Origin of the sequence: Planococcus salinarum (genome assembly GCF_007004625.1) — a bacterium.
Taxonomy (GTDB): domain Bacteria; phylum Bacillota; class Bacilli; order Bacillales_A; family Planococcaceae; genus Planococcus; species Planococcus salinarum.
The window spans coordinates 1-47,394 of the sequence record NZ_VIFV01000026.1 but is presented as its reverse complement, the minus strand read 5'-3'; the positions used below and the strand labels follow the sequence as shown (position 1 = coordinate 47,394).

The 47,394-nt window shown below is 46.8% G+C and carries 48 protein-coding genes, 1 pseudogene and 1 riboswitch; of the genes and pseudogenes, 22 read left to right on the top strand and 27 right to left on the bottom strand.

Annotated elements, in window-relative coordinates; all coding sequences use genetic code 11:
• Window positions 1-170: 170 nt before the first annotated feature.
• The 5 genes from DIJ65_RS16360 to DIJ65_RS13020 all read right to left on the bottom strand — a co-directional run bounded on the left by DIJ65_RS16360 (window position 171) and on the right by DIJ65_RS13020 (window position 6,622).
• The gene (locus DIJ65_RS16360; RefSeq protein WP_154706075.1) at window positions 171-332 is read right to left on the bottom strand and encodes a hypothetical protein; all 162 of its coding nucleotides are present in this window, start codon (window positions 330-332) and stop codon (window positions 171-173) included.
• A 6-nt stretch (window positions 333-338) separates the two neighbouring features.
• Window positions 339-1,568 (bottom strand): helix-turn-helix domain-containing protein, encoded by a 1,230-nt coding sequence (locus DIJ65_RS13035; RefSeq protein ID WP_071152116.1) that lies wholly within the window; start codon window positions 1,566-1,568, stop codon window positions 339-341.
• A gap of 90 nt (window positions 1,569-1,658) precedes the next feature.
• Window positions 1,659-2,921 (bottom strand): S8 family peptidase, encoded by a 1,263-nt coding sequence (locus DIJ65_RS13030; RefSeq protein WP_142836501.1) that lies wholly within the window; start codon window positions 2,919-2,921, stop codon window positions 1,659-1,661.
• A 345-nt stretch (window positions 2,922-3,266) separates the two neighbouring features.
• On the bottom strand, window positions 3,267-4,529 hold the full coding sequence (locus tag DIJ65_RS13025) for a S8 family peptidase (protein ID WP_117302823.1): 1,263 nt from the start codon (window positions 4,527-4,529) through the stop codon (window positions 3,267-3,269).
• A 656-nt stretch (window positions 4,530-5,185) separates the two neighbouring features.
• Entirely contained in the window at window positions 5,186-6,622 is a 1,437-nt protein-coding gene (locus DIJ65_RS13020) for an amidase (RefSeq protein WP_230321408.1), read from the bottom strand.
• A 246-nt stretch (window positions 6,623-6,868) separates the two neighbouring features.
• Between DIJ65_RS13020 and cysK the strand changes: the two genes are divergently transcribed.
• Complete coding sequence (gene cysK / locus DIJ65_RS13015; RefSeq protein ID WP_117302825.1) at window positions 6,869-7,786, top strand: cysteine synthase A; 918 nt, start codon at window positions 6,869-6,871, stop codon at window positions 7,784-7,786.
• 72 nt (window positions 7,787-7,858) lie between these two features.
• On the opposite strand, the gene DIJ65_RS13010 is transcribed toward cysK, so the two are convergent.
• The gene (locus DIJ65_RS13010; protein WP_117302827.1) at window positions 7,859-8,137 is read right to left on the bottom strand and encodes a hypothetical protein; all 279 of its coding nucleotides are present in this window, start codon (window positions 8,135-8,137) and stop codon (window positions 7,859-7,861) included.
• A gap of 423 nt (window positions 8,138-8,560) precedes the next feature.
• On the opposite strand from DIJ65_RS13010, the gene DIJ65_RS13005 reads away from it, so the two are divergent.
• Window positions 8,561-9,700 (top strand): CapA family protein, encoded by a 1,140-nt coding sequence (locus DIJ65_RS13005; RefSeq protein WP_260678705.1) that lies wholly within the window; start codon window positions 8,561-8,563, stop codon window positions 9,698-9,700.
• A gap of 33 nt (window positions 9,701-9,733) precedes the next feature.
• Window positions 9,734-10,363: a GyrI-like domain-containing protein gene (locus DIJ65_RS13000; protein WP_117302828.1), complete on the top strand. Its 630-nt coding sequence runs from the start codon at window positions 9,734-9,736 to the stop codon at window positions 10,361-10,363.
• 89 nt (window positions 10,364-10,452) lie between these two features.
• Here the strand turns inward: DIJ65_RS13000 and DIJ65_RS12995 are convergent, their stop codons facing one another.
• Complete coding sequence (locus tag DIJ65_RS12995; protein ID WP_117302830.1) at window positions 10,453-11,295, bottom strand: YitT family protein; 843 nt, start codon at window positions 11,293-11,295, stop codon at window positions 10,453-10,455.
• Window positions 11,296-11,692: 397 nt separating this feature from the next.
• Here DIJ65_RS12995 and DIJ65_RS12990 point away from each other — a divergent pair, with 397 nt between their 5' ends.
• Both DIJ65_RS12990 and DIJ65_RS12985 read left to right on the top strand, forming a co-directional pair.
• Window positions 11,693-12,910, top strand: coding sequence for an EAL domain-containing protein (locus tag DIJ65_RS12990; protein ID WP_117302832.1), 1,218 nt, complete (start codon window positions 11,693-11,695; stop codon window positions 12,908-12,910).
• Between the two features lie 289 nt (window positions 12,911-13,199).
• Window positions 13,200-14,261, top strand: coding sequence for an LLM class flavin-dependent oxidoreductase (locus DIJ65_RS12985; RefSeq protein ID WP_117302834.1), 1,062 nt, complete (start codon window positions 13,200-13,202; stop codon window positions 14,259-14,261).
• Window positions 14,262-14,346: 85 nt separating this feature from the next.
• Here DIJ65_RS12985 and DIJ65_RS12980 read toward each other — a convergent pair whose 3' ends face one another.
• The 3 genes from DIJ65_RS12980 to DIJ65_RS12970 form a co-directional block, all read right to left on the bottom strand.
• Window positions 14,347-15,216 (bottom strand): PPK2 family polyphosphate kinase, encoded by an 870-nt coding sequence (locus DIJ65_RS12980; RefSeq protein ID WP_117302835.1) that lies wholly within the window; start codon window positions 15,214-15,216, stop codon window positions 14,347-14,349.
• A 163-nt stretch (window positions 15,217-15,379) separates the two neighbouring features.
• A complete protein-coding gene (locus DIJ65_RS12975; RefSeq protein WP_230321412.1) occupies window positions 15,380-16,129 on the bottom strand; it encodes a phosphatase PAP2 family protein in 750 nt (249 codons plus the stop codon).
• 527 nt (window positions 16,130-16,656) lie between these two features.
• Window positions 16,657-17,853 carry a M14 family zinc carboxypeptidase gene (locus tag DIJ65_RS12970; RefSeq protein ID WP_230321413.1) on the bottom strand — a complete coding sequence of 399 codons (1,197 nt, stop codon included), beginning with the start codon at window positions 17,851-17,853 and terminating at the stop codon, window positions 16,657-16,659.
• A 348-nt stretch (window positions 17,854-18,201) separates the two neighbouring features.
• On the opposite strand from DIJ65_RS12970, the gene DIJ65_RS12965 reads away from it, so the two are divergent.
• Window positions 18,202-19,056, top strand: coding sequence for a GNAT family N-acetyltransferase (locus DIJ65_RS12965; RefSeq protein WP_117302838.1), 855 nt, complete (start codon window positions 18,202-18,204; stop codon window positions 19,054-19,056).
• Between the two features lie 124 nt (window positions 19,057-19,180).
• On the opposite strand, the gene DIJ65_RS12960 is transcribed toward DIJ65_RS12965, so the two are convergent.
• The 3 genes from DIJ65_RS12960 to DIJ65_RS12950 form a co-directional block, all read right to left on the bottom strand.
• A complete protein-coding gene (locus tag DIJ65_RS12960; RefSeq protein WP_117302839.1) occupies window positions 19,181-19,978 on the bottom strand; it encodes an SDR family NAD(P)-dependent oxidoreductase in 798 nt (265 codons plus the stop codon).
• 170 nt (window positions 19,979-20,148) lie between these two features.
• A complete protein-coding gene (locus tag DIJ65_RS12955; protein WP_185959554.1) occupies window positions 20,149-20,331 on the bottom strand; it encodes a hypothetical protein in 183 nt (60 codons plus the stop codon).
• 25 nt (window positions 20,332-20,356) lie between these two features.
• Window positions 20,357-20,836 carry an NUDIX hydrolase gene (locus tag DIJ65_RS12950; RefSeq protein WP_117302840.1) on the bottom strand — a complete coding sequence of 160 codons (480 nt, stop codon included), beginning with the start codon at window positions 20,834-20,836 and terminating at the stop codon, window positions 20,357-20,359.
• Window positions 20,837-21,006: 170 nt separating this feature from the next.
• Between DIJ65_RS12950 and DIJ65_RS12945 the strand changes: the two genes are divergently transcribed.
• From DIJ65_RS12945 to msrB, 5 genes are all read left to right on the top strand, one after another.
• A complete protein-coding gene (locus DIJ65_RS12945; protein ID WP_117302842.1) occupies window positions 21,007-21,744 on the top strand; it encodes a hypothetical protein in 738 nt (245 codons plus the stop codon).
• A gap of 68 nt (window positions 21,745-21,812) precedes the next feature.
• Window positions 21,813-22,061 (top strand): hypothetical protein, encoded by a 249-nt coding sequence (locus DIJ65_RS12940; RefSeq protein ID WP_117302844.1) that lies wholly within the window; start codon window positions 21,813-21,815, stop codon window positions 22,059-22,061.
• Window positions 22,062-22,100: 39 nt separating this feature from the next.
• Window positions 22,101-22,613 carry an NUDIX hydrolase gene (locus DIJ65_RS12935; protein WP_117302846.1) on the top strand — a complete coding sequence of 171 codons (513 nt, stop codon included), beginning with the start codon at window positions 22,101-22,103 and terminating at the stop codon, window positions 22,611-22,613.
• A 225-nt stretch (window positions 22,614-22,838) separates the two neighbouring features.
• A complete protein-coding gene (locus DIJ65_RS12930) occupies window positions 22,839-23,363 on the top strand; it encodes a TlpA family protein disulfide reductase (RefSeq protein ID WP_117302848.1) in 525 nt (174 codons plus the stop codon).
• Between the two features lie 20 nt (window positions 23,364-23,383).
• Complete coding sequence (gene msrB / locus DIJ65_RS12925) at window positions 23,384-24,538, top strand: peptide-methionine (R)-S-oxide reductase MsrB (RefSeq protein WP_117302849.1); 1,155 nt, start codon at window positions 23,384-23,386, stop codon at window positions 24,536-24,538.
• Window positions 24,539-24,609: 71 nt separating this feature from the next.
• Here the strand turns inward: msrB and DIJ65_RS12920 are convergent, their stop codons facing one another.
• Complete coding sequence (locus DIJ65_RS12920) at window positions 24,610-25,113, bottom strand: VOC family protein (protein WP_117302851.1); 504 nt, start codon at window positions 25,111-25,113, stop codon at window positions 24,610-24,612.
• Window positions 25,114-25,403: 290 nt separating this feature from the next.
• Between DIJ65_RS12920 and DIJ65_RS12915 the strand changes: the two genes are divergently transcribed.
• Entirely contained in the window at window positions 25,404-26,414 is a 1,011-nt protein-coding gene (locus DIJ65_RS12915; protein WP_117302853.1) for an STAS domain-containing protein, read from the top strand.
• A gap of 147 nt (window positions 26,415-26,561) precedes the next feature.
• Here DIJ65_RS12915 and DIJ65_RS12910 read toward each other — a convergent pair whose 3' ends face one another.
• Both DIJ65_RS12910 and DIJ65_RS12905 read right to left on the bottom strand, forming a co-directional pair.
• Complete coding sequence (locus DIJ65_RS12910; protein WP_142836499.1) at window positions 26,562-27,020, bottom strand: hypothetical protein; 459 nt, start codon at window positions 27,018-27,020, stop codon at window positions 26,562-26,564.
• 19 nt (window positions 27,021-27,039) lie between these two features.
• Window positions 27,040-27,597 (bottom strand): methyltransferase family protein, encoded by a 558-nt coding sequence (locus DIJ65_RS12905; protein WP_117302857.1) that lies wholly within the window; start codon window positions 27,595-27,597, stop codon window positions 27,040-27,042.
• A gap of 205 nt (window positions 27,598-27,802) precedes the next feature.
• Between DIJ65_RS12905 and DIJ65_RS12900 the strand changes: the two genes are divergently transcribed.
• Entirely contained in the window at window positions 27,803-29,626 is a 1,824-nt protein-coding gene (locus DIJ65_RS12900; RefSeq protein WP_117302858.1) for an LTA synthase family protein, read from the top strand.
• 127 nt (window positions 29,627-29,753) lie between these two features.
• Here the strand turns inward: DIJ65_RS12900 and DIJ65_RS12895 are convergent, their stop codons facing one another.
• Together DIJ65_RS12895 and nhaC are read right to left on the bottom strand one after the other, a co-directional pair.
• Window positions 29,754-30,653 carry a 3-hydroxyacyl-CoA dehydrogenase gene (locus DIJ65_RS12895; protein WP_117302860.1) on the bottom strand — a complete coding sequence of 300 codons (900 nt, stop codon included), beginning with the start codon at window positions 30,651-30,653 and terminating at the stop codon, window positions 29,754-29,756.
• A gap of 144 nt (window positions 30,654-30,797) precedes the next feature.
• The gene (gene nhaC / locus DIJ65_RS12890) at window positions 30,798-32,246 is read right to left on the bottom strand and encodes a Na+/H+ antiporter NhaC (protein ID WP_117302862.1); all 1,449 of its coding nucleotides are present in this window, start codon (window positions 32,244-32,246) and stop codon (window positions 30,798-30,800) included.
• Window positions 32,247-32,436: 190 nt separating this feature from the next.
• Here nhaC and DIJ65_RS12885 point away from each other — a divergent pair, with 190 nt between their 5' ends.
• Together DIJ65_RS12885 and DIJ65_RS12880 are read left to right on the top strand one after the other, a co-directional pair.
• The gene (locus DIJ65_RS12885) at window positions 32,437-33,339 is read left to right on the top strand and encodes an oxidoreductase (RefSeq protein ID WP_185959553.1); all 903 of its coding nucleotides are present in this window, start codon (window positions 32,437-32,439) and stop codon (window positions 33,337-33,339) included.
• Window positions 33,340-33,401: 62 nt separating this feature from the next.
• The gene (locus DIJ65_RS12880; RefSeq protein WP_117302866.1) at window positions 33,402-34,880 is read left to right on the top strand and encodes a protein adenylyltransferase SelO; all 1,479 of its coding nucleotides are present in this window, start codon (window positions 33,402-33,404) and stop codon (window positions 34,878-34,880) included.
• Between the two features lie 66 nt (window positions 34,881-34,946).
• Here the strand turns inward: DIJ65_RS12880 and DIJ65_RS12875 are convergent, their stop codons facing one another.
• Entirely contained in the window at window positions 34,947-35,372 is a 426-nt protein-coding gene (locus DIJ65_RS12875; RefSeq protein ID WP_071151825.1) for a hypothetical protein, read from the bottom strand.
• Window positions 35,373-35,594: 222 nt separating this feature from the next.
• Here DIJ65_RS12875 and DIJ65_RS12870 point away from each other — a divergent pair, with 222 nt between their 5' ends.
• Window positions 35,595-36,482, top strand: coding sequence for a fructose bisphosphate aldolase (locus DIJ65_RS12870; protein ID WP_071151824.1), 888 nt, complete (start codon window positions 35,595-35,597; stop codon window positions 36,480-36,482).
• A gap of 69 nt (window positions 36,483-36,551) precedes the next feature.
• Here DIJ65_RS12870 and DIJ65_RS16355 read toward each other — a convergent pair whose 3' ends face one another.
• Entirely contained in the window at window positions 36,552-36,689 is a 138-nt protein-coding gene (locus DIJ65_RS16355; RefSeq protein ID WP_154706046.1) for a hypothetical protein, read from the bottom strand.
• A 158-nt stretch (window positions 36,690-36,847) separates the two neighbouring features.
• Between DIJ65_RS16355 and DIJ65_RS12865 the strand changes: the two genes are divergently transcribed.
• Complete coding sequence (locus DIJ65_RS12865) at window positions 36,848-37,309, top strand: BsuPI-related putative proteinase inhibitor (protein ID WP_071151823.1); 462 nt, start codon at window positions 36,848-36,850, stop codon at window positions 37,307-37,309.
• 86 nt (window positions 37,310-37,395) lie between these two features.
• Here DIJ65_RS12865 and DIJ65_RS12860 read toward each other — a convergent pair whose 3' ends face one another.
• From DIJ65_RS12860 to DIJ65_RS12850, 3 genes are all read right to left on the bottom strand, one after another.
• Window positions 37,396-37,791, bottom strand: coding sequence for an RDD family protein (locus tag DIJ65_RS12860; RefSeq protein WP_117302868.1), 396 nt, complete (start codon window positions 37,789-37,791; stop codon window positions 37,396-37,398).
• A 12-nt stretch (window positions 37,792-37,803) separates the two neighbouring features.
• Window positions 37,804-38,925, bottom strand: coding sequence for a GGDEF domain-containing protein (locus DIJ65_RS12855; protein WP_117302870.1), 1,122 nt, complete (start codon window positions 38,923-38,925; stop codon window positions 37,804-37,806).
• A 246-nt stretch (window positions 38,926-39,171) separates the two neighbouring features.
• Window positions 39,172-39,849 carry a serine/threonine protein kinase gene (locus DIJ65_RS12850; protein ID WP_117302872.1) on the bottom strand — a complete coding sequence of 226 codons (678 nt, stop codon included), beginning with the start codon at window positions 39,847-39,849 and terminating at the stop codon, window positions 39,172-39,174.
• 343 nt (window positions 39,850-40,192) lie between these two features.
• Between DIJ65_RS12850 and DIJ65_RS12845 the strand changes: the two genes are divergently transcribed.
• On the top strand, window positions 40,193-40,402 hold the full coding sequence (locus DIJ65_RS12845) for a TM2 domain-containing protein (protein WP_117302873.1): 210 nt from the start codon (window positions 40,193-40,195) through the stop codon (window positions 40,400-40,402).
• Between the two features lie 172 nt (window positions 40,403-40,574).
• On the opposite strand, the gene DIJ65_RS12840 is transcribed toward DIJ65_RS12845, so the two are convergent.
• Window positions 40,575-40,769, bottom strand: a complete 195-nt coding sequence (locus DIJ65_RS12840; RefSeq protein ID WP_117302875.1) for a hypothetical protein — start codon at window positions 40,767-40,769, stop codon at window positions 40,575-40,577.
• A 318-nt stretch (window positions 40,770-41,087) separates the two neighbouring features.
• On the opposite strand from DIJ65_RS12840, the gene DIJ65_RS12835 reads away from it, so the two are divergent.
• The 4 genes from DIJ65_RS12835 to DIJ65_RS12820 all read left to right on the top strand — a co-directional run bounded on the left by DIJ65_RS12835 (window position 41,088) and on the right by DIJ65_RS12820 (window position 44,898).
• Window positions 41,088-43,013 carry an alpha/beta hydrolase family protein gene (locus tag DIJ65_RS12835; RefSeq protein ID WP_117302877.1) on the top strand — a complete coding sequence of 642 codons (1,926 nt, stop codon included), beginning with the start codon at window positions 41,088-41,090 and terminating at the stop codon, window positions 43,011-43,013.
• 211 nt (window positions 43,014-43,224) lie between these two features.
• Window positions 43,225-43,665, top strand: a complete 441-nt coding sequence (locus DIJ65_RS12830) for a VOC family protein (RefSeq protein ID WP_117302878.1) — start codon at window positions 43,225-43,227, stop codon at window positions 43,663-43,665.
• Between the two features lie 157 nt (window positions 43,666-43,822).
• Window positions 43,823-44,323: a G/U mismatch-specific DNA glycosylase gene (gene mug / locus DIJ65_RS12825; protein WP_117302880.1), complete on the top strand. Its 501-nt coding sequence runs from the start codon at window positions 43,823-43,825 to the stop codon at window positions 44,321-44,323.
• A 173-nt stretch (window positions 44,324-44,496) separates the two neighbouring features.
• Complete coding sequence (locus DIJ65_RS12820) at window positions 44,497-44,898, top strand: DUF2975 domain-containing protein (protein WP_230321417.1); 402 nt, start codon at window positions 44,497-44,499, stop codon at window positions 44,896-44,898.
• Window positions 44,899-45,004: 106 nt separating this feature from the next.
• Here the strand turns inward: DIJ65_RS12820 and lipA are convergent, their stop codons facing one another.
• The 3 genes and pseudogenes from lipA to DIJ65_RS12805 all read right to left on the bottom strand — a co-directional run.
• Complete coding sequence (lipA, locus tag DIJ65_RS12815) at window positions 45,005-45,958, bottom strand: lipoyl synthase (RefSeq protein WP_117302884.1); 954 nt, start codon at window positions 45,956-45,958, stop codon at window positions 45,005-45,007.
• Entirely contained in the window at window positions 45,958-46,794 is an 837-nt protein-coding gene (locus DIJ65_RS12810) for a lipoate--protein ligase family protein (protein ID WP_117302885.1), read from the bottom strand. The genes lipA and DIJ65_RS12810 overlap by 1 nt, the downstream gene beginning before the upstream one ends.
• 80 nt (window positions 46,795-46,874) lie before the next feature.
• Window positions 46,875-46,978: riboswitch (TPP riboswitch) on the bottom strand.
• 298 nt (window positions 46,979-47,276) lie between these two features.
• Window positions 47,277-47,394, bottom strand: a pseudogene (locus DIJ65_RS12805) (IS30 family transposase); the annotation flags it as partial.

Genomic DNA, 47,394 nt, shown 5'->3' with positions numbered 1-47,394 from the left:
TGCCGCCCGCTTCCTTCAGATTCCACGTCGCCGTGGACACCCTTGCGCTTGGCTAACTGTTACTTCTGCCTTCACAGTTCGGGACTCGCACCCTATAGATTACGCCCATGCCGGGCACACCAAAAAAGCTCCCGGGGCTTGTGCCGGGAGCTTTGGAACAAACCGCTATTTTACAGGGGGGGTAAAATAGTCGGAATTGAGTTTTCCTGTACATCGCCGGAAGCGGCGACAGCAGTGGAGCCATCCACCTGTGAAGCTGCGGGAGCCCACGCCCCCATCACCATCATGGCCGCAGCCACTCCAGTCAATAAGATCAATTTCGCTTTTTTCATATCAATTCATCCTCCGTTTCTGGCGTAATAGGATTGATAATACATCGCCTTTTCCCATTGCTGTTCACGTTGAAAGTGTTCAGCCAGTTCCAAAGCGATCTTTTTGCTTTCTCTTATGTAACCATGTTTTCTGAAAAATGGGAACATTTTTTCTTCTGAATAAGTCAAAAGGTCTGGTTGGGAAAAATTTCGCTTCTCGAAATAATTTAAGTATAAAAGAAAATATTCGTCTTCGGGCCCTGCCGACAGCTCCCTTAGTTCCTTTACGCACTCCCAAGCATCGGCCCCAATTTCCACCGCAGTTTCAATCAGGCTGACCAAGACTGCTTTGTAGAAAAATGTATCTTTTGACATGATTTCATGCAGTTCGATCAACAGATCAAAAGCCTGGCTGTGCTCGTGACGGGTTTTCATCAATTCAGCAAAATTATACAATGTCTGATTGTATAATTCCTTCTGATCCATCAGTCTGGTATTGCGCTTCAGCACTTCGAATATCCCCGCAGCCTGCACAAGCAAATTACGTCTCATGTAATTGATGGCCAGCAGCAATTGGGCATGGAGGAGCCGGATGTAATTGTAATTGAGCTTGAAATACTGCACGGACAATTCGGCGTAATGGGCCGACAATTCATATTGCTCATGCATGATCAGCAACCGGGCCTTCTGGTAATAGAATTCCCCCTCGAATTTCTGTGGAATGCTCTGCATTCCCCCGTCGAGGGATTTTGCATATTCCATGGCCAGTTCTTTTTTATTGGCCTGGGTAAAGTAAAGCGATAAAAAGAGCTGATGCATCCAGGTTTCCGATTCCGTAAAGGAATTCTTCAAACGTTCCAGCAGTTCTTTTTGACGGTCAGACCTGTTTTGATCCTGTATATACAAATAGTAGCGGAACTTATACAATTCATAGCGATTCACAAGATCGGTAGATTGGATATATTCATCATCTTCCTGCAATTTACTGTATTGCTCCTCCATCTGCTCAAGGTCGTAATGCAGCAAACAGATGACGAAATCATTCAATTGGCGTTCCAGACGCTCCCGTTTCACCACTTCCTTTTTCCACTGAACCCCCATTTTGGATAATAAAGCTTCGATTGTTGATTCATGCGGCGTATATGTATTGGATTCAATCTTGCTCAGATGTGAAATAGAACAGATGCCGTCGGCCAGTTGGGATTGCGTCATATTGTTTTTTGACCGGTAATATTTGATTACGGACCCGACATTCATAGCCTCACCCTTTTGTGTCAGATTAATAAAATAATACCATATAAAAACAGTTCCAGTGTAACACCGGAACTGCTCTTGCAGATGAATCTTTTATTGTGCTTTGGCAAATCCGAACCCTGATGCAATATCATCACCGGAGCCTGCACTATTACCTGACAGGATATCGTTTTCATAAGCGCGGGATTGCAAATCGCCTCTAATATCCACATTCGAAGCTGTCGGATATTGCGCCCAGATTTTCGCTGCAAGGCCTGCTGCGTGTGGTGAAGCCATTGACGTTCCGCTGATTGTTGCGTAACCGCCATCATACCAGGTAGAATAAACTGCTGCACCAGGCGCTGAAATTTCAACGTCGCCTTTTTGGATCACATAATCTCCTGCTGTACGTTTATGACCGCGGGATGAGAAATCCGCTACACGATAAGTGCCATTCTGAATTGTATCTTCAAGAGCAGCGACTGCCACTGCGTTAACCAGCGCACCCGGATAACCGATCGAACCTGGTTTTGGACCCGAGTTTCCTGCTGCTGCAATGATCAATACGCCTTTGTTATAGGCATAGTCCACTGCATTCGTAATCAGGCTGCTTTCACCCGAAGAACCAAGAGACATGTTGATGACAACTTTTGTATTAAGGGCAGTTGCCTGATCACCGGCGTGGCGAATTGCCACCGCGATATCGTCGGCGTAACCGGAACCGTCATCGCCAAGTACTTTGTAAGCCCACAGATCCGCATCCGGTGCCACACCATATACACCGCTTCCAGTGCCGCCGTCAGCCAAAGCTGATCCGGCCACGTGTGTACCGTGCCCCTGGCGGTCTGTACAGCTGTTATCCGTGAAACTTGTACCTACAGTGAAATCTTTGCATTGCTCCACACTATTTTTCAAATCCGGATGATTTGTATTGACGCCCGTATCCAGAACTGCAATATTGATGCCGCTGCCACCACTTGTTTGAGTGATGCTGCTGTTATTATAGATGGCTTTGATGCCCCAGGGCGTTGACTGGGATGCAGCCATCGCTTCGTATAAAGCTTCCGGCTTGTCCGTAGCAGTCGCTATTTCCAACTCCGGAACTTTTTCTACAGTTAAGTTTTTATTTTTCTCTAAAGCATTGAATTGTTTCTCATTCATATCGGTTGTAAAACCTTCCGCAGCGAAATCCCAATGTACACCGTACTGCTGTTTCACATTCTTCAGGCTGTTCTGATCGGCTGAGTCAACCAGTACCCGGAATTTTTCATTGCCATTGGCTGCTGCATTTCCTTCATCGGCGCTTACCCCCATTGAAGGCAATATCAAAGTGACTGCCAGCATTGCAGTTGTGAAAATCTTTCCTGATCTCTTCATACATCAATCTCCTATCCCTATATGTTTTTTTATGGCAATAAATTCGATGATGCGGCGTCCCGCAACTTCCCTGCCACACACCTAACGTTAGCAGAAGAATACTGATAGCGTAATTGGGAAAAACATTGTCGAATTTAGTAAATTTTCAGCAACCGGGACTAATCGATAGATAAATAGTCCCAAATTTAAAAGTGACAGTGTTTCAGCGCAATTAAAGGGGTTCTGTCACAAATATTTAAGCAATACTGCGCATTGTTCGAGATACACCTTGAAGATGCATTAAACGACAATATATAAAAAGCAGTTCCGGCGTAACACCGGAACTGCTCTTGCAGATGAATCTTCTTATTGAACTGTTGCAAACCCGAACCCTGAAGCAAAATCATCTCCATATCCAGCGTAGTAGCCGGAAAGGATGTCGTTTTCATAAGCGCGATACTGCAATTCGCCTCTCACATCCACATTTGAAGCGGATGGATATTGCGCCCAGATTTTCGCTGCAAGGCCTGCTGCGTGTGGTGAAGCCATTGACGTTCCGCTGATTGTCGCGTAGCCCCCATCAAACCAGGTGGAGTAGATTGCCGCACCCGGCGCTGAAATTTCCACATCGCCTTTTTGGATGGAGTAATCACCATCAGTCCAGCTGTAACCGCGTGAAGAGAAGTCCGCAACGCGGTACGTTCCGTTTTGCACAGTGTTTTCAAGTGCCGCTACTGCCACCGCATTCACCAATGCACCAGGATAACCGATTGACCCTTGGTATGGCCCCTCATTTCCTGCTGCTGCAATGACAAGAACGCCTTTATTATATGAATAGTCCACTGCATTCGTAATCAGGCTGCTTTCACCTGAAGAACCCAGTGACATGTTGATGACCACTTTTGTGTTAAGTGCCGTTGCCTGATCGCCTGCGTGGCGGATAGCTGCGGCGATGTCATCCGCATAACCGGATCCGTCATCACCCAATACTTTGTAAGCCCAAAGGTCTGCGTCCGGTGCCACGCCGTAGACGCCACTGCCTGTCCCGCCATCAGCCAAAGCAGATCCGGCAACATGCGTTCCGTGGCCCTGGCGATCTGTACAGCTGTTATTCGTGTAGCTCGTGCCTACCGTGAAATCTTTGCACTGTTCCACATTATTGCGCAGATCCGGGTGATTCGTGTTGACCCCTGTATCCAGGACTGCGATATTGATGCCTCCACCGCCGCTCGTTTGTGTGATGCTGCTGTTATTATAGATGGCTTTGATGCCCCAGGGCGTTGACTGGGATGCCGCCATCGCTTCGTATAATGCTTCCGGCTTGTCCGTAGCAGTCGCTATTTCCAACTCCGGAACTTTTTCTACAGTTAAGTTTTTATTTTTCTCTAAAGCATTGAATTGTTTCTCATTCATATCGGTTGTAAAACCTTCCGCAGCGAAATCCCAATGTACACCGTACTGCTGTTTCACATTCTTCAGGCTGTTCTGATCGGCTGAGTCAACCAGTACCCGGAATTTTTCATTGCCATTGGCTGCTGCATTTCCTTCATCGGCGCTTACCCCCATTGAAGGCAATATCAAAGTGACTGCCAGCATTGCAGTTGTGAAAATCTTTCCTGATCTCTTCATACATCAATCTCCTATCCCTATATGTTTTTTATGGCCATACAATCCGGCGATGCGGCGTCCCGCAATCTCCCTGCCACATATTTAACGGTAGCAGAAGATGCTCATCCATGTAATTGGGAAAAGATTTGTCGAATTTTGGCTTTTTTTGTTAACCGGGATAAATCATTAGGTATATTGACACCATTCCAAGTCATACCTGTATTTGTGATTACAGAAGCTTCGCTTTTCATTCCATCCTACACAATAGTGCACTTTATTCGAGAATCCTCACTATATTTGATACAGTGAAATAGCCTTGATATGGTGTATTGAAGTAAATTACATAAGATCAAATCTAATTACCTATTCTACAAATTGCAGGAGGCTAATTTTGAAGAACGCATTAATCATTTATCTGGTAGGCGCATTACTCTTGCTGTCTATTGGAATTTATTCTCTGATCCAATTTTTCACCTCGTAAGGTACAAATACCGATTGTGGATCAGGAAGGCTTCTAGACTTATCCACTTCTCCGGAATCGTCCTTCATGTTTTTGAGGGCGATTCTTTTTCTTATGAAACGGAATGAATTTTGAAGCCCAATGCTATTTCCTCAATTCCCTTGCAAAGCAAAAAACCTGTGCGCTTTTAAAAAAGTGCACAGGTTTTTTATTTTCACTATAAAATGGCCCGTTTATAGGACTGAAAGTTCTGCTCCAGCCATTCGCCGAGTTGAAACAAAGCTTCTTCGTTGCCATTGCGGCTGATCAATTGGATGCCAATGGGCATGCCTTTTTCATCAGTTCCTGCTGGAACCGTCAATGACGGCAACCCCCATGTGTTGGCATAAGCGACGTACGGAAGATACTGGCGGAACGTTTTCCGGATAGAGAATATCTCCCGGTAAACCACTCCGTGCCGGGGTGCAGTCTTATGGTAGACCGGCATGATCAGGATGCGCTCTTTCAGGTAGTTCTCCAGGATGTGGTCTCCGTGCTGCAGAAAGTCCTCAATTTTTTTCAGCCGTTTTTCAGAAGGCTTGAAAAGGGACGCTCCGATCAAAGCCCAGGATAAATATCTGTGCACTTCAGATTTCCGATTCATGCGTTCCGTCAGGTAAGAGCGGTAAAGATTCTTTGCTTTGCCGCCGAAGGCTTCAGTTCTTGCATCAGAAGCCCCGTCAATCGACATGATTTCCTGCCATATTTCAGTAGAATCCTTAAAGTAGGGCGGAATTTCACGCTCGGTATTAAAATCCGGCGAACTCTTGTGGTGTATGGAATCAAGAAGTTTCCGAGTATGGTCGGCCATCGGGTAATCTGTATCCGGAATGATATTGAACGTGAAGCTTTCCAACTTTCTTTCCGGCGCTTTTTGTTTCGCGACTATGTTGTATATGGTCCTTGCATCTCTGACACTTTTTGCAATCGGTCCGATGCCAAGCATCCTGTCCTGCAACTCCTGTTTTACAACGGGATAGCTTCCTTCCGGTGAAACTTGTCCCTTTCCCGACTTGAAGCCGACGACTCCATTGAAATGGCCAGGAAACCGGATGGATCCGCCAATGTCAGAACCAAGTCCGGCAGCGGCACCGCCAGCTGCTATCAAAGCACCTTCCCCACCGCTCGATCCACCTGCCGTCCTGTGCAGGTCCCGCGGATTATTTGTACGTCCATAAAGCTTGTTTTCAGTTTCCTGGCAAAAACACAGCTCCGGCGTATTGCTTTTGCCGAGAATGATGGCGCCTTCCGCCCGAAGTTTCCGAACGACTTCCGCATCACGGTCCATCACAAAGTCTTTGCGCCCGAGTAAGCCGCCGGTCGTTTTCATGCCGCCCACATCAAATGCTTCTTTTATGCTGATCGGCACACCGAACAATACTCCCGCTGCTTCTTCTGATGCCAGCCTGCAATCAGCACTGTCAGCTTCCCGCAAGGCTTCATCAAACCGGTTTTCAACAAGGCAATTCACAGAAGGATTGATCCTGTTCAGATGCTCAATATAGATCTCCACGATCTGGCGGGAATTGAGCTTCTTTTCTTTTAACAACTGTGCAACTTCTGTGGCATCCATGTCCAAAACCATGGAATCCACTAACTCAGGAGTTTTTACCATATGGAGCGCCTCCGATTCATTTATTAGCTTTATTATACACATAATTAACAAATAAAGGTATATTATTTATTCAAAAGTCACAATTAATCTAAATATCATTAGGTCTAATTTCTAAAATCTATCTTATCTCAGTTGCAGCCGTGTAAAGGTAAATAAGCCATAGGATTTGTCGGAATTGCCTCCGGTATACTACAATCATAAAAACAGGACTTACATTTTATTCGTCAGGAAAGGTTGTTTTTATACATGAAACCAGTCGACAATATAACTGATCTGATCGGAGAAACACCGGTCGTAAAATTGAACCGCATTGTACCGGAAGGCGCTGCGGACGTCTACGTAAAATTAGAGATGTTCAATCCTTCCAAAAGCGTTAAAGACCGTGCCGCCTTTAACATGATCAAGACGGCAGAAGAGCAGGGTATCATTAGAGCAGGGGCCACGATCATTGAACCCACGAGCGGCAATACAGGCATCGGGCTGGCCATGGTGGCTGCCGCCAAAGGCTACCGTGCCATTTTGGTGCTGCCGGATAATGCCACAAAAGAACGCATTAACCTGTTAAAGGCATTTGGGGCTGAAGTCGTCCTCACTCCGGATCACGAAAAAATGCCGGGTGCCATAAAAAAGGCGCAGGAACTGCAATCCGGCATACCCAACAGTTTCATTCCCCAGCAATTTGAAAACCAGGCGAATCCGGATATCCACCGCTCTACGACGGCCCGTGAAATCCTGGAGCAGATGGAAGGCAAACTCGATGCTTTTGTCGCCTCTGCCGGAACCGGCGGGACCATTACCGGGACAGGCGAAGCGTTAAAGGAAGAACTGCCTGAACTGTATATCGCCGTCGTCGAACCGAAAGGCTCTCCTGTTTTGTCCGGCGGCAAACCCGGCAAGCATAAATTGGTCGGAACCAGCCCCGGGTTTATTCCAGACATTCTGAATACCCATGTTTATGACGAAATTTTTGCGATCGAAGATGAGGACGCAATCGATATTTTCAGGAGAGTGGCGCGGGAAGAAGGCATATTTGTCGGTCCTTCCGCGGGAGCCACCATTTTCGCCGCAATTGAAATCGCCAAGCGCCTGGGCAAAGGCAAACGAGTGCTGTGCATCGCCCCGGATACCGGTGAACGTTACTTGAGCATGAACCTGTTCGACTGACATCTAATAGAAGATATAGAAAAAGGCCGGAACCTGTTATGGGTTTCGGCCTTTTTGGCGATGTTTGAAAAATCAGGACAGCGTGATGAACTTTACATGTTCATAAGTCAGAAGCTTTTTGAATTTGGCTTTTTCGTCATTATTTTTGAGAAGCTTATCTACATTGCTGTTCAAGCCGAGGTAACGCGTCACCTTTCGATTATTCCAGATAAGGTGATTATAGCGGAAGTCATCTTCCAGTTCAGCAAACCATGGATCGTTTTTCAGAATTCCGACGTTCTTCTCCAAACGTCTCTTTGGAGTAAAGAAATAAGCAAATATCTCACTCACCAATTCGATTATGAACTCCATTTGTTACCCCCCTGCATCCGACCTGTTTTCAAAAATTTCCGATTTTCCATATTTAATTTCAAGTATACTCTATTTTCAAAAAATTGGAATAGAATCTCCTAAATTATTTCTTTTTTAAGATTGTTACCCACTCATTTCGATAAGGCCCGTAAAAATCCAGAGTTCAAAATCTATCTATTTCTCCGGATCCAGTGCGGCGTAGCGGGACCATCCCATTGGTATCCGGCATAAAATTGACCATTCATTAAACAAAAAGCACTAGTCAATACCCGACTAGTGTTGTAGTATGTTATTAAACATCTATTTTCAATACACATTTTTATCAAATATATATTTTATCAGAATTTTCCGTTTTTAAAAAACTTTAATTTCCAGTTGTTTCATGCCTTTATAACTACATTATGTGTTTGGAGAGTGGTCAGGTTGAATCCAATTCGCTATTTCACCTTTTTGGTAATGCTGCTGATGGTCCTTCTGATGGCCGGTTGCATCGCTGTTCAAGTTCCCGCCGTCCTTGTAATGGAAGAAACTGAATTTGAAACACGGAAATCCACCACCGATATACCGGATTTCTCCCAGGTCCGGACAGTGTCACTGTCAGCTGTGGGTGACATCCTGATCCACAGCAAAGTTTATAATGCCGCCCAAACTCCGGGTGGCTATGATTTCGACCCCATGTTCGAGAAAGTGAAACCCTATATGGAAAGAGCCGATATTACTGTCGCCAATTCCGAAAGCATCATTGGCGGTTCCGGGATCGGATTGTCGACATACCCTTCTTTCAACAGTCCTTTTGAGGTTGGCGATGCCTTAAAGGATGCTGGGGTTGACGTTGTTGCCATGGCCAATAACCATACGCTTGACAGAGGCGTCCCGGCTATCGAAAATGCCATCAATTATTGGGATGAAATTGGAATGGAACGTACAGGTTCTTATTTATCTGCCGAAGAACGTGAAGAGATAACGCTGATGACTGCAAATGACATTACATTTTCGTTTCTTTCCTATACTTATGGAACAAATGGCGTCCCAACACCTCCGGGCAGAGAATACCTGGTGAACCGGATCGACAAGGAATTGATCAAAAGGGATCTGCAGCGTGCCAGGGAGCAATCCGAAGTGGTGGTCCTGAACCTGCACTTCGGTGATGAATACCAGCCGATGCCGAATGAATCACAGATTGATCTCGCCCATTTCGCAGCAGAAAACGGCGCAGACATCATACTTGGCCACCACCCGCATGTCCTGCAGCCTCCCGCGTGGATTGAAACATCTGATGGACGCCAGGTATTTGTCATCTATTCGCTGGGCAATTTCCTGTCGGGGCAAAACGAAATTCCACGTCAAATTGGTACAATCCTGACAATTCAAGTGGAAAAGAAAGTCGCAGAGGGCACCTCTGAAATTGTATTAAAAGATCCGTCATTCACAAATACATTTGTGAAAAATAGAGATTACAGTTGGTTTGAAATTGATTTACTTGAAAATGTCCACCCCAATTTGAACAAGGAAGTAAAAGCGCATCTGTCTTCATGGATCAGTGATCTGGAGTTTAATGAATAGCTTTACACTTACAGGAAAAGACAGGAGGATTTTATGAAGCATGAATGGCGTAAAGTTGAAAGAGAATTGTATCTGCCCCCTTCATCCCCGGTGTTGATCCAGGTCCCGAAGCAGCGATTTTTTGCAATTCAAGGGAAAGGCGATCCGAACAGCGAAGATTTCGCCAGACGGATAGAAGTTCTCTATTCACTTGCTTATGCCGTTCGCATGATGCCGAAAACAGGTTTTATCCCCCCTGGCTATTATGAATACACTGTGTATCCGCTTGAAGCGGTATGGTGCCTTACCGAAAAAGGAAAGGAGCTTCCCACACTTGATAAAAATGAATTTCTCTACACGTTAATGATCCGGCAGCCGGATTTTGCGGATAACGGGACTATATTGAAAGCTTATGAAATTGCTGGCCAAAAAAAACCTGATGAACTGTTGAATGAAGTGGTGTTCGAAGAATTTGAAGAGGGATTGGCTGTACAGATTTTGCACGAAGGCCCTTATGATGATGAACCGGCTTCGTTTGAAAAAATCGACCGCTTTCTCGAAGAAAATGACTTGCAGCGCAGCAGCAAGAAGCATCGGGAAATCTATTTGAATGATTTTCGAAAAACAGCTCCTTCCAAACTGAAAACCGTTATCCGCTGCAAGGTGGAGAAGGTCATGCCATAAGGAGCCAAGTCACTCGACTTGGCTTTTCCAGCTTTCCGTTATGGTATTAAAAAGCCGTTTCCCCTAAAAGAGGAAACGGCTTTGTCCGGTCATGCCGGGGATTTCTTGAAATTATTGTCTCTTCGGAAATTGCCCATAACTTCCATTGTCTCATTGATGCTGACAAATGCATTGGGGTCAATCGATTTGATGAGCGGACGCACTAATGCCAGCTCGTATCGTGAAATGACAGTATAGAGCACTTTGACTTTGTTGCCGGAATAGGCGCCTTCCCCATCCGTAACGGTAATGCCGCGGTAAAGGCTCTCCAGCAGTTTTGTTTTCACTTCGTCGCCTTTGCTGGTCACGACCATCAGGCTTAGCTTGATATGGCGTGTATGGATCCGGTCAACCACCAGTCCGGTGATGTAGATCGATGCCATCGTGTACATCGCCAGTTCCCAGGAAAAGATAAACCCTGACACAAAGACGACAAGGCTGTTCAGTGAAAACACCATAAAGCCGAGTGGAATATCGCGTTTCATGGTCATCAGAAGACCAACGACATCGAAACCGCCGGTGGACCCGTAGAACCGGATGATGAACCCTACTCCGATTCCGACCAGGACTCCGCCGAATACGGAAGACAACAGCGCGTCTTCTGTCACTTTCATGACCGGAATGTACACCATGGAAATTGATGTGACCGCCACTGAATAGATGCTGTTGGCGATGAACATCTTGCCGAGCTTCATCCATCCCAGAATCAGGATCGGTATGTTCAGGATGAGCAGCCAGATCCCCGCATTGATGGGTGTCATCAAGCTGAAAATCATCGCAACCCCAGTAATTCCTCCTGACAGAATTTCATGCGGCAATAAAAACATATTAAATGAAAATCCGAGTAACACTGATCCTGCAAAAATGATCAGTCCGCTATAAATTTTATCCATAATGATTCCTCGTTCCTTTATTTTTCTCATTGTCGATCATAAGCCAAGAAAAAAAAGCCATGCAGATGCATTCAGCCTTTTTTGAAAGTGAATGGTTCTCTTGCCCCGCTCGTGGCACAATGTTTCAAATTATAGGGGATAGCCGGTAGCATTTGCAAGCTTTTTTGTTCGGATTGTGCAACCTTTTCTAAGCATTGCATGCCATGCCGTTACCCAGCTTCAAGTCCCCGCTCCTAAAGGCTTATAGTCGGAATATTGAGGGATTTGCCGATACTCAAACGGAACAGGAAATACATTGATGAAACTACAAAACATTGCCGAAGCGGTATGCAAAGCGAAATTTTCCAATTGAACTCATTTATCCAAGAATATTTTCAAACCAAAGGAGGCGAATGATGTGGATCCCTTGCTTGTTCTCGAAAACCTGCACAATGTTAAACCCGTTTTTCAGCCGATTGTCAGTGCTGTAAAACATACGATCGTCGGCTACGAAGTGCGAGGAAGGTTCAAGTATCAGAATGAGTGGCAGAGTCTCGGCGAATTTTTCCAAAATCCCGATGTTCCCGATGACTTTAAAATAGAAGTCGATACCCACCTGCTGAAATTGGCAATGGAGGAAATGCTTGATCACGGCAATGGCTGCATCCTCTTCCTGTACCGTGATGCCAGGCAATTGCTGGTCAATGGAGGCGGTGACTTTCTCAGTGTCCTGAAAGAATATGAAGAAAAAGGGTTCTCGTTGGAACGGATTGTATTGGAAATTACAGAGCATGCATTTGAAAAGGACTTTGAGGCATTAAACCACCTTTTGATGTATTACAAAACATACGGAATCCAGATTGCTGTCGACCATGTCGGAGCCAAAAGTTCAAACATAGACCGGATCCGGCAGTTAAAGCCGGACATCCTTAAAATCGATACCGCCGTTATCCGTACAAACAGACCCGATGTGTTCCAGGATATTGTCTACTCCCTGTCCCTGCTGGCACGCCGCATCGGCGCAAAATTATCCTATGAACATATCGAAGATGGACATCAGCTTCATTTCGCCTGGAAACATGGTGGACATTATTACCAGGGATACTATTTGGCGGAGCCCGCTTTCAACCTTCTTTCCAATGATTCACTTCAAGTGGACATAGGCGACAGTATCCAGGGATTTATTGACCAGGAAAAACTGTTGATCGCCAAACGGCTCACTTTCTCTGCCAACTGTGAAGAGATTGTGAAAAAACTCGCTTTCAAATGGACAGGAGCTGAACATGCGGATGATTTCATGAAATTTTTGGCTGTGCCTTTTTCCCATGAAAGCTTTCGGATATATATCTGCAACGCAAACGGACAGCAGGTTTCATCCAATTATCGGAAACGGGAAAATGGCTGGGAAATCGAAACAGGGCAAAAAGGGGCGCATTGGGCATTCCGGCCTTACTTCCTGGAAAATATCATGCGCATGAAAAAATGGCCGCGCGGAATTCTGTCCGACACTTATTCAGACATTGAGACCGGCGATATTGTTCGAACTTTCAGCTACCCCTTGTCAGCCGACAGTTTTCTATTCATCGATATCAGCGGTGAGTACTTATTTGAAAATGATTATCTCCTGCGCCATTAATGGTTTGTTTTGCCTTCCACCTGAAACGGGTAATGGACATTATCATCCAGGAAGGTGTGATTGTTATGCGCGTGTCGTGTGTCGGTAGTCTGATTATCTCCATCGTCCTGTCAATCATCTTGACGATAATATTGAACCTGCTGTTTTTCTAGGTCAGACATAATAATTTCCAATGCCATTCCCCCTTTCAGGCGGGATGGCATTTTGTGTTCGAGTTTTTATCACCGAGCATCGATTCAGCATCTTTGGAAAAGTTATAGCATAATGGATTTCAGAAAGGGTGTTTTATTTGGAAAAATATCGCATGGATCAAGATAAAGGACTGGAGTTCGGACTCTATACACTGGGCGACCACATTCCGAACCCACATACCAAAGAGCGGATTCCTGCTGGCCAGCGCCTTCAGGAAATTATTGAGTTGGCGAAGCTTGCCGATCAGGCCGGCCTCGACTTTTTCAGCGTCGGAGAAAGCCATCAGGAGTATTTCACCACCCAGGCGCACAGTGTCGTGCTGGCAGCGATTGCGCAGGCAACCGAAAGGATAAAAATTGCCAGTTCTTCGACCATCATCTCGACCTCAGATCCCGTCCGCGTGTTCGAAGATTTTGCAACCATCGACCTGATTTCAAACGGGCGCGCTGAGCTTGTTGCCGGACGGGCTTCCCGCGTCGGCCTGTTCGAATTACTGGGCTATGACATCCGGCATTACGAGGAGTTATATGAAGAGAAATTCGATTTATTGCTGAAAATCAGCCGGGAAAAATCCGTCAATTGGGATGGCCGGTTCCGTTCCCCGCTGCGTGACGCTGAAGTGATTCCCCGCCCTCACGGGGGCATAATGCCGATCTGGCGTGCCGTCGGCGGATCGCCTCCAAGTGCCATCAAAGCCGGCAATGCCGGAGTGCCGATGTTTCTCGCCACACTCGGCGGTCCCGCCATGAGCTTTAAAAACACCATCGATGCCTACCGTGGGGCTGCGGAGGAAAACGGCTTCGATTCAGCTTCCCTCCCTGTAGCTACAGCCGGTTTTTTCCATGTCGCCGAAACGAGCCAACAGGCCTTGGAGGAATATTACCCCTATATCAATGAAGGGATGAAAGTGACGAACGGACGAGGATTCCCTGAATATCAATTTATGCACGGAGGAGATAGCCAGAGCGTCATGAATATCGGGAGCCCGCAGCAGGTCATCGAAAAAATCCTCTACCAGCATGAATTGTTCGGCCATCAACGCTCCATCGGCCAGATGGATTTTGGCGGTGTCCCATTCGATCGACTGATGAAGAATGTAGAATTGATAGGAAATGAAATTCTTCCCGCCATCAAAAAATACACTGCCAAAAAAGAATAGAAGGAAAAAGGCTGCCGGAGGAAAAAATTCCCGGCAGCCTTTTATAAACCCTGAATTCCCGATTATTCCCCAATTCTGAACTGCTTCATTGCGCTCCCTCTTCTTCCAGCTTCTTGATATATTCATCAAGTTTCTTCCGGTTCTCGTCGCTGACCGGGGGAAATTGGGGATCAAGATCAGTCAGCAGTTCATTCATGACCGAGGCGATGATATACCGTGAATACTGTTCATTATCAGCCGGCAATACATACCACGGTGCATGGTCAGTCGAGGTGTTGTTAAGCATGTCTTCGAATATTTCCTGATAGTCATCCCAATGCTCACGTTCTTCGACATCGTTGAATGAAAATTCCCAGTTTTTCTCGGGGTTCTTCATTCTCTTGAGCAACCGCTTGCGCTGTTCTTCTTTTGATACGTTGAAGAAGAACTTCACTACCGGAAATCCGTTTTCACTCAAATAGCGTTCGTAATCGTTTATTTGGCGAAAGCGGGTATCCCAGATTTTTTCATCGATAAGGTCGTCCGGCAAGGGTTCGTCTCCCAACAGACTGTGGACACGTGGAGCGATGACTTCTTCATAATGAGAGCGGTTCAGGATGCCGACTTCCCCTCTTGCCGGCAACCCGTCATGAATGCGCCAAAGATAGTCGTGGCTCAATTCATACTCGGAAGGTTTGCCCAGTGTCAGGATTTTCAGGCCCTGAGCATTCAGGTTCGAAAAAATATAAGTAATTGCTTCATCCTTGCCCGCCGCATCCATCGCCTGCAGCACAACCAGAATTCCTTTCTCTTCTTCGGCATTCAGTTTCAGGTGCAGTTCCTTTAATTTTTGAACCGCTTCGGGAATCAATTTATCTTCAAGTGCTTCTTCTTCACCTCTATGATTTTCAGATGTATTGAAATCTTTTAAATCAATTTGCACGTCGGGTTTGACCCGGTACTTGTCTATATCCATAAAAATGCCTCCGTTCTGATTAAGATGATCTGGGGAATTCCGCATTGGGTATATTCCCGAATTTTTGCAGAATTAACTTGATCTACCCGATTTATAAAATATCAGCTCTGAGCAAGAACGGTTCCCTGGAGGTTTTGGGGATGGAGTCCGCTTCTAATTCTTCTTATTTATCCACATTGCTGATTTTCCCCTTTGCCCCCCTTAAAATGGAACGGAGAATGTTTCGCAATCCTTTGACTGGACGTATGTCGCTCCCCGTCTGCCAATTTATCCATTCGAGCGCCGTCAGGCAGAGCAGCAGCCAAATGGTACCGGCAATATATCCTGCCACTACATCGCTCGGATAATGGGCACCAAGGTAAATGCAGCTGATGCCGATCAAAACCACCAGGACTGCCAGACTGAGGGACACGGTCCATTTAACCCATTCCTTCTGCGGTCCCCTGATGATCAAGAACATGATGAAGCCATAGAAAATCAGCGATCCCATTGAATGGCCACTGGGAAAACTGAAGCCTACCGCGTCTATCGCCTCATTGATCGATGGACGTTCCCTGCTGTAGAAACGCTTGAGCAGTGTGGTTAAAAGTCCGCCTCCACCGACTGCTGTGATGAAGAACAGCACACTCCATTTGTCTTTGGCTTTAAACCATAATGCCAGAATTACGACGATGGATAATGTGCCCAGGAACCAGACCGAGCCCAATTCCGTTATGAATATCATGATGAAATCCATGACCCCGCTTTGATTGGCCAATAGTAAAGTGATGATGGTATTGTCGAATATCCCGAATTCCTGCTCCATCACAACTTCTGCAAACTCTGCAAATAAAACGATGAACAAACCGGCAACACCCAAACCGCTGAGCAACAACAGCAAGGCAATTGCGATTTTTGTATTTTCTTTAACCACCAAATCGCTCCCCGCAACTTTCTTATTTTTTACTCTATACCCTGGGCGGGGCGCGCATGGTCCAGAAAACAACCTCAAAAAAACTGCCGGATGCATGTCCGGCAGTTTTCAGGCTGTCGAGAAACCGACAACTTCTCCAATCATTTCGCTCTAGGCGGACGCTTCATTCTGTTTTGTGCAGAATGGAAGTATCCACTTTCTAGCTTGCAACACACATAAAGTGTATTCCTTTATAGAAAGTGATCTGAGATATGGAGCAAAACAGCGAAGACGCCCAGGGGAGCAGGCGAATGCCGACGAAGTGCTGAGATCCACTCGGACGAAGTGAAACGAGACCGAGTTAGCTCAGCGCGAGCCAAGCGTGGCCGAAGATCTTCCGGCCGGCGCTTTGCGACGAAGCTAGCGCAGCGATGCAGGAGCACGGGTTTCAGGCAAGCGAAGCTGTTTTGCGGAATATCGATTTTAATGTTTCTTTCTCAACAAGCTGAAAACTGCCGGATGCATATCCGGCAGTTTTCAATTACTTATTAATTTGTCGGACGGTAAGCAGTCAATGGGATATCTTCGTAATCTTCCGGATCCAATTCCGTTACCGAACCGTCAGCAACACCTTCAATGATTGCGGAGAGCCCGCGTTCAACAGATTTGGACAATTGCCCTTTTTCTTTTTGGCCCATCATTTGCGTTTGGCCTCTTACTTCAAACAACACCGTTCCGCTGCCGTTCAAGGCATAAGAGCCAAGCGCAGTTCCCGGAAGATTCAATCCCTGGGAATAGAGGGAAACGTTTGTGAATTTCGATTCGCCATAGGACTGCAACTCGTTGTAAGCCAGCAAGTTCAATTGGCGGGAAAAATCGTAATCATACGTGTCGGCGTACTCCGCGTATTCAGCACCTGCTGCAGAACTTGGGTCAGGCACAAACTGGGCAGACAATGACAACGTCACCGGATCCGCAGTGCCGTCGACATAATACATTCCCTGGTGATGCAGATCGACAAAGACATCCACATTGCCGAATTCCTCCTGCAGTGATTTATAAACATCGCGGGAAGTTTGTGCTTCAGGTGTGATGAACCAGCCTGGCTGATTTGAAGCACCCGGGAAATCCTCGGCTTCCGGCACATAATCCAAATCAGGATTGAAGTCACGGTTTACATCGAATCCTGGATTGGCCGCATAATCATAGCTTTGGCTGACGCCGCGGTCGAAATAATTCCACGAAGGCGAAGCTCCTGACAATTGCGGATAATTATCCACAACATCACTCCACGTCATGCTGTTGCGGCGCTTGTCCGCTTCCGATGCATCCGGGTTCATCATCGGCATGAAAACAATGGTCACTTCTTCCAGCAGTTCTTTCGTCTCCTTGGAATTATTGGACAGGCTCTTCAACAAATTGAGGATTGCGACTGTGCCTGTTTTTTCATTGCCATGGATTTCGCTTTGGATCAGCAATACCTTGTCCCCGGTCCCGACTCGTGCGGTATAAATATCCAGCCCGTTGAACGATTGCCCAACCACGTCGACCTGCACGCTTCCCTTGCTTTTCGCCTCAAGCTGCAGCAATGATTTTGTCAGCTCTCCGTAATCGATGAAGCCTGAAATTGAATATTCATGATGATGGGTGTCCGTTTTCGCCTCATTTTCACCAGCATAGGCTGGCAAAGCCAGTGCTGTGCACAAACCAAGAACTCCCAAAGTGCTCGCCCAATTCTTTTTCAATAAAACCCTCTCCATTTCCGTTGAATTTTAATGCATGATGACAAACATGAACTCCCGGCCTCCCTGTTGTTTTGTCGTAAGATTGAAATTAGCATAGCAAACCAAAATTTAATTGTAAATATATTTTGAATATTCAATTCTTTAGTAATGTTTTTTTTATTTTTTCCAAAAATTTGCATGACTAAAGTGTGTGATAGCACTAATTACTTAGACTGTCTAAATATACAATTCGTAGGTCGAAGTAATTATTCAATCCAAAAAGACTCCATTAGCTTCCTTTCCGAATGCGCTTTAATCAGTTCGTGTTTATAATGGAAGGAAAGAGTGCGCAACAAGGAGTGTAATTCTATGGAAAAGCTGATCCGTGTTTTGACGAAAGAAGATCTGCCCAGCCTGAAAGCCATGGAAACCGGCATTGAAGACGACTACGTCATTCGGGTTTTCGACCGGATTTCTTCGGGCAACAATAAGCTTTTCGGCCTTTTCACAAATGGTCGGTTAGTAAGCATCGGGGGCATGACAGTGTTCGCCAAACATTACGCCATGCTGGGTCGCATGCGCAGTGACCTCCGGTTCCGGGGCAATGATTTGTCCACTACCCTCATGTCGAAAGTGCTGGAGGAAGCGTTTAAGCTTCCCGATATCCAATGGGTCGGCGCAAACACACAGGAAGAAAATCTGTCCGCTCAGCGGGTACTGAAGAAAATCGGCCTTGCCGAACGCCACGTAAGCTACGGGGCAACTGCCAAGGAGATTTCTTCCATGGAAAGTGGCGGAGCACCCTGGCAGCGCCAGGACAATCTCCGTCAAAAAAAACAATGGCTCCAGCAGCTTTTCGTGGAATCCGCTGCCGTTTTTCCGTACGAGTGCTATTACCCTTTTCCCGCTGCCGAGGGGATGTTTGCAGACAGCCAGGTCGCCCGGTGGAATTTCTTTGAAAATCCTGCAGGCGACCGGGTCCTCATCACAAAAAAAGATATGAAGAAATACCATTACCTGCATGCCGTTTATCCTTACGACGATGTTATGGAGCAGCCCGGTCTGTGGGAAACAATATCTTTAGCCCGGCAGGAACTGGCTGCCGAACTCAAGATGGACACCCAAATATGGATGGATTTGACGAAGGGGCAAGTTGCCTCCTTGCCGGAACACCACCCCTTTGCTCTGCCGTCGCCCTGGGTTCTGTTTGGCAAAGGCAGATGAAAAAATGCAAAGAACCACCGTTTCCTGTTGAAGGAAACGGTGGTTCTTTGCATTGGCGGCATGAAATAATGGAGTCATCCCTTTACGGTAATCAGCCGGCAGCATATTTCTCTTTCCCTATCTCCTACATCACACTGCCTCCGGAAATTTTCACAGATTCACCGACGATATTTCCTGCCGCATCCGTCAGAAGAAATGCAATCGTGTTCGCCACTTCTTCCGGCGTCGAAATGCGGCCGGATGGAATGCTCGCAACAGCTTCCTCCATTCCCTGTTCAAATGGGATGTTTTTCCGCTCCGCTTTTCTTCGGATGCTGTTGCGCGCCATTTCCGTATCCACATATCCCGGACATACCGCGTTGACCCGAATGCCGTATTCAATAGCCTCGAGCGCCATCGATTGTGTCCAGCCGACCAACGCAAATTTACTGGCGGCATATGCCGTATTGCCATGGGTCCCCCGCAGTCCCGATAAGCTCGCCAAGTTTACAATATCGCCTTCTTTCCTTGCCATCATCTTCCGGTAAATCTCCTGGGTCAGCAGAAACGTGCATTTATAATTCAGATTCATCAGCCTTTCAATAAATTCCTCGTCCAACTCTTCCACAGTACCGCCGCCCGCCACACCGGCAGAATTGACGAGCCCGTTTATAAAACCATGTGCCTGTTCCGCATGAGCGATCAGTTGCAGCCTTTCTTCGTTTTTTGTCAGATCTGCCTGTTTTACGAATATATTTTCTTCTGCCGTTATTTTTGACAGTTCATCAGCCAAACCGTTCAATTTCTCTTCATTGCGGCCGGTGATTGTCAATTTCGCGCCCATGGCCGCCACCACTTTTGCCGTCTCAAAGCCGATGCCTCCTGTTGCCCCTGTAATCAGGATATGTTTATGTGCCAATGCGTCATTTGCGAATACAGCCATCCAGAACCTTCCTCCTTGTCGTTCGTTAAATTCCTTTTCCCTTCTGAAAAAAGCCTAACCATACTTGGACGCACAATTCTCCAAAATTCTTCACTTTCGCCTCTTTTTTAATAACCTCCCAAATTTCAACATTATAAAAACCGGCTCCCCTTGGGGAGCCGGCTGTTAAGTTAGTTCTTCCTCTTCTTATCAACTTCGATCCGATAGACCAAATAGCCGATTCCCCCTACCCCGATAATGCCAAAAATCAGAGAGGGACTGTCGTAATTGCCGCTGAAAAAGCTGACCAAAAGACTTGCGCTTACCAGCGCCAATAGGAGCCAATGACTGTACTTGCCCAAAAATCGCAACATTTTACTCAACTGCCTCTCCAGAATTTCAAGTCACCTGCAAAAGGCGATTCGGATAAAATTTCTCCATATATTCATCTATGATACGCCGATGGCTTTTGACAATCCGCTCCGGCAATTCATGCGGGTAGAAGAATCTGAAACTGATCGATTCCAGCTCATCCACCGTCAATTCACCTTCATACGTTTCAGCGAAATACGCGGTCGTCACCACAAAGTATTCATCCCCATTTTCAGCTTTGACAAAATGATTCGCTCCTGAGTAGACATTGATGAGCTTCAAAGCGTTAACCACCAGTCCGGTTTCTTCAAATACTTCTCTCTTTGCGACATCCTCAGTCGACTCCCCGAGTTCCATAAGGCCACCCGCCAATCCCCAGGCCCCTGCCGGAAACCTTCTCTCTTCGAGCAGCAGCCGGCCCTGTTCATCAACGATGACCGCCACCGCACCGACCAGTATCAGTGGGCGGTGCCCCACTACTTCTCTTAAACCTTCGACGTACCCCATTTTCCTATCCCCTATACTATATACTTACAAGCGTTCAGCGTTCTCAAATAGTATATCCAATTTATTCAATAAACACTCTACTTTTTTTCACACGGATTGTTGGTGATTGTTGCAAAAAAAGGGTATGGAAGAAAAGCCACTCTATAGTTAAAGGAAGGAGGAATTCATCCATGTTCTGGTTCAGCCTCGCCGTTATCATCGGTTTTGCAATTGTCCATATTTATACAAACTACATAAAATTCCTCAGCCGGGAGCCGAAAAACCAGCTCATGTCACTGGTATCCGGTGGTTCTATCGCATATGTCTTCCTGCATCTGGTCCCCGAGCTGACCCATTATCAGGAAGTTGCCGAACAGGCGCAGCTGCCCGGATGGATGGAAAACCTTGAGTATGTGACCTATCTCGCCACTCTGATAGGTATTGCGTTTTTTTATGGCATCAATCAATTGAGTGAGAAATCCCAGGAGCACAATAAACGGAAAAAGAACATGACTCGTCCCAGTAAATATATATTTATTCTCGAGATTTCGGCTTTCGCGATGTATAACATGCTGATCGGCTACCTCCTGGTGGAATTGAGCGGAGAGCTGATCATTGACTATGTGATTTATTTCATCGTTTTCTCGTTTCACTTCATTGCCAATAACCGCATTCTTCACCTTACCCACGAGGATTTATACACAAGAGCAGGACGCTGGATTTTAGCCGCTTCTGTTTTCATCGGCTGGCTGATTTACCAATCGGCACCGACCAGCGATCTCGTCATCGCATTTTTCTCAGCTTTCCTTACGGGCGGTGTGGTACTTAATATCATGAATGATGAATTGCCGGATGAGAAAAACAGCAGTTTTCCGGCGTTTCTGTTCGGGCTCATTCTCATCGCGGTACTCCTGCAATTAATTCTGTAAAAAGAGTGGCAGGACTGGAACCTAATGTCCCCCGCTGCGTTCTATACAACAAAGGACGGGGGAATGGAATGATTTATGCAATTTATCGTGTTTTTCACCTCTTATGGACCGGTTCTCTGGCATTTCTGACCGCCATTCCGATTCTGGAACAGGGCGCTTTCGACAAGTTTGTATGGAATGAAACATTTTTTCTGGCGATCTGGCTTTTGGGGGCATCCCTGCTTTTTACAAAGCGCTTTAACGTCTTCGGCATGATTTTCACTCTGGCTCCGCTTGTTTTTACTGCCCCGGTTTTTATTTTTATGCTTTCCATTTAGCTTCCCATTTTATATACTTTTCCAATGGGAGTGAAATATATGGAACTTTGGGATCTGGTGGACGAAAACAGGAATATGCTTGGCAAAACACATAACCGCGGCATTGAACTGAACAAGGGCGAATATCATATTGTCGTGGAAATATTCACGGTCAATGCGGATGGCAGAATTTTGTTGACACAGCGCGATCCGGTAAAAACCTATCCCTTGCTTTGGGAAATTACCGGCGGATCGATTACCGCCGGTGAATCGAGTTTGGAAGGTGCCGTACGTGAGCTGGAGGAAGAAACCGGCCTGCTCGCTGCGCCGGAACAATTGAAGAAAATCGGTGAAATAAAATACGCCCATTACTTTCGCGACAGCTATATCTGGAAAGCGCAAGAACTGATTGATCCTGCCGCGATGAAGCTGCAGCCCGGTGAGGTCTGCGATGCAAAGCTTGTCAGTTTTGAAGAACTGCAGGAAATGGATGAAGCCGGGCTGACGGTGCCAAGTGTGATTGAGCGGTGCCGGCTGTATCATGAAGACCTGCACAAAATGATAATTGGATGAAGAAAAGGTGCTTCCAGTGGGAATGCGCCTTTTTTCTATGTTGTCCCTCTCCCTCTGTCGAATAATTCGCTCCTATTTGCTCATTTACTCTTACACTGAGACAATTCATTATCATTCTCCTCCCTTTCGCTATATGATGTGAGTATAGGCAGTAAGGTCCATTTGCTTTTATTTCCCCAATAATTTAAAACGCTTTCATCAGCAAAACAAAAAGGATGATTTCATATGAAGCGATACGTCCCCCTTTCAATTCTCATGGCTCTTCTATTCCTGCTGACAGCCTGTTCCGGCAGCCAGACCGCTTCAACCTCCGAGCAGTTGAACGACGGCAAGCCCGCTCCTGAGTTTACGCTTGTAGATCTCACTGGCGAAACGCATCAGCTGTCCCAATACGCAGGTGAAAAAGTATACATCAAATTCTGGGCGTCGTGGTGTTCGATATGCCTCTCCGGCATGAACGAATTGAACACGCTCGCCGGTGAAGATCCGGACTTCAAGGTCTTGACCATCGTATCCCCTGGATCGAATGCGGAGAAAAATAGTGATGCTTTCGCCAAATGGTTTGATGGCGTCGACCACACTTCGAACATCCGGGTTCTATTGGATGAAGGCGGCCCCGCCTTCAATGACTACGGCATCATCGGTTACCCGACATCCGTTTTTATCGGCACTGACGGGGTCCTGGTGAAAAGCCAGACCGGCCACATGAGCAATGAACAGATTTATGAGACATTTGACAACATCCAATAACGGAAGGCGGTCGATTCCACATGAAATTCAAATTATCCATAATGCTTCTGTTGCTGCTGCTGTTAGCTGCCTGTTCACTGCCCGGTGCATCGGAAAATGCGGATACCACCGAATCTTCCGGTTCCACCACCAACGGCACGGCTGATACGGGAGAAAGCTCTTCCCCTTTCCCGGATAATCCGAACGAGGATTTGGAATTCGATACTGATCAGCTGGAGGACATCTGGTTTGCAGGAGGTTGTTTCTGGGGAGTTGAAGCCTATATGGCGCGTGTCTATGGCGTCTATGATGTAACTTCCGGTTATGCGAACGGCACAACCGACAATCCGACTTACAAGGACGTCCTGTACAAAAACACCGGACACGCCGAAACGGTACACGTCCAATACGACCCGGAGCGCATCGATCTGGAAAGCCTCGTTTCGCAGTTCTTCCTGATCATTGATCCGACTTTGTTGAATCAGCAGGGTAATGACAAAGGAACGATGTACCGCACAGCCGTCTTTTATGAAGATCCGGAAGAACGTGCTGTCATCGATGCCGTAGTAGAAGCCGAAGCTGAGCGTTACGATAAACCGATCGTGACAGAAATAGAGCCTTTGGAACATTATTATCTGGCTGAAGAATATCATCAGGATTATCTCGAGAAAAATCCTGACGGCTACTGTCACATCGAATTTGACTCACTCGAGGATCAGGAAATTCCATCGCTTATTGACCCTGCGGCCTATCCGAAGCCCAGTGATGAAGAGTTGAAAGAAAAATTGACAGAAATCCAATACAGTGTGACGCAGGAAGACGCGACTGAAACTGCTTACTCCAATGAATACTGGGATAATTATGAACCCGGCATCTATGTGGACATCACGACGGGTGAACCCCTCTTTTCCTCCGCCGACCAATATGATTCGGAGACCGGCTGGCCGAGCTTTACAAAACCCATCGACCCTGCCGTCGTAACCGAACACGAAGACAGAAGCGGCTTTTTCAAGCGCACCGAAATCCGCAGCCGTTCCGGCGATAGCCATTTGGGCCACGTCTTTGATGACGGTCCAAAAGACAGAGGCGGCCTCCGCTATTGCATGAACAGCGCAGCCCTCCTGTTCATCCCGGCCAATGAGATGGAAGAAGAAGGATATGGCTACCTCAGCCACCTGGTCGAAAAAGAGAACTGAACGATTAAGCAAGAGAAAAGCGGCACATTCCTTATGGGAATGCGCCGCTTTTCTGCTGTATGACCTGTCGCCTATTCCCCGACATATGCCTTCCGTAATTCGTTGAGATCCAGCTTCTTCATCTGCAGTAAGGACCTCATAATGCGGTTGACTCTTTCCCGGTCGCCACCCACCATCATATCGTCCAGTTCCCTCGGCACCACTTGCCAGGACACACCGAATTTGTCTTTCAGCCAACCGCATACCTGCGCTGATTCATCGCCGCCTTCGGTCAATTTGTCCCAGTAATAATCCACCTCTTCCTGTGAATCGCAATTGACGATAAACGAAATTGATTCGTTGAATTCGAATTCGTCGCCTCCATTCAGCGCAAGATACCGCTGGCCTTCCAGCTGAAATTCAATTGTCATTACAGTACCTTTCTCCATGCCGTGGATTTCTTTGCCCTCACCTGAATAACGTATCGTCCTCCCGATGCTCGCATCCTTGAAAATGGAAACGTAAAAGTTTACAGCGTCTTCCGCATTCGTATTGAACCAAAAATTCGGCGTGATTTTCTGGATTCCGATATCCATCCCCTGTTGCCTCCTCTTTTTGTTCAATGCTTGCCAAAATGCTTCCGCCCTCCTTTGCATTCCTGTTTCCGTTCCATCCCAACACATTCCGTCCCTTCTATATTCGACGCTGCAGAGTGGAGTCCCTTCAAAAAATCCGGCAAGTATAAGCAGTCAATTTTTAATATACAGCATGCATATTTCCAGACCATTAGGGAATAGGATGTAGTATCAATAAAATTACTCGTACATTCATTGAAATCTCTGCAGTGTAAATTTGAATCAACATTAAAATCGGAGGCACAGCCATTATGAAAAAGCAGATTACAGTCGGCGACGTGGAATTGAAATGGGACTTGGAAACCGGTGAAGTATTATTCGAAGACGGAGACGTTGTCCTTTTCTGGATTTCCGCTATGGAAACATTTTTCGACTCCATCAGGGAAATTTCAGGAACTGAAGCAACCAAACTGGTTTTGGAAACAACCGGTTTCCGGCAGGGAGTCATCGTCGGGGAAGGTTTTCTGGACAGAAAGAATATCAATACTTCCAACGTCGTGCAATGGATGTCCAATACATATGCGCCAGCTGGATGGGGCAAAGTGAAGATCGTTAAAATGGATGAAGAGGCCAAACATTTTACACTCCATATACAGGATGACTGGGAGTATAAAATGAACCAGCAAAAACAAAAAGGACTGGAAGGAATTTTTGTTCCCTCCCACTATGCCGGTGTATTAACCGGTTTGTTTGGCATGAATTTCTGGTACACCACGATTCAATATCAGAATGACGAAAATCCCTACAGCATTGTTGAGTATTATCCATCAGAGGTGACAGTGCAATCCAATATCCATGAGATGTCCCGTAAACAGGAAGCCATGCAAATCAAAGAGCTCGAACGCATGGTCGACGACAAGACTAAAATGCTGCAGAGTCTGGTGAAAGAACTTTCTTCCCCGATTATCCCGGTATTGGAAAAAATTGTAGTCGTACCGATGATCGGCAGCTATGACGAGGACCGTTCGGAAGATCTGATCTTTAATACATTGAGTGAATTGCCAAAACATCAGGCCCAATACCTGCTGCTTGACCTCACTGGTTTGCATAAGCACATTTCCGAACACACCGCCATGCTCATTGACAAGTTGGGTGCCGCGGCCCGCCTGCTCGGCATCGAGACCATCCTGGTGGGTGTGTCGCCCGAATTGGCAATGGTAATCACCCAGTCGAAAAGCAATTTACGAAAATTCGAGTGCCTGCAAAGCCTTCAGCATGGTGTTTACTACGCACTCGGCAAAAGCGGAAGAGAAATTGTGTAATGAAATTGCAGTGCTTGATAAGCCATTCAAAGTGAAACGCCACTCCGGTGCAGAACCGGAGTGGCGTTTTCAAATTTTATGGGGTTGGGGGGCATCCGATATAATATCATCCATTGCCGGTCGGTGAGATCGAGCGGCACAAAGGCATTAATTCCAAAAATTGAAGATAACCTGGCCGACCGTTTCCGGCTTCCAATATCTTATCTGTTCCATTTCCCCTTTGTTTAACCCATGTCCCAGCAGTTCGGTTAAATTATCCGGCACATCGGCTTCGAGAACATCGCGAGTCAGCACAGTATATTCTCCCGGTATTTCGGCCGACCCCTCTGGAAAGTCGATGAACTCAATTTTCATTGCTTCCACTGTTTTTGCAAAGGCAAGTACCGGATAATGTTTGTTCATGACGAGACAAACATTTTTTCCGGGAAACCTGAAATAGGCTTTGTTGAAATTGGCAGGATACAGTGAATCCGTAAATTCCAACACTTCCCCTCCGAGTTTCTCGGCAAGTTCATAACACATTTCTTCATATTTTCTGACATCCACTTCCGGCGGCTTTGGTTCATCGGAATTATAAAAGCCGCTGATTCCGTAAAGAAGTTTCACAAACACCACTCACTTTCATTTAATAAATGAATGGAATGAGCCTTGCGCGCCGCTTCATCCATTCCCGATATTCTTCTCCAAATTCCCTGAGCAGCATGGCTTCTTCGCCATCCATTCTTCTGGCAAGGGCCCATCCGACCAATGCACCGCCGAAAACGGCAACAATGATGCTCTGGAAAAACAGTGCCATGCCGATGGCGATCAATAGTAATCCGGTGTACAAAGGATGACGCAATTTACGGTAAGGTCCCGAACTGACAATGCCGTCACCTTTCCTCACCGTCACGTGGCGGGTAAATTGCGCTTTCAAATGGAGGATTCCCCAATATCTGAGAAATACACCTCCCGCAAAAAATATGATGCCAAATGCTTTCAGCCACGGGGTAAGCTGTTCAAAAGCTTTCATCTCCCCGACGATGTAAGCTGTCGCGATCGTGCCCGCAAGAGCTGCGAGAATCAACAGGAACGAACGCTTTTCTACGGGATCTCCCTCGCCGGTTCCCCGGTTGCGGAACAAAACAAATTCAAATACCCAACTCACAGCAATTGCTGTAAATATCCAATCCAAAGCTGTCATCAAAAATCTCTGCCTTTCGTGTTTACACTCCTAATTTTACAGAGAATTCCGTCATAAAACAATTTTCAAGTCCGATTGATTCCGGTTCTATTTGCTTCCTCCCGCATCATGCAACAATTTCTTCCATGTTTTCTGCTGCAGAAAAAGAGGTACTGTGAAAGAAAGAGTTGTTTTTGGCAACTGTACCACTGGAGGTGCACCACGAATGATATTTCTGGATTATGCCGTTTACCTGGCTCTTTCACTTTTTAAACTTTTTCTTTTCAGCGTCTATACGGATACTGACTTTTCGTTCGGCTTTTTCATATTAAATTTCGCCACCGTGTTGGTGCTGTCGAGCTGGACATTACTATTGAAAGCGAGGACAAGGCGCTGGGTGCTGTTATCCCTGTTGTTCCTGCACAGCATCCTGCTCGTTTCGGATCTCTGGTATTACCGCTACTTCGAAGACCTTCTCAGCGTCATGCTGATTGCAGATGTGCCACAGATGAACAGCGTCGGCGGCGGATTTCTGACGCTTGTTGCCTGGAAAGACCTCGTATTCTTTGCCGACCTTCTTCTCTTCTCCAGCGCGTTCTTTTATTTCCGGAATAACACCGGCACCCTTCCCCGAAAAAAAGGACTGAAAATTGCGGGTTCCGCATTTGCAACTGGCTTGATCGTTTTTTCGACCCCGCTCGTCTGGAGCTATTTCCAGAAAGAGCAATGGCTTGTTGATAATCCGATTTCCAATATGCGGGAATATTATCAACTCGGATTTTGGGGCTATCACGGAGCAGACCTTCTGAAAGGCGCAGCCAGTCTAGCCGATAGCAATAACCAGTCAGCTGACCAGTCGGAATTGCTGCCTGATACAGTGCCCGATATCGACGCAACATCGATGCCAGAAGAACTCCCGAATGTGATCATCGTCCAATTGGAATCCTTCCAGTCTTCAGTGATCGGGCAGGAAATCAATGGGGTGGCATTGACTCCGAATCTGAATAAGTTGAAGGATGAAACAATTTACTTCCCGAATTTTTATCACCAAACACATGAAGGCAGAACTTCCGATGCCGAATTTCTTACCCTCACTTCCCTGCATCCGATCAAATCGGGTTCGGTCTATACCCAATACGCTGGCAATAACTTCGATGGACTGCCGGCCCATCTGCGGCGTTACGGCTACAACACCGCAGCCATGCACGCGTTCGAACGAAGCTTCTGGAACCGCGATGAAATCTATGAAGATATCGGGTTCGACAGATTCTACAGCAAACGGGATTTCCCTGAAGACGGCCAAATCGGCATGGCTTTAAACGATAAGCAGTTTCTGACCGAATCTGTTGGTTACGCTGCCGCTCTCGAAAGTCCATTTTTCGCCTTCATGGTAGCTTTGACCAGCCATACGCCTTACGAATTTCCTGAAGAACTGAAAAAATTGGACCTCAGCAATTATGATGATGAATTGGTGAGAGGCTATTACCATACGGTCCATTATGTCGACGAGGCAGTCGGTGAGATGATCAAAGATTTGAAACAGAAAGGGTTATGGAACGATTCGCTTGTCATTTTTTACGGAGATCATGACAGCGGACTGACGCAGAGAGGAACAGCAATGGCCGAAGATGCCAGCGCAGAAAGTGTTGTCGAGCTGTTTGAACTGGATCACGGTGTCCCGCTGTTCATCAAGGAACCGGGTTCCACTTCCGGAAAAACCAATGAAAATATCGGAGGCCAGATTGATATCGCACCAACTGTCCTCGATATGCTCGGCATCGAACCGCCTTATATGCTTGGCGACTCGCTGCTTGATGAACAGGAGAACGTTACTGCATTCCGTGACGGCTCGTTCCGCTATAACGGCTTTTACTACAAACCCGACCTCACGGAACCGCTGGGCAATGGCACCTGCTATTCAACACAAACATCCGCTGTAGTCTCTTTCGACAACTGCAGTGGGAAAATTGAAGAGGCTTCGGAGCAATTGCGCACTTCCGACTTGATTATCCATGAAAACGCACTGGAAAAAATCCGCCGGAAGCAGTAAACGGAGCGAAGGGACAGAGCAGCGTGAATTTTTCACGGAATCTCCCTTAACCAGAAAAAGGCAGCGAAGATTATCTCTTCGCTGCCTTTTTCTGACTGGCCGGATTGCCTCGTATTTTACTCTGTGATTAATTTTTCAGGAAGTCGGGATCGGCAAATGCCGGGTTCGGGTATTTATAGAATCCTTCGCCGGATTCACGGCCGATTTTGCCTTTGTCGAGGTATTCTGCCTGCAGCATTTCCGCCAGCTTGACGAAATCTTCTTTGCCTGTCGCAGCTGCTTTTGCCTGCACGATGTTGTGCGCCGTGCGGATGCCGACAACATCCAGAATCGCGAACGGTCCAAGTGGTGCGCCTGTGGCAATCATCCACGTCTTATCAACCGTCTGAACATCCGCCACTTCTTTGACGAGCAATAATTCCGCAGCCTCAAGGAAAGGCACGAGCAGGGAATTCAGGATATAGCCCGGTTGCTCTTTATGCAATGGCAGGGCAACCATGCCGATCGCTTTTGCAAAATCAATGATTTCATCGAAGATTTTCATGTCCGTCCCCGGATGCTTCATCACTTCCGCGGTGTTGTTAATCCAGATCGTATTAGCAAAATGCAAGGCAAGGAATTTTTCCGGACGGCCGGTCGCATCAGCAAACTGGCTTGGCAGTAAAGTCGAAGAATTCGTTACGAAAACAGTTTTCTCCGGTGCCACTCCTCCCAATTTCTGATAAAAATCCACTTTGATGTCGACAACTTCAGGAATTGCTTCAATCACGAGATCCGCCTGGTTTACAGCCCCGGAAAGGTCTGTATGGAATGTCAGCCGGCCGTAAGCAGCATCCACTTCCGCATCTGTCGCTTTCAAATCATTCTTGTAATTCTCTTTCAGTTTCATCATGCGTTCCTTCGATTTGCCGATGGCTTCTTCGTTAATATCATAGACAGCCACCTCGAATCCTTTGTAAGCCGTTTGGAAAGCAATCTGGCTCCCAAGCACGCCGCTTCCCGCGACTGTAATATTTTTGTAATTCATAATCGGCGAATCTCCTTTTCTTTTTCCATCTCTTTTACGAACAATTTTTAGCTATCAATCAACACAATAGCCTGTTCATACATTTTGCTCCCCAATCGGAAAAACGCAGCCAGTAAAATATCGTATGCGTTGATTAAGGAATGGTTATACCTGTACAGGCACTGCGTCTTTATCGTCAGCTGTAATTATTTCCAATTCTTCTGCTTCGACTTCCGCGATCTCTTCATCGGTCATTTTCGTGATTGAGAAGCCTGTAAACGCGAAAATAATGGATAAAATCGGCACCGCGAAGTTGAACACTGCATATGGTGCGTATTGAAATGCATTGACACCCAGCGTTCCGAAAATGAAGACTCCACAAGTATTCCAAGCAAAGAATACGGATGTCAATGTACCTCCGTCTTCAAGTGCGCGCGAGAGATTTTTTGATTGCAGCAAGCGTTTTTTATAGGATTTGGCGAACATTCGAGAAGGTACGACAATGGAGACGTATTGCTCAGCACAGGCAGCATTTGTCGCAACAGCGGACAATACAGTTGAAGCCACAAGTGAACCCGTCGATTTTGCCATCTTCAGGATTTCTTCCATAATGGAGCGCAGCATGCCTGTATGTTCCAGTATACCGCCGAAAGACATTGCGAAAAGAATCATTGAAACGGTGTACATCATCGAATCCAGTCCGCCACGGTTGAACAGGTCATCCACCATTACATTTCCCGTTTCGATGACATAACCGCTTTGGAGTGCTCCTACTGCCTCAGAAACCGATCCACCCTGGATGATAATCTGGGCCAGGAAACCAAGAAGGACACCGACCACCAATGCTGGAATTGTCGGCACTCTCTTCGCAACAAGGAAAAAAACGAACACCGGAATAAGAAGAAGGAACGGTGAAGTTATAAAACTTTCTCTCAGAATCGCTGCTGTTTGGGCGATGTTAGCCGTATCAGTGCCGGCCGCTGAGAAATTTCTCCCGAGGAACCAGAAAACACCGAGTGCAATGACGAAACCTGGAATTGTCGTGTACCACATATGTTTGATATGGACAAACAGGTCGGTGTCCGTTAATCCGGCAGCAAGATTCGTCGTATCGGATAACGGAGACATCTTGTCACCGAAATATGCGCCGGAAATGATTGCTCCTGCAATCATTGGTGCCGATATACCCATGCTCAGCCCAATCCCCATTCCGGCAACACCGATTGTCCCCATTGTGGACCATGAACTTCCGATTGCCAATGAAACCAGGGCACAGATAGCAGCAATCGACACCAGGAAAAATGATGGAGTTATAATCTGCAAGCCGTACAGAATTAAAGTCGCGACAATTCCTCCGCCAATCCATGAACCGATAATGAGTCCGATTAAAATAATGATAATAACCGCGGGCAGCACAAGGCGTATCCCTTTATACATTCCCTCTTCAATCTCTTTCCAGCTAAAACCTTGCCGCCACGCCACCAATCCTGCTACTGCCGTCCCCACAAGCAGTGGAATATGCGGTCCCTGTTCAAGGATAACGATAGTGAACAGCATGATGACGATCATTACGGCCAAGGGCAGTATCGCCCAGCCAAAGGACATCTTCTTCATGTTCTTTCCCCCTTCTTTCCCTCTATTGGACTTTTGAAAAATTTCTTTGTTGTTAGTTAAATAATAATACAAACTCCTTCTTATGCATATTATTTTTTCAGAAAATTCCATCTTAATGTTCAATTCTTTGTAGGAAAAGACATTTTCCGCTACCATTTAAGTATTCATTGAAGACAGGAGCTGAAGCATTTTGGACCAAGAAGCAATTGCTGGAACAACAGCCATCATTACAGGGGGCAATAGCGGCATTGGCCTTGAAGCGGCAAAAGTTCTTGCCGGCAAAGGGATGCAGATCATTCTTGCCGTGCGCAATGAAGTGAAAGGTGCCGCCGCCCGCAAAGAGATCCTTTCCATACATCCCCAAGCGGCCATTGAAATAAGGCTGCTCGATGTTGCCGATCTGGCCAGCATCCGGACATTTGCCGACAGGATCCTGAGTGATTTTGATTCGCTCCATCTGCTGATTAACAATGCCGGCGTTTTGATGCCGCCCTATTCAAAAACTAAAGACGGTTTTGAAATGCAATTCGGCAGCAACCACCTTGGCCATTTTGCTCTGACCGCCCTGCTCTTTCCCCTGCTGGATAAAACACCGGATTCGCGTATCGTGACAATCGGCAGCCTAGCGCACAGCCGCGGGGCCATCGACTTTGACAATTTGGACGGTTCCAAAGGCTATAAAGCGAAACAATTCTACAACCAGAGCAAGCTGGCCAATATGCTGTTTGCGCTTGAACTCGACCGCCGCCTGAAGGCACATGGTTCAGAGGCAATCAGCGTCGTCTGCCATCCGGGGGTGTCGGGCACGAATATATTCAAGCTCGGCAACAGGGATGCACCGCTGTTCCTGCGCAACCTGGCCAATAAATATTATTTGCAGCCACCGGCCATCGGTGCCCTGGCAACCGTTTACGCGGCGACTGAACCGGACTTGAAGGGCGGAGAATACATCGGTCCGGACGGTGCCGGACGCCGCAAAGGCTATCCCGTTCTCGAAACCCCGCATCCTGCCGCGCGCGATCAAGCGGTGGCGGAGCGTCTGTGGCAGGTGTCGGAAGAGTTGACCGGTGTGAAGTTTGACTTCGTTGATTGAGCTAAGGAGAGAGTTTTCATTGACCCTGCCATTGAAATTATGTCTAGAGAAAAGGTGATTTTATGAAAAACACATCCAATATTCCAGCAGCCGGCTGGAATTTCGATAACAGCTATGCACGTCTGCCGGAGAAATTCTATACTAAGACAGACCCTGAGCCCGCACGGACCCCCGAATTGGTGATTTTCAACAAAGAGTTGGCTGAATCGCTCGGACTTGATGCGGAGCTGTTAAACTCCGACTCTGGCGCGGGCATCTTTTCAGGCACTGAAATTCCGGAAGGCGCAGAACCGATTGCCCAGGCCTATGCCGGTCACCAGTTCGGCAACTTCACGATGCTCGGCGACGGCCGGGCTGTGCTGCTCGGAGAACAATTGGCTCCGGACGGTCAGCGTTTCGACATTCAGTTAAAAGGTTCAGGCAAAACCGCCTATTCCCGTGGCGGCGACGGCCGGGCCGCACTTGGGCCGATGCTGCGGGAATATATCATCAGCGAAGCGATGCACGGACTCGGGGTTCCGACGAGCCGCAGCCTGGCTGTTGCTGTGACGGAAATCCCGGTTGTGCGCGAAAGCTTTCTTCCAGGCGCGGTACTGACGCGGGTCGCATCGAGTCACCTGCGGTTCGGGACATTCCAGTACGCTGCCCAGTGGGGAACCTTTGAAGAATTGAAAGCACTGGCGGATTACGCCATTGAACGCCATTACCCGTCTGTCAAAAGCCTCGAAAACCCTTATCTCGAGTTGTTGAAAAATGTCATCTCACGCCAGGCGCAGCTTGTTGCAAAATGGCAGTTGACCGGGTTTATTCACGGCGTCATGAACACCGATAATATGACCATCAGCGGCGAAACGATCGACTACGGTCCGTGTGCGTTTCTCGATACGTACGAGCCCGGCCGTGTCTTCAGCTCGATTGACCATTATGGCCGCTATTCGTACAGCAACCAGCCGAAAATCACCGGCTGGAATCTTGCCCGCTTTGCTGAAACCCTTGTGCCGCTGATTGATAAGGATCAGGAAGTGGCAGTCGACCTGGCTCAGGAAGCACTGGGGGATTTCGGCAATCAATTCCAGCAGAACTGGATGGCCGGCATGACAGCGAAGCTTGGTTTATTCGGTAACGAAGAAGGCGATGACGCGCTCATTGATGATTTACTGAAACTGATGCACGACAATAAAGCGGATTATACGAATACATTCCGCGCTTTGACGTTTGATAAGGTAGAAGATACAGCATTCAGCGGCAAAGAAGATTTCGAAGAATGGTATAACGCCTGGAAATCCCGATTGGACGGGCAACCGGAAAGCGCAGAAGCTTCCCATATACTGATGCGCAACAGCAATCCGGCCCTTATCCCGCGCAATCATCGGGTGGAAAGCGCAATTGAAGCGGCAGTCAGCCAACAGGACTACAGCCTGATGGAGAAACTGGTCGAGGCCGTGAAAAATCCTTATGCCCATACTGTTGAACAGCTCGAATTTACTGATACGCCAACTGAAGATGAGGCCCGTTCGTTCAAAACGTATTGCGGCACATGACCCGAAAAAGCCATCGAAGAGAAGTCTTCGATGGCTTTTCATATGCACTGTTCCTATTGAATGTGTTCACTCTTCCTGTATTTCACGAAATTGCATTTCCGGATCACGCGCCAGTTCAAACTCATACCTTTCTCCCTGCACGAGTTCCATCGGTACCGTCTTCCCTGCGGACACTTCCACTCCATCGATCATCGCCACCGCTTCGATGACAACTGGCTCATCAAAATCCATATCCTGTGTGAGGATTTCAAATTCAACTTCTTCTCCCATGACAATCAGCGATTCATCCGCATTCATGAGGGTCGGAGATGCCTGAACCATATCATTCTGGTACAGCTTCAATTCAATGGATGTAATTTGGCGGTCCGAACTGTTTGTCACATTGATAGCCGTTGCTGGCGCTTCATTATCACTCTGTTCCGCTTCATCCGAACAAGCCGCCATCAATGTTACAGTCATTATTATGAATAGAAAAAGATAAAATTTTCGCATGCCTGCCTCCTGTATACGTTATTGTAAAACTGAACGTTTTTGCGGGCCGATAGTTTCATAGCTTTTCAATACCCTTCTTTCATTGCAGCCATACTTCTCCTTTTGAAATCCGGTGACTATATTTCATTTTTGATGAATCCTCCAATTATTGGTACAATATTCTGTGAAGAGTTTTCAGACTTCACTTCTGCACCTCTCAAATTAATCAAAGGAGTTGGGAAAATGAATCAAGAACAATTTGAACTCGTGAAAAATGGAAAAGGATTTATTGCAGCACTCGACCAGAGTGGCGGCAGTACACCAAAAGCCCTGGCACAATACGGTGTCCCGGAAGATTCTTATTCGAACGAAGATGAAATGTATGATCTGATCCATGAAATGCGCACGCGCGTCATGACAGCACCCGCCTTCAATTCCGAGTCGATTATCGGCGCAATCCTGTTTGAACAGACGATGGACCGGAAAATCGAAGGAAAATATACTCCGGATTATCTTTGGGAGGAAAAAGGTGTCGCCCCTTTCCTGAAAGTCGACAAAGGATTGGCGGATGAAGAGGATGGCGTCCAGCTGATGAAGCCGAATCCCGGCCTGGATGATCTGCTGAAACGCGCAAACGAACGCAATGTCTTCGGTACGAAAATGCGTTCAGTCATCAATAAAGCGAATGCGGAAGGCATCAAGAAAGTGGTCGAACAGCAATTCGAAGTTGCTGATCAAATTTTGGCAGCCGGCCTCGTTCCGATTATCGAACCGGAAGTCAATATCCACAGTGAAGACAAAGCCGAATCCGAAGAAATCCTCAAAAAAGAACTGGTGGATCACTTGAATAAGTTGAGCGAAGACAAGAATGTCATGCTCAAACTGTCGATTCCTACCGTTGATAATTTCTACAAGGAATTGATCGAACATCCGCGTGTTGTTCGGGTCGTTGCACTTTCCGGCGGTTACTCCCGCGACGAAGCCAACTTGAAACTGACAGCCAACGAAGGTTTGATTGCGAGCTTTTCAAGAGGTTTGTCCGAGGGCTTGAACGCCAACCAGTCAGAGGAAGAGTTCAACACGATGATCAAGGAATCGGTAAAAACAATCTACCTCGCCTCAATCACGTGAAGCTGTAATCGGAAAACAAAAAATAATCCAGGGAATAAGCAACACTTTCCCCTGGATTATTTTATTGCTTTATCCCGTAATCAGATAAATTATATAAAGCGGCACGAGGATCATCGCCAGGTATTTCAGCATGACCATTGTGCTTGTGGCGAGGCATTTCGATTTATTGGCAATAGCGCTTGTTAAATCATGCAGCATTTCAGACAAGGGGCAATCCTCCTTTGATGTATGTACAGTATACGAAAAAAAGTCCAGCGGAGGCTATTAATCTTTCTTATACTGTAACTTTTTTGGCGCTCAACCGTTCAAATAGAAAATAGGCCAGAAAAGCACTGAAAATTTTATAAGACCGGGGAGGGTCAGCTATGAAAGCAAAAAAAGGGTTGTGGGCATTTATCTTATTATTGACCATGTTTTTGGCAGCCTGCGGAACATCGGATTCAACGGAACCCGATATGGGCAACGGCTCGTCCGATGGAGTCGTGGAAGATGAGGTGACAGCATTGCTTGAACAAATGGACAATGATCTATACCGCTACACCGTTAGCAATCAGACGGACGAAACGATTACCTTCGAATTCACAAGCGGACAGCGCTATGATTTCACGATTACCAACGAAGAGGGCGAAGAGCTCTACCGCCTGTCGTCAGTCAGCACATATATCCAGGTACTTGGCGAAGAAACGCTGGAGCCCGGTGATAAGCTGGAATACGAGATTGAAATTCCTCCGAAGGATTTTGAATCCGGAACCTACACGATTACAGCTTGGCTGACCCCGCAGGAAGGCAAGAAGTACGAAGCCGAAGCTGAATTTACAGTCGAATAGAATCCTTGGCAGCCACTAGCCAGAAAACAAAAAGGAAGCTTTCCACCGAGCGGAAAGCTTCCTTTTTGTCGTCCTGCAGCCTTTATTTATTTCAAATATTCTTTAACTACGGTATCCGCATACAAATCATGCGGCAGTTTGGTACCTTCATAGAAATCGTATTTCTGTCGGTCTCTCAAATAAGATATGGTACTGACGGTGTCCCGGTGCACCAGCCTTTTCAGGATCTGGGTGGATGTCAACTCGCTGCCGTCGGTTGTGTCAATGACGATGCCAGCTGCTTTGTGGCCGATGGTCTGGCCGCCAACTCGCATCTGGGCGTATTCCAATCCCCAGAAAATGAGTGACGGAGCCACAGCATCATATACTGCCTTGTTCTTCAGTTTGTTCCGTACCAAAGGTTCCAGTAAAACAGTGATCCCCATCGTGACTGCTGTGTCCACGGCCATTGCTTTCATGCGCTTTTTCATTAATCTGTTCATGCTCTTCCTCCTTCAGTTCAGTACTTTTTCATGGGATTCTGCCATGACCCCTGGAAAAACGGTTACACGATTGCGACCCTGCCGTTTTGATTGGTACAAAGACTGGTCGGCTTCTTCGATCATTTCCTCAAGCTCGGATCCGCCGGCAGTAAAGGTCATTCCAACCGAAACCGTCAAAACGCCTTCAGGCTGGTGTTCTTCCCCTTCGAAATGGAATTCCTGGATATTTTTCCGAATCCTCTCCGCAAACGCCGCAGCTTCTTCCTCATCTCGCGGTGCATGGAGGCAACAGATAAATTCTTCGCCGCCATAGCGTGCGACCACATCCTCTTTCCGAGTGGAATCCTTCAGAATCTGTGCCACAGACCGCAGCACTGCGTCGCCTTTTTGATGGCCGTGCGTGTCGTTATAGACTTTGAAATAATCGACATCCAGCATGATGATTGCCATCGGCATTTGCCTGTCGATCAGTTTGCCGACGGTGTTTTTGAAAAAGCGGATATTCGGCAAATGCGTCATCGGATCCTGGTTCGAATAAAATTCCAGTTCCTTTCTCAGCAGCAACATGCGGTTTTCACTGTTGAAAATCAATGCCATTGAAAAAATTGCCGCGGCTGAAAATAGAAACATGCCAGAGGCGATCAGGAGATTCGCCGGCGTCGAAAAGATCATCCACACCGATTTGATTGATTCGAATACAACAAAAGCCAGCATCATCCTTTTGATATCCACGATGCCAAAGAAATGATTCACGCCTTTTCTTTCATGGAACAGGCTGCCGACGACAATTGGCAGGATGATGGACTGCAGAATTCCCAGCACGACTGTCGGCCCTCCCAAATACGCGCGGAAAGATATCGGCAGGATCGCGGAAATCACCCCATACTGCCATCCCCCTACATAGGAAATGAAAAATAACGGGACTTCCCGCAAATCCAGCCGCATGCCTTCAAAGTGGAACGGGTTGTACATGATTGAAAATGTCAGAAAGCCGAAAAATGCTGAAATGATGAGCCGCTGTCTGATCGGATTTGTCCAATCCAGCAGGACGGCTTCTTTTGTTTTGATAGCCAAATACATCAACGCAATGATCAGCGCCATATTCTCCAAAAAGAAAAACAGTAATTCCCCCATAATACATCTCCTATATTCTCAGTTCTTGAACAGTTTACCAGTATGAACAGGAATAATAAATCTGAAGGGGGATTTTTGCATGAAAAATTTCATGCTTATATAACATATTACGGAATTTCTCCCACAGACAGCGGAAACTGCATCCAATCAATCAGGCTGAACCACTCTAATTCTCCAATACACCCACAAAGGACCACCGGGATGATTTCCGGTGGTCCTTTTGGCAAACAATCCGTTAGGTCATTTTTATTTCTTATAATTTATCTGTTTGGAGACAATTCGCATGAATTCATCAAAGGAAGAGGAATAACGGTTCCAATGATGGTACCATTTCCGAATAGTGTCGAGCAGCCAGAATGGCACAGGTTTGCCATCGATTACCGGATAATACTCATCGTATGTTTTTTTCAGATGTTCCCACCTGAAATCGTTGCCGGATTTGATATACTCGGACACATCGAGCAACTTGGCACGGCCATCCTGCAACAAAATATTCTTCAAGTGAATATCCCGTGGATTTAAACCGATCTTCCGAATGTAATGCCGGGCATCTTCAACATCCTGAATTGCCTGCTCCGGAACATGAACCCCCTGCAACAGACAATCGAATAAAGTCAAACCTTCTTCATAGTCCAATACGAGCAGACCATTGATGAAACCATAACAGGTCGGAAAATAAGGGGAGGAGCCGATTCGGGCATAAACTTCCGCTTCTGCTTCAAGTTTGTCCCGCTTCCCTTCTGCATATACTTTATAAGCAAACTGAGGAGCGGATAACGATTGAAATACTGCCGCATCCGTTCCGACACCAATACAAAAATACCCTTCCGCTGCTCCTTCGATCATCACGGGGGCATTATCGAAACTTGCTGTCACTTTAATCTCAGAGAGGTCATGCGCCGCTGTTTGCCATATATGGTTCATGTCATTTCTCCTTTGCGCTGTGAAGCATCTTTTCTTCTGCTCTTTCTCTCTTGCCTTTCCCATTTCTTACTTGCAGGAGTTCTGAAATTTCTTTGCTCTTTTTAGTCCCACACTTTTAATAATAGTCTTATAAAGGACGTGCGGTTCAACGATATGTTTCCATTCCCGCGAAACCCAACGTTGGCATTAGCTCTGCCCGCTTTTTTGGGAAGTTAATGACCCTCTAAGGCAAAAAATGGGTTTATCCATCGAAAGCCCAGTGGATTTAAAATAATAACTCCCATGCAGATTAACATTCGCCAATTCGGGAAAACATCCTTTATAAGCAGAAAGGATGATCGGCATGAAAAACAAATTAGCAGCGGCTTTACTGGCCATCTTTCTTGGGGATTTCGGCGCCCATAAATTCTACTTGGGCAAACCGGGCGTCGGCCTGATCTACCTCCTTTTCTTCTGGACGGGAATTCCTGCGGTAATCGGAATTATTGAAGGAATCATTTATCTTCTTTCTTCCGAAGAAGATTTCCAGAGAAAGCACGGAAAAAGATACTAGGATTAAATTTTATAAGCATGCCCCCGAAAATTTTCGGGGGCATGCTTTTTTCGGGAATGGATATTTCCTGCTGAAAGAATTCTTATATTTCATCCAAAATGCACGGTCATTTGCCACGACTGCATTCAAGCAAGTGCTCTTGATCCCATTCAGTTCATTTCCCTGCTGCCGATCAAAACGGACCGACAAAAAAGCACAAAGCAAGGCCAATCAATGCGCCAAGCTGGAACGAAAGCTGGCTTTTGAAGATCAACCTGAAGATAACCGCTGGAATCAGCATCCATATCGATATCGGCAGAATGTAAGTTTTGAAAATCGGACCAAATCCATTCAAAATACCATCAATTAAAAGCACTGAAAAATCCATTCTATCCATCTCCCCATTCCAAATAGCTTTTTAATACTTCAATCAATTTTAACTGAGTATATTATACTAATAAAAAAGTATTTTGTATGTACTTTATATCACTATTCATCATTTACTTTTCAAAGTTTTGCTGATATAGCATTTAGAAATTTTTAAAGCCATGGAAGCACAAGGAGTCCGTTTCTTTTCCCACTATTATCTCCATCACAAAAGGCTGCAGATTATGCCCACTGTGACATAACGCATCAAAATTCCCAACAATTCCGACAGTTCACCTGTTAAGATAAACTTACAGACATTTAACAGGAGGGATTCCGCATGAACAGAAAAATCGCACCGTTTGGCAGCTGGAAGTCACCAATCTCCACCGATTTAATATTGCAGGATTCCGTTGCGCTCGAAGGCGTCCTGTTTGAAGGCGAAAATCTTTATTGGCTTGAAGCGCTTCCTTCCGAAGGCGGCCGCAGCCGGATTATGAAAAAAACACCAACCGGAGAAGCTGTCGAACAGACGCCGGCCCCCTTCAATATCCGCACGCGCGTTCAGGAATATGGCGGCGCACCGTTTACGGTAAATGGCGGACGCATCTATTTCTCCAATTTCGAAGATAATTTACTTTATATGAAAGACGGAAGGAATCCGCCATACGCAATTACAGACGATTCGAATCTCCGTTATGCGGATGCGGGCATCGACAGAGTGAATGAGCGGCTATACTGGATTCGGGAAGATCATACAAAATCAGCTTTCACTCCGGAAACGACGATCGTTGCCATGAACCCTGATGGCAGCGGTGAAACGGTTGTGGTCTCAGGCAATGATTTTTATTCAAATCCAAGAGTCAGTCCGGACGGGCAACACCTCGCCTATCTGACATGGAACCATCCCCATATGCCGTGGGATGAATCGGAGTTGTGGGTGGCTGAAATCAGAGATGACGGCACGCTGACAAATGCCTCCAAACTTGCCGGAGGTTCCGGTGTTTCGATTGTCCAGCCCGCCTGGTCGCCGCAAGGCACTCTTTATTTCCTGTCCGACCACAGCAACTGGTGGAATCTGATGCGCTGTTTTGGCAATAGAAAAGAAGAAGTGTGCACGGTAAAGGCGGAGTTCGGTTCGCATAGCTCCGTATTGGGAAAATCAGATTATTGCTTTGTCGATGAAAATATGATCATCGCTTCTTATTCACAGCACGGTATGAGACAGCTCGCCAGTGTGGATGTCTGGAATGGACGCCTGAATCCGATAACGACTCGATTCACCTCGTTTTCTGCCATTCGTTCAAACGGAACAGAGGTAGCGTTTATCGCCGCGTCACCCACGGAATTTCCGCGGATTGCCGTTATGGATCCGAAGACGAACGAAATCGAAGATGTCCGGATTTCTTCCGGAAGCTCGCTGGATACAGATTATTTGTCTCAGCCGGAAGCGATCGAATTTTCAACGTCAAATCACAAAACTGCCCATGCTCTTTACTACGCGCCGAACAATCCGGATTTTGCAGCACCACCAGGCGATAAACCGCCGTTGCTTGTGCATGTCCACGGCGGACCGGTCGGCGCCACATCTTCCACCCTGAATCTGACAAAGCAATATTGGACGAGCCGCGGCTTTGCGCTGGTTGATGTGAATTACGGCGGCTCTACCGGCTATGGCCGCGACTACCGCGAACGGCTGAGGGGTCAATGGGGTGTGGTGGATGTGGAAGACTGCGCGAATGCGGTCCGTTACCTGATCGACCGCGGAGACGTTGACAGCACACGCATTGCCATTTCCGGGGGATCGGCAGGCGGCTATACGACCCTTGCCTCTCTTGTCTTCACGGACGTCTATCATGCCGGTGCCAGCCATTTTGGTTTGAGTGACCTGGAAAGCTTTGTGAAAGAAACGCATAAATTCGAATCCCATTATCTCCATGGACTCATCGCTCCTTATCCGGCACAAAAGCAAACCTTTTTCGACCGCTCCCCGATCCACTTCACTGATCGCCTGTCCTGTCCGGTGATTTTCTTCCAGGGCCTTGATGATAAAGTCGTACCGCCGAATCAGGCAGTGCCGATGGTCGAAGCACTGCGAAAAAAAGGGGTGCCGGTAGCCTATCTGGAATTTGAAGGCGAAGGCCATGGCTTCCGTAAAGCCGAGAACATCAAACGAGCCATCGAAGGCGAGTTTTATTTCTACAGCCAAATTTTCGGCTTTGAGCCGGCGGATGACATGGAACCGGTTGAGATTGAAAATCTGTAAACAGCCAAAATGAAGTGAAATAGAGATTTTATCAGATTATAGAAAGGGCAGTTTTTAAAAACCTGTTCAGTATGACGAAAAATGAACAATAGTATGTTTAATTCGCATGAAAAGTCGCTATACTGTAAGTGACAAATCGCTCCGTTCTGAGGACAGGAAACTGAAGGAACAATTGTGCACTCAAAAATATTTTTGAGAAAGAAGGTCCAGCATGATTACAAAAATTTTCCCCTATTTGAATTTTGACGGTCACGGCCAGGAAGCTGCCCATTTCTATGTGAATGTTCTGGATGCAGAATTATCCGGATTAGTGACTTACGGAGAGGCAAATGGTTCGGAATTGGAGGGAATTCCTGAAGAAGCCAAAGACATGGTGATGAATGCGGAAATCATTTTGAAGAACGGGCAATCCTTCATGATCTCGGATGTACCTCCCGGTATGGGAATCCCTTTCCGCAAAGGCAATAACGTATCTCTGACCATAACTCCTGACAATGAAGAAGAAGCACACACAATCTTCGGCACACTGGCTGAAGGCGGCGAAATCGCCATGGAGCTGCAGGAAACTTTCTGGAGTCCGTTATATGGCAGCGTCACTGACCGCTTCGGCATTGAATGGCAAATTTCGGTGGAACCGGAAATCCAAAAATAAATGCGAACATCCCTCCTTCCAAAGCAATTCTGTGAAGGTGGGATGTTTTCTTGTCTTCTTTTCATTTGCAGCCAATTCAATTTCTTAAGTCCCACACTCACAATCGTGTAAGATTAAAACAAACAAGCTTTACAGAGATGGAGGTTTTTGAGTAGATATGGACCCGATACCGGATCACTTACAAGAGAATTTAAAAATCATGTTTGTCGGCTTTAACCCGAGCATCCGCTCGTCGGAAACCGGCTGGCATTACGCGAATCCGAACAACCGGTTCTGGAAAATCCTGCACGAAGCCGGTTTGACGCCAAGGAAATTCCTGCCGGAAGAAAACAGCAAACTGTTGGACCTCGGCTTTGGCCTGACAAACATTGTCGCCCGCCCGACCAAAGAAGCGGCCGAAATTTCGACAGAGGAATACAAAAGAGGCGCAGAAAAACTGAAGAAAAAAATCCGGCTATATCAACCTGTTGCAGTTTGTTTCGTCGGCAAGGGCGTATACCAGCAATACAGCAAAAAGCGCGTAATCTCGTGGGGTGAGCAAACGGAACCGGTCATTCAGGGAATTGCAGAGTATGTTGCTCCTTCCTCGAGCGGGCTTGTGCGCATGAAACTGGACGAAATTGTCGAGATTTATCAGGGACTGCACAAATACCTTTGACTCTAAATATTAATTAAAGATAATTATTTATTGATTATCAATAAATAATGGTGTATTATCTCATTAACATCAATATTTGATGAGGTGTTTGCCATGAAACGAAGTTCAACCATCATCTTAAAATCGCTATCTTTCTTGTCGGCCTTCCGGTTCTCGCTGGCTGCATTTATGGGTTGTCCAGATTCGATCCGAATTCCCCCTACTGGAATCTTCCGGAACTGGAAAACTTGCAATACCCGTTGCTGATCGGCATGTATATCGGGATGATTCCATTTTTTATCGCACTTTACCAATCCTTGAAACTGTTGGACTATGTGGACCGCAACGAAGCATTTTCCACCCTGTCAGTGAAAGCATTAAAGACCATAAAGCATTGTGCAATCGCCATAGTTATCGTTTATATTCTCGAGATGCCTTTTCTGTACCTTTTGACGCTGGCGGATGACGCACCCGGCATCGTTATCGGATTGTTCGTCATCTTCGCTTCACTCATTGTTGCCGTCTTTGCCGCAATACTCCAGAAATTATTGCAGGAAGCCATCCGGATCAAAGCTGAGAATGATCTGACGGTTTAATTGGTTGGCGGGTTTATTTGCGCTGAGGCGTTTCAATGTCTTTTCACCCGCGTTCCGTGCTCAGCAATCAAATCAAAAGGCCCTCGCATCAGCGAGGGCCTCTCTTCTATATTTCTGAAAAAACATCCCCTTCAAGCTTCTTGCCCTCGGACTCGACGCCTTTCAGATAATTGATGCGGCGCTGCGCCGACGTCGCGTTGACCTGTTCATCAGCATGATAGGAAGAACGCACCATGGGCCCGGCTTCACAATGGCTAAATCCTTTGGAGAGCGCAATTTCCTTCAGTTCAGCGAATTCATCCGGATGGTAATAGCGCTCGACATTCAGATGCTTTTTGGTCGGCTGCAGGTATTGCCCGATGGCCATGATGTCGACGTTGTGCGCGCGAAGGTCATCCATCGTCTCGATGATTTCTTCTTTCGTTTCGCCGAGTCCGACCATGATGCTCGATTTCGTCGGTGTGTCCGGTGCAATTTCCTTGACCCGCTCGAGCAATTGCAGCGAGCGATCGTACATGGCACGGGCACGAACCCGCTTTGTCAGGCGTCTGACGGTTTCGATGTTGTGGTTGAAAATATCCGGTGCACTGTCCATTAATGTATGGAGACTTTCGTAATCGCCTTTCATATCAGAAGGCAGAATTTCAACGGTCGTAGACGGCATTCTTCTTCTGATGGCACGGACGGTTTCGGCGAAAACGGCAGCTCCGCCATCGGCCAGATCGTCACGGGCGACCGCTGTGACGACGACATGTTTCAAGCCCATGATCTCAACCGATTCAGCCACGCGTTCCGGCTCCCCAAGGTCGAGTTCGTTCGGCAATCCGGTTTTAACGGCGCAGAACCGGCATCCTCTTGTGCAGGTATCCCCGAGAATCATGAATGTTGCCGTTTTGCGCTCGCTCCAGCATTCATGGATATTCGGGCATCTCGCTTCTTCGCATACCGTGTTGAGCTTTTTCTCGCGCATCAACTTTTTGAGCCCGGTGAACGATTCGTTCGTATTAATTTTCACCTTTAGCCAATCCGGTTTCCGAATGTATTCTTCCTGTTTTGTCATTATAAACCCTCCTGTTTTTCAGTAGAATAATTCCAATCAAGATGTTTATACTTTGTTTCCGCCAGCCTGTCGATTTCCACCAATTGAGCTTTCGAGAGCGTAAGCGTTTCTAATTCGATGCCGAGCCCTTTCTCGAAACCTCTCTTGAACGCAGCTTTCACTTCGTCGAAATTGTAAGGCCGCTCCGCTGCCTCGTTGATGGCGATGGCTTTTCCTTTGAAAGCGTCACGCGCCCGCTGTTTCAGTTCCACGGACGGATAGCTGAATAAATCAAATAATTTCACACTGTCAATTTCGAGCGGAATTGAGCCATGCTGCAGAATGATGCCTTTCTTTCTCATCTGTGCGCTGCCGGCCGCTTTTTTGCCCTCCACAAGCAGCTCGTACCAGGAAGACTTGTCAAAACAGACAGCGGAATCAGTCGTTTCCGCCGGCGCATTGGGTATGGCGAGTTCCGCGTTGATTCCGAGTTCAAGGTAGCCCTCCGATAAGCCCCTGGAAATGACAAGATAAGCTTCTTTGACGGAACGCGGCATCGCGGGATGCGATTCCGGCACCGCCACACTATAGGTCAATTCCTGATCGTGCAGTACGGCGCGGCCCCCCGTCTGCCGGCGGACAACCTCCACTCCGTAATCCGCTGCCTGCTGAAAGTCGATTTTTTTATTTGCGTCCTGGAATCTTCCAATTGAAATCCCTGCCGGCGACCAACCATAGAAACGGAGCGTAGAACCGATTTCACCTTTGCTCAGCCATTCCACCATCAGTTCATCCAAGGCCATATTGAATGCTGGACTCGTGTGGCCAGAATCGATGAATCCCCATGTTTCCGCCATTACTTCTCCCCCTTTTTTGCACATAAAAATACACAGCTTCCGAGAAAGGGACAGCCGTGCAGAGTGGTGGCATCGCAAAAGGCATGCATCAACCACTTCCCTCCGCCGGCATAATCCAGATCAGGTTCGAAGGGTCCAAGCAATGCTTGTCTCAGCCCGGAAAGCGGCTCCCCCAGTGTACAATTTATTTGTTACTCAAATCCTATCATAAGGTAACAGAAAAACAAACCTCTTTTTTATTAACAATTTCTCCGGCAGGTGAAAGGACAAGAAAGCCGAATCAAACACCAGGATTTCATAAAAAAATAGATATATTCCCTCTCCAAAAAATGTTAATATATAGAAAACTTCCAGACATTGCAGTAGCGTCGATTGAATTTCAGTCGAGTTGATAAGTTGGACCGATGAGAAAAAAGTGAGTTGGAGCTGAACTGTTCGAACCCCTCCTTTTTCATTCGGCAAATTTTATTCTTTTCCGTTTGTCAATATAAGCTAGACAAGTCCATTCCATTCAGGTGACTCAAAAATGCCTCCAGGGGTGTGCGGTAGTCCAGCGACTTCCTTGGAATGTTATTCCGCTTGTCAGCTACCGTGGAAATG

Excerpts from the sequence above, each read along its gene's own strand:
- DIJ65_RS12960 (WP_117302839.1), bottom strand. The coding sequence starts at position 19,978 with ATGGCTGTATTCGCAAATGACGCATTGGCACATAAACATATCCTGATT.
- mug (WP_117302880.1), top strand. The coding sequence starts at position 43,823 with ATGGACCCGATACCGGATCACTTACAAGAGAATTTAAAAATCATGTTT.
- DIJ65_RS12905 (WP_117302857.1), bottom strand. The coding sequence starts at position 27,597 with ATGACAGCTTTGGATTGGATATTTACAGCAATTGCTGTGAGTTGGGTA.
- DIJ65_RS12955 (WP_185959554.1), bottom strand. The coding sequence starts at position 20,331 with ATGTTGCGATTTTTGGGCAAGTACAGTCATTGGCTCCTATTGGCGCTG.
- DIJ65_RS12810 (WP_117302885.1), bottom strand. The coding sequence starts at position 46,794 with ATGGCGGAAACATGGGGATTCATCGATTCTGGCCACACGAGTCCAGCA.
- DIJ65_RS12950 (WP_117302840.1), bottom strand. The coding sequence starts at position 20,836 with ATGGGGTACGTCGAAGGTTTAAGAGAAGTAGTGGGGCACCGCCCACTG.
- DIJ65_RS13010 (WP_117302827.1), bottom strand. The coding sequence starts at position 8,137 with ATGGAGTTCATAATCGAATTGGTGAGTGAGATATTTGCTTATTTCTTT.
- DIJ65_RS12895 (WP_117302860.1), bottom strand. The coding sequence starts at position 30,653 with ATGAATTACAAAAATATTACAGTCGCGGGAAGCGGCGTGCTTGGGAGC.
- DIJ65_RS12835 (WP_117302877.1), top strand. The coding sequence starts at position 41,088 with ATGAACAGAAAAATCGCACCGTTTGGCAGCTGGAAGTCACCAATCTCC.
- msrB (WP_117302849.1), top strand. The coding sequence starts at position 23,384 with ATGAAATTCAAATTATCCATAATGCTTCTGTTGCTGCTGCTGTTAGCT.
- DIJ65_RS12830 (WP_117302878.1), top strand. The coding sequence starts at position 43,225 with ATGATTACAAAAATTTTCCCCTATTTGAATTTTGACGGTCACGGCCAG.
- DIJ65_RS13025 (WP_117302823.1), bottom strand. The coding sequence starts at position 4,529 with ATGAAGAGATCAGGAAAGATTTTCACAACTGCAATGCTGGCAGTCACT.
- DIJ65_RS13000 (WP_117302828.1), top strand. The coding sequence starts at position 9,734 with ATGAAGCATGAATGGCGTAAAGTTGAAAGAGAATTGTATCTGCCCCCT.
- DIJ65_RS12875 (WP_071151825.1), bottom strand. The coding sequence starts at position 35,372 with ATGCGAAAATTTTATCTTTTTCTATTCATAATAATGACTGTAACATTG.
- DIJ65_RS12930 (WP_117302848.1), top strand. The coding sequence starts at position 22,839 with ATGAAGCGATACGTCCCCCTTTCAATTCTCATGGCTCTTCTATTCCTG.
- DIJ65_RS12900 (WP_117302858.1), top strand. The coding sequence starts at position 27,803 with ATGATATTTCTGGATTATGCCGTTTACCTGGCTCTTTCACTTTTTAAA.
- DIJ65_RS12940 (WP_117302844.1), top strand. The coding sequence starts at position 21,813 with ATGATTTATGCAATTTATCGTGTTTTTCACCTCTTATGGACCGGTTCT.
- DIJ65_RS12935 (WP_117302846.1), top strand. The coding sequence starts at position 22,101 with ATGGAACTTTGGGATCTGGTGGACGAAAACAGGAATATGCTTGGCAAA.
- DIJ65_RS12840 (WP_117302875.1), bottom strand. The coding sequence starts at position 40,769 with ATGGATTTTTCAGTGCTTTTAATTGATGGTATTTTGAATGGATTTGGT.
- DIJ65_RS12980 (WP_117302835.1), bottom strand. The coding sequence starts at position 15,216 with ATGGATATAGACAAGTACCGGGTCAAACCCGACGTGCAAATTGATTTA.
- DIJ65_RS12845 (WP_117302873.1), top strand. The coding sequence starts at position 40,193 with ATGAAAAACAAATTAGCAGCGGCTTTACTGGCCATCTTTCTTGGGGAT.
- cysK (WP_117302825.1), top strand. The coding sequence starts at position 6,869 with ATGAAACCAGTCGACAATATAACTGATCTGATCGGAGAAACACCGGTC.
- nhaC (WP_117302862.1), bottom strand. The coding sequence starts at position 32,246 with ATGAAGAAGATGTCCTTTGGCTGGGCGATACTGCCCTTGGCCGTAATG.
- DIJ65_RS12915 (WP_117302853.1), top strand. The coding sequence starts at position 25,404 with ATGAAAAAGCAGATTACAGTCGGCGACGTGGAATTGAAATGGGACTTG.
- DIJ65_RS12880 (WP_117302866.1), top strand. The coding sequence starts at position 33,402 with ATGAAAAACACATCCAATATTCCAGCAGCCGGCTGGAATTTCGATAAC.
- DIJ65_RS16360 (WP_154706075.1), bottom strand. The coding sequence starts at position 332 with ATGAAAAAAGCGAAATTGATCTTATTGACTGGAGTGGCTGCGGCCATG.
- DIJ65_RS12870 (WP_071151824.1), top strand. The coding sequence starts at position 35,595 with ATGAATCAAGAACAATTTGAACTCGTGAAAAATGGAAAAGGATTTATT.
- DIJ65_RS12965 (WP_117302838.1), top strand. The coding sequence starts at position 18,202 with ATGGAAAAGCTGATCCGTGTTTTGACGAAAGAAGATCTGCCCAGCCTG.
- DIJ65_RS13020 (WP_230321408.1), bottom strand. The coding sequence starts at position 6,622 with ATGGTAAAAACTCCTGAGTTAGTGGATTCCATGGTTTTGGACATGGAT.
- DIJ65_RS13035 (WP_071152116.1), bottom strand. The coding sequence starts at position 1,568 with ATGAATGTCGGGTCCGTAATCAAATATTACCGGTCAAAAAACAATATG.
- DIJ65_RS12855 (WP_117302870.1), bottom strand. The coding sequence starts at position 38,925 with ATGGGGGAATTACTGTTTTTCTTTTTGGAGAATATGGCGCTGATCATT.
- DIJ65_RS12865 (WP_071151823.1), top strand. The coding sequence starts at position 36,848 with ATGAAAGCAAAAAAAGGGTTGTGGGCATTTATCTTATTATTGACCATG.
- DIJ65_RS12920 (WP_117302851.1), bottom strand. The coding sequence starts at position 25,113 with ATGGATATCGGAATCCAGAAAATCACGCCGAATTTTTGGTTCAATACG.
- DIJ65_RS12945 (WP_117302842.1), top strand. The coding sequence starts at position 21,007 with ATGTTCTGGTTCAGCCTCGCCGTTATCATCGGTTTTGCAATTGTCCAT.
- DIJ65_RS13030 (WP_142836501.1), bottom strand. The coding sequence starts at position 2,921 with ATGAAGAGATCAGGAAAGATTTTCACAACTGCAATGCTGGCAGTCACT.
- lipA (WP_117302884.1), bottom strand. The coding sequence starts at position 45,958 with ATGACAAAACAGGAAGAATACATTCGGAAACCGGATTGGCTAAAGGTG.
- DIJ65_RS12995 (WP_117302830.1), bottom strand. The coding sequence starts at position 11,295 with ATGGATAAAATTTATAGCGGACTGATCATTTTTGCAGGATCAGTGTTA.
- DIJ65_RS12850 (WP_117302872.1), bottom strand. The coding sequence starts at position 39,849 with ATGAACCATATATGGCAAACAGCGGCGCATGACCTCTCTGAGATTAAA.
- DIJ65_RS12860 (WP_117302868.1), bottom strand. The coding sequence starts at position 37,791 with ATGAACAGATTAATGAAAAAGCGCATGAAAGCAATGGCCGTGGACACA.